46 protein-coding genes and 2 pseudogenes are annotated in these 53,425 nt (G+C 74.3%); 18 read left to right on the top strand and 30 right to left on the bottom strand.

Annotation, left to right across the window (positions count from 1 at the left end):
• Window positions 1–72: 72 nt before the first annotated feature.
• A pseudogene (gene cds1 / locus ACFF45_RS14570) lies at window positions 73–1,198 on the bottom strand (L-cysteine desulfhydrase Cds1).
• Between the two features lie 524 nt (window positions 1,199–1,722).
• Between cds1 and ACFF45_RS14565 the strand changes: the two are divergent.
• From ACFF45_RS14565 to ACFF45_RS14550, 4 genes are all read left to right on the top strand, one after another.
• Complete coding sequence (locus ACFF45_RS14565; protein WP_381346346.1) at window positions 1,723–2,046, top strand: hypothetical protein; 324 nt, start codon at window positions 1,723–1,725, stop codon at window positions 2,044–2,046.
• Between the two features lie 303 nt (window positions 2,047–2,349).
• The gene (locus tag ACFF45_RS14560; RefSeq protein ID WP_381346344.1) at window positions 2,350–2,874 is read left to right on the top strand and encodes an ATP-binding protein; all 525 of its coding nucleotides are present in this window, start codon (window positions 2,350–2,352) and stop codon (window positions 2,872–2,874) included.
• A 296-nt stretch (window positions 2,875–3,170) separates the two neighbouring features.
• Window positions 3,171–3,758 (top strand): TetR/AcrR family transcriptional regulator, encoded by a 588-nt coding sequence (locus ACFF45_RS14555; protein WP_381346342.1) that lies wholly within the window; start codon window positions 3,171–3,173, stop codon window positions 3,756–3,758.
• A 4-nt stretch (window positions 3,759–3,762) separates the two neighbouring features.
• On the top strand, window positions 3,763–4,347 hold the full coding sequence (locus tag ACFF45_RS14550; RefSeq protein WP_381346340.1) for a DUF4865 family protein: 585 nt from the start codon (window positions 3,763–3,765) through the stop codon (window positions 4,345–4,347).
• A 199-nt stretch (window positions 4,348–4,546) separates the two neighbouring features.
• Here the strand turns inward: ACFF45_RS14550 and ACFF45_RS14545 are convergent, their stop codons facing one another.
• Window positions 4,547–5,788 carry an ROK family protein gene (locus ACFF45_RS14545; RefSeq protein WP_381346338.1) on the bottom strand — a complete coding sequence of 414 codons (1,242 nt, stop codon included), beginning with the start codon at window positions 5,786–5,788 and terminating at the stop codon, window positions 4,547–4,549.
• The gene (locus tag ACFF45_RS14540) at window positions 5,785–6,483 is read right to left on the bottom strand and encodes an alpha-ketoglutarate-dependent dioxygenase AlkB family protein (RefSeq protein ID WP_381346336.1); all 699 of its coding nucleotides are present in this window, start codon (window positions 6,481–6,483) and stop codon (window positions 5,785–5,787) included. Before ACFF45_RS14540 ends, ACFF45_RS14545 begins: the two co-directional genes overlap by 4 nt.
• A 126-nt stretch (window positions 6,484–6,609) precedes the next feature.
• Between ACFF45_RS14540 and ACFF45_RS14535 the strand changes: the two genes are divergently transcribed.
• Both ACFF45_RS14535 and ACFF45_RS14530 read left to right on the top strand, forming a co-directional pair.
• On the top strand, window positions 6,610–7,743 hold the full coding sequence (locus ACFF45_RS14535) for a methyltransferase (RefSeq protein WP_381346415.1): 1,134 nt from the start codon (window positions 6,610–6,612) through the stop codon (window positions 7,741–7,743).
• A 642-nt stretch (window positions 7,744–8,385) separates the two neighbouring features.
• Window positions 8,386–10,218: a glycoside hydrolase family 15 protein gene (locus ACFF45_RS14530; RefSeq protein ID WP_381346334.1), complete on the top strand. Its 1,833-nt coding sequence runs from the start codon at window positions 8,386–8,388 to the stop codon at window positions 10,216–10,218.
• A 44-nt stretch (window positions 10,219–10,262) separates the two neighbouring features.
• Here ACFF45_RS14530 and ACFF45_RS14525 read toward each other — a convergent pair whose 3' ends face one another.
• From ACFF45_RS14525 to ACFF45_RS14475, 11 genes are all read right to left on the bottom strand, one after another.
• Window positions 10,263–11,522 carry a phosphodiester glycosidase family protein gene (locus tag ACFF45_RS14525; protein ID WP_381346333.1) on the bottom strand — a complete coding sequence of 420 codons (1,260 nt, stop codon included), beginning with the start codon at window positions 11,520–11,522 and terminating at the stop codon, window positions 10,263–10,265.
• Window positions 11,523–11,704: 182 nt separating this feature from the next.
• Window positions 11,705–13,258, bottom strand: coding sequence for an ABC transporter ATP-binding protein (locus ACFF45_RS14520; protein WP_381346331.1), 1,554 nt, complete (start codon window positions 13,256–13,258; stop codon window positions 11,705–11,707).
• A complete protein-coding gene (locus tag ACFF45_RS14515; RefSeq protein WP_381346329.1) occupies window positions 13,255–14,055 on the bottom strand; it encodes an ABC transporter permease in 801 nt (266 codons plus the stop codon). The genes ACFF45_RS14520 and ACFF45_RS14515 overlap by 4 nt, the downstream gene beginning before the upstream one ends.
• Window positions 14,052–15,005 carry an ABC transporter permease gene (locus tag ACFF45_RS14510; protein ID WP_381346327.1) on the bottom strand — a complete coding sequence of 318 codons (954 nt, stop codon included), beginning with the start codon at window positions 15,003–15,005 and terminating at the stop codon, window positions 14,052–14,054. Before ACFF45_RS14510 ends, ACFF45_RS14515 begins: the two co-directional genes overlap by 4 nt.
• Window positions 15,002–16,582, bottom strand: coding sequence for an ABC transporter substrate-binding protein (locus ACFF45_RS14505; protein WP_381346325.1), 1,581 nt, complete (start codon window positions 16,580–16,582; stop codon window positions 15,002–15,004). The genes ACFF45_RS14510 and ACFF45_RS14505 overlap by 4 nt, the downstream gene beginning before the upstream one ends.
• 27 nt (window positions 16,583–16,609) lie before the next feature.
• Window positions 16,610–17,407 carry a class I SAM-dependent DNA methyltransferase gene (locus tag ACFF45_RS14500; RefSeq protein ID WP_381346324.1) on the bottom strand — a complete coding sequence of 266 codons (798 nt, stop codon included), beginning with the start codon at window positions 17,405–17,407 and terminating at the stop codon, window positions 16,610–16,612.
• Window positions 17,408–17,416: 9 nt separating this feature from the next.
• Window positions 17,417–18,658 (bottom strand): MFS transporter, encoded by a 1,242-nt coding sequence (locus ACFF45_RS14495; protein ID WP_381346322.1) that lies wholly within the window; start codon window positions 18,656–18,658, stop codon window positions 17,417–17,419.
• A complete protein-coding gene (locus tag ACFF45_RS14490) occupies window positions 18,655–19,689 on the bottom strand; it encodes a dipeptide epimerase (RefSeq protein ID WP_381346321.1) in 1,035 nt (344 codons plus the stop codon). The genes ACFF45_RS14495 and ACFF45_RS14490 overlap by 4 nt, the downstream gene beginning before the upstream one ends.
• The gene (locus tag ACFF45_RS14485; protein WP_381346319.1) at window positions 19,686–20,765 is read right to left on the bottom strand and encodes a PLP-dependent cysteine synthase family protein; all 1,080 of its coding nucleotides are present in this window, start codon (window positions 20,763–20,765) and stop codon (window positions 19,686–19,688) included. Before ACFF45_RS14485 ends, ACFF45_RS14490 begins: the two co-directional genes overlap by 4 nt.
• Complete coding sequence (locus ACFF45_RS14480) at window positions 20,762–21,589, bottom strand: Rossmann-like domain-containing protein (protein WP_381346318.1); 828 nt, start codon at window positions 21,587–21,589, stop codon at window positions 20,762–20,764. Before ACFF45_RS14480 ends, ACFF45_RS14485 begins: the two co-directional genes overlap by 4 nt.
• On the bottom strand, window positions 21,586–22,842 hold the full coding sequence (locus tag ACFF45_RS14475; protein ID WP_381346316.1) for an ATP-grasp domain-containing protein: 1,257 nt from the start codon (window positions 22,840–22,842) through the stop codon (window positions 21,586–21,588). The genes ACFF45_RS14480 and ACFF45_RS14475 overlap by 4 nt, the downstream gene beginning before the upstream one ends.
• A 737-nt stretch (window positions 22,843–23,579) precedes the next feature.
• Between ACFF45_RS14475 and ACFF45_RS14470 the strand changes: the two genes are divergently transcribed.
• A complete protein-coding gene (locus ACFF45_RS14470) occupies window positions 23,580–24,485 on the top strand; it encodes an alpha/beta hydrolase (RefSeq protein WP_381346315.1) in 906 nt (301 codons plus the stop codon).
• 77 nt (window positions 24,486–24,562) lie between these two features.
• Here the strand turns inward: ACFF45_RS14470 and ACFF45_RS14465 are convergent, their stop codons facing one another.
• The gene (locus tag ACFF45_RS14465) at window positions 24,563–26,017 is read right to left on the bottom strand and encodes a glyceraldehyde-3-phosphate dehydrogenase (RefSeq protein ID WP_381346314.1); all 1,455 of its coding nucleotides are present in this window, start codon (window positions 26,015–26,017) and stop codon (window positions 24,563–24,565) included.
• A gap of 285 nt (window positions 26,018–26,302) precedes the next feature.
• Between ACFF45_RS14465 and ACFF45_RS14460 the strand changes: the two genes are divergently transcribed.
• Both ACFF45_RS14460 and ACFF45_RS14455 read left to right on the top strand, forming a co-directional pair.
• Entirely contained in the window at window positions 26,303–27,469 is a 1,167-nt protein-coding gene (locus ACFF45_RS14460; protein WP_381346413.1) for an MFS transporter, read from the top strand.
• A gap of 66 nt (window positions 27,470–27,535) precedes the next feature.
• The gene (locus tag ACFF45_RS14455; RefSeq protein ID WP_381346313.1) at window positions 27,536–28,276 is read left to right on the top strand and encodes a maleylpyruvate isomerase family mycothiol-dependent enzyme; all 741 of its coding nucleotides are present in this window, start codon (window positions 27,536–27,538) and stop codon (window positions 28,274–28,276) included.
• A gap of 41 nt (window positions 28,277–28,317) precedes the next feature.
• On the opposite strand, the gene ACFF45_RS14450 is transcribed toward ACFF45_RS14455, so the two are convergent.
• Window positions 28,318–28,701: a MarR family winged helix-turn-helix transcriptional regulator gene (locus tag ACFF45_RS14450; protein WP_381346311.1), complete on the bottom strand. Its 384-nt coding sequence runs from the start codon at window positions 28,699–28,701 to the stop codon at window positions 28,318–28,320.
• 85 nt (window positions 28,702–28,786) lie between these two features.
• Here ACFF45_RS14450 and ACFF45_RS14445 point away from each other — a divergent pair, with 85 nt between their 5' ends.
• A complete protein-coding gene (locus ACFF45_RS14445; protein ID WP_381346310.1) occupies window positions 28,787–30,286 on the top strand; it encodes an MFS transporter in 1,500 nt (499 codons plus the stop codon).
• A gap of 389 nt (window positions 30,287–30,675) precedes the next feature.
• Complete coding sequence (locus tag ACFF45_RS14440) at window positions 30,676–30,960, top strand: DUF6332 family protein (protein ID WP_381346308.1); 285 nt, start codon at window positions 30,676–30,678, stop codon at window positions 30,958–30,960.
• Between the two features lie 239 nt (window positions 30,961–31,199).
• Here ACFF45_RS14440 and ACFF45_RS14435 read toward each other — a convergent pair whose 3' ends face one another.
• Complete coding sequence (locus ACFF45_RS14435) at window positions 31,200–32,474, bottom strand: geranylgeranyl reductase family protein (RefSeq protein WP_381346307.1); 1,275 nt, start codon at window positions 32,472–32,474, stop codon at window positions 31,200–31,202.
• Window positions 32,475–32,756: 282 nt separating this feature from the next.
• Between ACFF45_RS14435 and ACFF45_RS14430 the strand changes: the two genes are divergently transcribed.
• A complete protein-coding gene (locus tag ACFF45_RS14430) occupies window positions 32,757–34,112 on the top strand; it encodes a dipeptidase (RefSeq protein ID WP_381346305.1) in 1,356 nt (451 codons plus the stop codon).
• Between the two features lie 140 nt (window positions 34,113–34,252).
• Here ACFF45_RS14430 and ACFF45_RS14425 read toward each other — a convergent pair whose 3' ends face one another.
• The 3 genes from ACFF45_RS14425 to ACFF45_RS14415 form a co-directional block, all read right to left on the bottom strand.
• A complete protein-coding gene (locus ACFF45_RS14425; protein ID WP_381346304.1) occupies window positions 34,253–35,299 on the bottom strand; it encodes an NUDIX hydrolase in 1,047 nt (348 codons plus the stop codon).
• A gap of 141 nt (window positions 35,300–35,440) precedes the next feature.
• On the bottom strand, window positions 35,441–35,671 hold the full coding sequence (locus tag ACFF45_RS14420) for a hypothetical protein (protein WP_381346302.1): 231 nt from the start codon (window positions 35,669–35,671) through the stop codon (window positions 35,441–35,443).
• Between the two features lie 152 nt (window positions 35,672–35,823).
• Window positions 35,824–36,777, bottom strand: coding sequence for an ROK family protein (locus ACFF45_RS14415; protein ID WP_381346299.1), 954 nt, complete (start codon window positions 36,775–36,777; stop codon window positions 35,824–35,826).
• A gap of 166 nt (window positions 36,778–36,943) precedes the next feature.
• Here ACFF45_RS14415 and ACFF45_RS14410 point away from each other — a divergent pair, with 166 nt between their 5' ends.
• A complete protein-coding gene (locus ACFF45_RS14410) occupies window positions 36,944–38,008 on the top strand; it encodes a LacI family DNA-binding transcriptional regulator (protein WP_381346298.1) in 1,065 nt (354 codons plus the stop codon).
• A gap of 991 nt (window positions 38,009–38,999) precedes the next feature.
• Here ACFF45_RS14410 and ACFF45_RS14405 read toward each other — a convergent pair.
• Window positions 39,000–40,295, bottom strand: a complete 1,296-nt coding sequence (locus ACFF45_RS14405) for a DUF6986 family protein (protein WP_381346296.1) — start codon at window positions 40,293–40,295, stop codon at window positions 39,000–39,002.
• A gap of 194 nt (window positions 40,296–40,489) precedes the next feature.
• Here ACFF45_RS14405 and ACFF45_RS14400 point away from each other — a divergent pair, with 194 nt between their 5' ends.
• On the top strand, window positions 40,490–41,416 hold the full coding sequence (locus ACFF45_RS14400) for an endonuclease/exonuclease/phosphatase family protein (protein ID WP_381346295.1): 927 nt from the start codon (window positions 40,490–40,492) through the stop codon (window positions 41,414–41,416).
• 63 nt (window positions 41,417–41,479) lie between these two features.
• On the opposite strand, the gene ACFF45_RS14395 is transcribed toward ACFF45_RS14400, so the two are convergent.
• The 4 genes from ACFF45_RS14395 to ACFF45_RS14380 all read right to left on the bottom strand — a co-directional run bounded on the left by ACFF45_RS14395 (window position 41,480) and on the right by ACFF45_RS14380 (window position 44,588).
• Window positions 41,480–42,442, bottom strand: coding sequence for an electron transfer flavoprotein subunit alpha/FixB family protein (locus ACFF45_RS14395; protein WP_381346294.1), 963 nt, complete (start codon window positions 42,440–42,442; stop codon window positions 41,480–41,482).
• 61 nt (window positions 42,443–42,503) lie between these two features.
• Complete coding sequence (locus tag ACFF45_RS14390; protein WP_381346293.1) at window positions 42,504–43,289, bottom strand: electron transfer flavoprotein subunit beta/FixA family protein; 786 nt, start codon at window positions 43,287–43,289, stop codon at window positions 42,504–42,506.
• A 208-nt stretch (window positions 43,290–43,497) separates the two neighbouring features.
• Window positions 43,498–44,016, bottom strand: coding sequence for a flavin reductase family protein (locus tag ACFF45_RS14385; RefSeq protein WP_381346291.1), 519 nt, complete (start codon window positions 44,014–44,016; stop codon window positions 43,498–43,500).
• A 233-nt stretch (window positions 44,017–44,249) separates the two neighbouring features.
• Complete coding sequence (locus ACFF45_RS14380; protein WP_381346411.1) at window positions 44,250–44,588, bottom strand: TlpA family protein disulfide reductase; 339 nt, start codon at window positions 44,586–44,588, stop codon at window positions 44,250–44,252.
• 798 nt (window positions 44,589–45,386) lie between these two features.
• Between ACFF45_RS14380 and ACFF45_RS14375 the strand changes: the two genes are divergently transcribed.
• Entirely contained in the window at window positions 45,387–46,115 is a 729-nt protein-coding gene (locus ACFF45_RS14375; protein ID WP_381346289.1) for a lysophospholipid acyltransferase family protein, read from the top strand.
• A gap of 227 nt (window positions 46,116–46,342) precedes the next feature.
• Here ACFF45_RS14375 and ACFF45_RS14370 read toward each other — a convergent pair whose 3' ends face one another.
• From ACFF45_RS14370 to ACFF45_RS14350, 5 genes are all read right to left on the bottom strand, one after another.
• Window positions 46,343–46,915, bottom strand: a complete 573-nt coding sequence (locus ACFF45_RS14370) for a transglutaminase domain-containing protein (protein WP_381346287.1) — start codon at window positions 46,913–46,915, stop codon at window positions 46,343–46,345.
• Between the two features lie 91 nt (window positions 46,916–47,006).
• Window positions 47,007–48,077 (bottom strand): threonine aldolase family protein, encoded by a 1,071-nt coding sequence (locus tag ACFF45_RS14365; RefSeq protein WP_381346286.1) that lies wholly within the window; start codon window positions 48,075–48,077, stop codon window positions 47,007–47,009.
• Window positions 48,074–48,823, bottom strand: a complete 750-nt coding sequence (locus tag ACFF45_RS14360; RefSeq protein WP_381346409.1) for an SDR family NAD(P)-dependent oxidoreductase — start codon at window positions 48,821–48,823, stop codon at window positions 48,074–48,076. The genes ACFF45_RS14365 and ACFF45_RS14360 overlap by 4 nt, the downstream gene beginning before the upstream one ends.
• Window positions 48,824–48,861: 38 nt before the next feature.
• Entirely contained in the window at window positions 48,862–50,259 is a 1,398-nt protein-coding gene (locus ACFF45_RS14355; protein ID WP_381346284.1) for a DUF6421 family protein, read from the bottom strand.
• 133 nt (window positions 50,260–50,392) lie between these two features.
• Window positions 50,393–50,935 carry a GNAT family N-acetyltransferase gene (locus tag ACFF45_RS14350; RefSeq protein WP_381346282.1) on the bottom strand — a complete coding sequence of 181 codons (543 nt, stop codon included), beginning with the start codon at window positions 50,933–50,935 and terminating at the stop codon, window positions 50,393–50,395.
• A gap of 74 nt (window positions 50,936–51,009) precedes the next feature.
• Here ACFF45_RS14350 and ACFF45_RS14345 point away from each other — a divergent pair, with 74 nt between their 5' ends.
• The 3 genes and pseudogenes from ACFF45_RS14345 to ACFF45_RS14335 all read left to right on the top strand — a co-directional run bounded on the left by ACFF45_RS14345 (window position 51,010) and on the right by ACFF45_RS14335 (window position 53,390).
• Window positions 51,010–51,402: a VOC family protein gene (locus ACFF45_RS14345; protein ID WP_381346281.1), complete on the top strand. Its 393-nt coding sequence runs from the start codon at window positions 51,010–51,012 to the stop codon at window positions 51,400–51,402.
• A gap of 81 nt (window positions 51,403–51,483) precedes the next feature.
• Window positions 51,484–52,249: pseudogene (locus ACFF45_RS14340) on the top strand (VOC family protein).
• 88 nt (window positions 52,250–52,337) lie between these two features.
• Window positions 52,338–53,390 (top strand): aldo/keto reductase, encoded by a 1,053-nt coding sequence (locus ACFF45_RS14335; protein WP_381346279.1) that lies wholly within the window; start codon window positions 52,338–52,340, stop codon window positions 53,388–53,390.
• Window positions 53,391–53,425: the final 35 nt, after the last annotated feature.

The following is a 53,425-nucleotide window of genomic DNA, read 5'->3' as shown; positions in this document are numbered from 1 at the left end:
CCAGCGGGCCAGCGGGCCAGCGGGCCAGCGGGCCAGCGGGCCAGCGGGCCAGCGGGCCAGCGGGCCGGCGGGTCAGTCCGGCCAGACGCCGGTGGCCAGCAGCGACTCGATCGCCGCGGTGTACGGGGTGATGTCCAGGCCCTGCTCGGCCAGCCAGGCGTCGGAGTAGTACTTGTCGAGGTAGCGGTCGCCCGGGTCGCACAGCAGGGTGACCACGCTGCCGGTGCGCCCCTCGGCGACCATCTCGGCGACGATCTTCAGCGCGCCCCACAGGCCGGTGCCCGTCGAACCGCCCGCCTTGCGGCCGATGACCCGCTCCAGGGCGCGCACCGCGGCGACGCTCGCCGCGTCCGGCACCTTCATCATCCGGTCGATCGCGCCGGGCACGAAGCTCGGTTCCATCCGGGGGCCGGCCGATACCCTCGATCCGGGAGCCGCGGTCGCAGGTGACGTCCGTGTCGCCGGTGGTCCAGCCCGCGAAGAAGCAGGAGTTCTCCGGGTCGGCCACGCACACGCGCGTGTCGTACTGCATGTAGCGGACGTAGCGCGCGATGGTCGCGGAGGTGCCGCCGGTACCGGCCGTGGCGACGATCCAGGCGGGTTCGGGGAACCGCTCCAGCTCCAGCTGGCGGAAGACGGATTCGGCGATGTTGTTGTTGCCGCGCCAGTCCGTGGCCCGTTCCGCGTAGGTGAACTGGTCCATGTAGTGGCCGCCGGTCTCGGCCGCCAGGCGGGCCGACTCCTCGTACATCCCGCGCGAGTCGTCCACGAAGTGGCAGCGGCCGCCGTGGAACTCGATCAGGCGGCACTTCTCGGCGCTGGTCGTGCGCGGCATCACCGCGATGAAGGGAACGCCGATCAGCTTCGCGAAGTACGCCTCGGAGACCGCCGTCGAACCGCTGGACGCCTCGATCACCGGGCGGCCCGGACGGATCCAGCCGTTGCACAGGCCGTAGAGGAAGAGGGAGCGGGCGAGGCGGTGCTTGAGGCTGCCGGTGGGGTGGGTCGACTCGTCCTTGAGGTAGAGGTCGATGCCCCAGTGCTCCGGCAGCGGGAAGCGCAGCAGGTGCGTGTCGGCCGAGCGGTTGGCGTCGGCCTGCACCTTGCGGACTGCGTCCTTGAGCCAGGCGCGGTAGGCGGCGTCGGTGCGGTCGACGTCGAGGGTGGCGCCGGTCCGGGTCTGCTGGGGGGTGGTCACGGCGGGGCTCCTTCAGGGCTGCACGCCGACGGCGTGTCGCGCGGCCGACACACCGATCATAGACAGCGAAGGCACGCTTCTCACCTGCACAAACGCATCTTTGGGCGGCCCAAAGCCGCACCTGGGGCGAGGACCTCCGGGCCGTCGGGCGAGGGTGCCCCGCCTCCCGGGCAGGGGGCGCGTCCGCCGGTGGGAAGTGCCTCACCGTCCGAGCCAGGGGCACGCCGCCGCCGGGCGAGAGGCGCCCCACGATCCGAGCCAGGGGGCGCCCCGCCGTCCGAGCGAGGGGGCGCCATCGCCGGGGCGACGGAGTGCCCACCGTCCGGGCGCGGGCGCCCGGGCCCTTCGCGGTGGACCGCCCGCGCCGCCTCCGAGACGGCCCCCGGGGGCGCATTCGCCTGAGTGCACCGGGTGGCTTATGCCCGGGTGACGTGCGCACTGGTGCGCGACTTCGGGGGCGTGCAGACTGCACCGGGCGGGACGGGCACCCGCACAGGACTCGCGGCGCGGAGGGGCACGAGGGCATGGCGGAGACGGAGTTCACGGCCCTGGGGGTGCGGATCGGGAAGGGCCTGCGCTCCCTCACCCGGGCCGGCCAGGTCCGGATCAGCGACGGCCGGGTGGAGTTGCTCACCAGCTACGGAAGCACGATCGACAGCGCGCCGGTGCAGGCGGTGCGGGCGTCGCAGCCGTGGTTCGCCGCCGGGGACCGGGCCCTGGCCGACCTCGGCGGCACGCGGTACGTGCTGACGCTGGGCGCGCACGACCCGGCGCCGGGCGAGCCGGGGCCGCCCGCGGCGCGCCGGTTCGTCGAGGCCGTGCGGCGGGCGGCGGGCCGCGATGCCTGACGGGCGGCGCAGGCCCGTCCCCGGGGGCCGGGGCGGGTGACGGACGAGTCGGAGCCCGGCGGGGGCCGGGCGGGCGTCGACACGCCGCGGTTGGCGAGAACTTGAGGGCCGCTTCCTGTCCGGAACACCGCGAGTTGCGGCCCCCCACCCCTTGCGTCACTCTGGTTTCACGTCACTCTGGGTTTACCGGCGATAACGCTGCGAACCAGCCCGCCGGCCACGACAGCAGGCGGCCGTTTCACGCAGGCGCTGCTGGATCCGAACTCCGTGTTCTTCCGGACCTCACGTCGGGGAGTCGCAGCCGTGATCAGTCACCCAAGCAGGCACTGCACGGTGGAGCTCCAAGCCCTGCCGTCGCGGATCGGCCAGGTCCGCAGAATCGTATCCGCGCAGTTGCGCTACTGGCACCTCGATCCCTTGATAGACCGAGCGGCGCTCGGTGTGACGGAACTGCTCTCGAACGTCCACCGACACGCCCAACCCGACAAGACGTGCACCGTGGAGATCGAGCTGCTGCTCGACCGGCTCACGGTCTCGGTGCGCGACCACGACCCGCGCCTGCCCGTCGTGGCGGACGCCGACCCGCTGGCCACCTGCGGGCGCGGGCTCGCCATGGTGGCGGCGATGAGCGAGAGCTGGGGCGTACGGCCGGACGGCGACAGCGGCAAGGTCGTGTGGTTCACGCTGCCCACGACGGCTCCCGCCGTGAAGGTGCCGCCGCGCCCGGCCCGCCGCCCGGCCACCGAACCGGTGCGCCGGTTCGCGGCGGTCGAGCCCGTGGGCCGCACGCCCGAACACACTCCCGCCCGGTCGGCCGTCGTCGGCTGACCGGGCGGTGAGCAGCCCGCACGGAACCCGCTGAACGCGCCCGGGGGGTGAGCGGCCGGGGCCGCCGGCCCGCCGAACCCACCCGCGCGGGACCGGCAGGAGCCCACCGGGACTGCCCGGACCGTCCATACCACCGGGACCGCCCGGACCACCCGGACCGCCCGGACCGCCCGGACCACCGGGACCGCCCGGACCACCCGGACCGCCGGGACCGCCCGGACCGCCGGAACCGCCCGGACCGCCGGAACCACCCGGACCGCCGGAACCACCAGGGCTGGCGAATCGTAACTACTAGTATGTACAGTACGTGCATGACCACCTCGGAGCGACTGATCGAGTCCACCCGTGAGCTGCTGTGGGAACGGGGCTACGTGGGCACGAGCCCCAAGGCCATCCTGGAGCGCGCGGGCGCCGGGCAGGGCAGCATGTACCACCACTTCAAGGGCAAGCCCGATCTCGCGCTGGCCGCGATCCGGCGGACCGCCGAGGAGATGCGGGCCACCGTCGAGAAGGTGCTCACCGGGCCGGGAACGCCGTACCAGCGGATCGAGGCCTACCTGCGGCGGGAGCGCGACGTGCTGCGCGGCTGCCCGGTCGGCCGGTTGACCATGGACCCGGACGTGATCGCCAGCGACGAGCTGCGCGCGCCCGTCGACGAGACGCTCGACTGGCTCCGTGAGCGGCTCGCGAGCCTGGTCGAGGAGGGCCGGGAGCAGGGCCGGTTCGCGGCGCACCTGAACGGCGAGGAGATCGCCGCGGCGATCGTCGCGACCGTGCAGGGCGGTTACGTCCTGGCCCGCGCGTCCGGGTCCCCGGCCGCCTTCGACACCGGGGTGCGCGGCCTGCTGGCCCTGCTCGCCCCCGCGGCCGCCCGGGAGGGCTGATCCGGTGCACGCCATGCAGTACGAGCGCACCCTGCCCGCCGACTACGACATGGGCGTCGTCCGCGCGCGGGTGGCGCGCCTGGGGCATCTCCTGGACGACTGGGAGGGCCTGGGCTTCAAGGCGTACCTGATCCGGGAGCGCGGGATGCACGGGTCTCCCGTCAACCAGTACGCGCCCTTCTACCTCTGGCGCACCGTGCGGGGCATGAACTCCTTCCTCTGGGGAGGCGGTTTCCAGGGCTTCAGCGACGACTTCGGGCGGCCCGCGGTGCGGCAGTGGACCGGGCTGGCGTACGAGCCCGGCGCCGCCGCCGGGGAGCACGCGCGCGTGGCCGTGCGCAGGTGCACGCCCCTGCCGGAGGGTGCGGTGCCGGCGGAGGCGGCCGGGGACGCGGCGCGGGAGGCGGGGCGGCTGGCGGCCGAGGACGGCGCGGTGGGCGCGGTGGCGGCCGTGGACACCGCACGCTGGGAGCTGGTCCACTTCTCGCTGTGGACGCACGACGCGCCGGAGGGCGAGGGCGAGGTGTTCCAGGTGCTGCATCTGTCCGCGCCGGAGCGGCGGGCGCTGCCGCGGGGGCGCCAGTGGTGAGCGGCGGCCCCGGGACGCCGGGGCCGCCGCGGCGGGTGCGGCCGCGGCTCGAACCGGCGGTGGGAGCGGACGTCGTGGAGCGCGTGCCCACCCGGAGCGCGGCACAAGCCTTCGCCGCCGAGTGGCGCTGACCGGCACCGGGCCGTGACGGGCCTCGGCCGGCGCCCGGCCCGTCGTCCGGCTCGGCGCGCCGTCCGGCTCAGGCCGCCGCCAGCGCCCCCAGCGGATCGTCCAGCACCGGCTGCCAGGCCAGCTCCGCGGCCCCGACCAGGCTGTTGTGGTCGAGGGAGCAGGCCAGGATGGGCACTCCCCCGCTCTGTCCCCACAGGCTGCGGTCCGCGACCACGGCCCGAAGCCGCGCCGGATCGGCGTCCAGGAGGGTGCGGTGCAGACCGCCCAGGATGATGCGGTCGGGGTTGAGGATGTTCACCAGACCGGCGAGTCCCAGTCCCAGCCGGTCGATGAGCGCCTCGGCGGCCGTGCGCACGGCGAGGTCGGCGTACTCGTGCCGGATCAGGTCGTTGGCCTGCTGGAGCAGGGACACCTCGGGGCCGGGCGCGCGGCCCGCCGTGGTGAGGAAGGCCAGCGGGTCGGCCTCGACGTCGAGGCAGCCGCGGCTGCCGCAGTGGCAGGGCCGGCCCTCGGGGTTGACGGTGAGGTGGCCCACCTCGAGCGCCAGGCCCGAACTGCCGGTGTGCAGCCGCCCGTCGAGCACCAGCGCACCGCCCACGCCCCGGTGCCCGGTGGCCACGCACAGCAGGTCGCGGGCGCCCCGCCCGGCGCCGTGCCGGTGCTCGGCGAGGGCGGCGAGGTTGACGTCGTTGGCCGCGAACGCGGGCCCGGTGATCCCGGCCGCGCGGACGCACTCGGCGAAGATCTCCCGCACCGGCGCCCCCGCCGGCCAGGCCAGGTGCAGCGGGTTCAGCGCCAGCCCCGCCGGCTCGGCGACCGCGGACGGCACGGCGAGCCCGGCGCCCACGCAGCGCCGCCCGGTCTCGCGCAGCAGCTCGCCGCCCGCCTCCACCACCGACCGCAGGACCTTCGCCGGATCGGCGTCGACGGTCTCGCAGCCGGGCGCGGTGGCGACGATCCGCCCGCCGAGGCCGACCAGCGCGGCCCGGAAGCCGTCGGCGTGCACCTGAGCGGCGAGCGCCACGGGGCCGTCGCCGGCGAGTTCCAGCCGGTGCGAGGGGCGCCCCTGGGACCCGGCGGCGGCAGGCCGCGCGTCCACGCGGATCAGGCCGAGCGCCTCCAGTTCCGCGGCGACCGCGCCGGCCGTGGCGCGGGTGACGCCGAGTTCCGCGGTGAGGACGGCGCGGGTCGGGGCGCGTCCGGTGTGCACGAGCTCCAACGCGGGCCCGAGCGCGCCGCGCCCCCGGTCCAGCCGCGTTCTCGAGGTGGTCCCTTCCCCCGCCGTCCGGGGGTCCGCCTTGCCGCTCATGAGGGCGAGTCTCCCATGATCCGTTCGTCCGGCGGTTCGCCCGCCCGGAAGCCGCTCACCCGCAGGGTGACGTTCAGCCGCCCGGTCAGCCCCAGCCGGCGGGGCGCCGTTCCCGGCAGTACGCGCGGCACCCCGTGGTAGGCGAGCCGCGACGGCCCCCCGAACACGAACAGGTCGCCGCTGCGCAGCTCGACGTCCGTGTACGGGCGCGCGCGGGTCCCGGTGTTGCCGAAGCGGAAGACGCAGCTGTCGCCGAGGCTCAGGGACACCACCGGCGCGTGCGACTTCTCGTCGCCGTCGCGGTGCATGCCCATGCGGGCGTCGGCTCCGTAGAAGTTGATCAGTGCGATGTCGAACGGGGCCCCGGACGCGGCCTCGGCGCCGAGCGCGTCGGTGACCGCGCGCCGGCCCAGTTCGGCGAGCCAGGCCGGGAAGGGCTTCACCGGGGCGCCGTCGCCGTCGACGACCGTACGGGCGTAGGCGTACGGGTACCAGTGCCAGCCCAGGCAGACCTGCCGGGCGGTCATGGTGCCGCCGCCCGGAGTGCGGACCGTGCGCAGCCCGGCGGGCGGCCGTGCCCACTCCCGGCAGGCCCGGAGCAGCTCGCGCTGGCCGTCCCCGTCCAGCCAGTCCGGCACGTGCACCGCGCCCGGCGCGATCTCCGTACGGTCCCTGGGGAACAGCTCGGCGTCCATGCCGTCCATCCTCCCGCGCCGGCCGTGAGCTGCGGCCAGCTAGTGCCACGGCAGGCAACGTTCGCCCCGTCGCGGGCAGACATTGCCTGCCGCGGCACTAGCCTGGACGGCACGATGAACGACCGTATGACGACGCCCTGGGGCGAGCTCGCGCTGGCCCGTTTCCCCGAGGACCCGCGGGACCGCCTGCGCGCGTGGGACGCCTCCGACGAGTATCTGCTCAGGCACCTGGCGGACCGGGACGTCCGGTTGTCCGGCACGGTCGTGGTGCTCGGGGACCGCTGGGGCGCGCTGGTCACGGCGCTGGCCAGGCACCGGCCGGTGCAGATCACGGACTCCTTCCTCACCCAGGAGGCGACCCGGGCGAACCTCGCCCGCAACGGCGTCGAGCCGGGCGCGGTGTCCCTGCTGACCACCCGGGACGCGCCGCCGGAGCGGGTCGACGTGCTGCTGGTGCGCGTCCCGAAGAGCCTGGCGCTGCTGGAGGACCAGTTGCTGCGGCTGGCGCCCGCCGTGCACGCCGGCACGGTCGTCGTCGGCACCGGCATGGTGAAGGAGATCCACACCTCGACGCTGGAGCTGTTCGCGCGGATCCTCGGGCCGACCCGGACCTCGCCGGCGGAGCGGAAGGCGCGCCTGATCCTCTGCACGCCGGATCCGTCGCTGGAGCGGCCCGCGAACCCGTGGCCGTACCGCTACGCGCTGCCCGAGGGGGTCGGCCCGGTGTCCGGGCGTGCGGTCGTCAACCACGCGGGCGTCTTCTGCGCCGACCGGCTCGACATCGGCACGCGGTTCTTCCTCGCCCATCTGCCGCCCACGCGCGGCGGCCAGCGGGTGGTGGACCTGGGCTGCGGCAACGGTGTCGTCGGTACGGCGGTGGCGCTGGCCGGCCCGGCCGCCGAGGTGCTGTTCGTGGACGAGTCGTTCCAGGCCGTGGCCTCGGCGGAGGCGACGTACCGGGCGAACGGCGGACCCGGGCACGCCGAGTTCCGGGTCGGGGACGGGCTGGCCGGGGTGGCGTCCGGCAGTGTCGACCTGGTGTTGAACAATCCGCCGTTCCACTCGCACCAGGCGACGACCGACGCGACCGCGTGGCGGATGTTCACCGGGGCGCGGCGGGCGCTGCGGCCGGGCGGCGAGCTGTGGGTGATCGGCAACCGGCACCTGGGGTACCACGTGAAGCTGCGGCGGCTGTTCGGGAACAGCCGGCTGGTGGCGAGCGACCCGAAGTTCGTGGTGCTGAAGGCGGTCAAGCGGTAGCGGGCGCGTCCGGCGTGCGCGGCAGGTCCGCCACCGTGCGCGTCAGCGCCTCCCGGCCCACGCCGAGGCACGTGCGCGAGTCGACGGCCTTTCGGGTGCGCGTCGGGGAAACGCCCTGATCGCGCCGGTCGTCGCGATGCCGAGGCGGTGCCGACGTCGACCTTGGTGATGCCGCCCGCGACCGCCGCCGTCAGTTCGCCGTCCGAGACGCCGGAGAAGCCGCGCCGGACGAGCGGCCACGGCGGCGGGACGCCGGAGAAGCCGCGCCGGACGAGCGGCCACGGCGGCGGGGCGCCGGAGGAGCCGCGCCGGACGAGCGGCCACGGCGGCGGACGAGGAGACGGTGCGGCGGTTCGAGGGGGCGGGGGTGGCGGTGATCGCGGTCTGAGGGCGGCCCGCCGCTTCCCGGCGGCCGTGGTCTGCGGAGCCGCACCGACATTCGGAGCGGCAGCGTCCCAGAAGACCTCATCGCTCCGGCGCGGCAGCGTGCCGGCGCAGCCGCGCTCGGGGCCCCACCGCTCCCGGACGGCCGCCCGCGCACCCCGCACACCCCTGATCCACCGGATCTTCGCGTTCCGCCGTCCGCCTGTTCGATGCCGCCTAAGCTGGAAGCGCGCTGAAGCGGCCATCTGGGAGGCGGCGATGGACGGAACACCGAACGGCGGGGCGTCCGGGCGCCCCCGGTACCTGCCGATCGCCGAACACGGGCTGATCGGCGACCTGCGCAGTGTCGCCCTGGTGGGCACCGACGGCACGATCGACTGGTACTGCTGCCCGGCGTTCGACGCGCCGAGCGTCTTCGCGTCGATCCTGGACGCGGAGCGGGGCGGCAGCTTCGAGCTGGCGGCGGCCGTCCCGGCGAAGACCAAGCAGTTCTACTTCCCCGACACCAACGTCCTGATCACCCGGTTCTTCACCGAGGACGGCGTCGGCGAGGTGCAGGACTTCATGCCGATCAGCGGGGAGCGGGACGAGGTGGCCCGGCACCGGCTGATCCGCCGGGTGCTGTGCGTCCGCGGTTCGATCCCGTTCCGCGCGCGCGTGGCACCCCGCTTCGACTACGGCGCCCGGCCGCACACCGCGCGCATGGCCGGCGACGTGGCGGTGTTCGAGTCCAGCGAGCTGTCGCTGGCGCTGACCGCCACGGTGCCTCTGGAGGCCGACGGGCTCGACGCGCACGCCGACTTCAAGCTCGCCGAGGGCGAGTCGGCGGTGTTCGCGCTGGACCAGGTCGGCGGCGACGTGACACCGCGCTGCTGCCCCGGCCAGGAGGCGGAGGAGCAGTTCGCGGCGACGGTGGCGTACTGGCGGCGCTGGCTGTCCGCCTCCAAGTACCGGGGCCGCTGGCGGGAGATGGTGCACCGCTCCGCGCTCACCCTGAAGCTGCTCACCTACGCGCCCACCGGCGCGATCGTGGCCGCGCCGACCACCAGCCTGCCCGAGCAGCTGGGCGGCGAACGCAACTGGGACTACCGGTACGTCTGGGTGCGCGACGCCGCCTTCTGCGTGTACGCGCTGCTGCGGCTGGGCTTCACCAGCGAGGCGGCCGAGTTCATGCAGTTCGTGACCCGGCACATCAGCCCGGGTGACGGCAAGCCCTCCGGCCCGCTGCAGATCATGTACGGCATCGACGGCCGCACCGACCTGACCGAGCGGGAGCTGGCCCACCTCGAAGGGCACGAGGGGTCGACGCCGGTGCGGATCGGCAACGCCGCCGCCGAGCAGCTCCAGCTCGACATCTACGGCGCGCTCATCGACTCCATCTACCTGTACGACAAGTGGGCGCAGCCGATCTCCAGCGCCCAGTGGGACGACGTGTGCGCGCTGGTCGACTGGGTGTGCGAGCACTGGGACCAGCCGGACGAGGGCATCTGGGAGACCCGCGGCGGCCGCAAGAACTTCCTCTATTCGCGGCTGATGTGCTGGGTGGCGATCGAGCGGGCCATCCGGATGGCCAACCGGCGCGGCCTGCCCGCGGACATCGTCCGGTGGCGGGGCGTCCGCGACACGATCTACCGGCGGATCATGACTCGCGGCTGGTCCGAGCGGCGGCAGGCGTTCGTCCAGCACGAGGACGACGAGGTGCTCGACGCGGCGGTGCTGATGATGCCGCTGACGAAGTTCATCGCGCCCACCGACCCCAAGTGGCTGTCCACGCTGGACGCCCTCACCCACGACCTGGTCTCCGACTCGCTGGTCTACCGCTACGACCCGGTGGCCAGCCCCGACGGGCTGCGTGGTGACGAGGGCACGTTCTCGATCTGCTCGTTCTGGTACGTCGAGGCGATGGTGCACGCCGGGCGGGTGGACGAGGCCCGGCTGGCGTTCGAGAAGATGCTCACCTACGCCAACCATCTCGGCCTGTACGCCGAGGAGATCAGCCACACCGGCGAGCAGCAGGGCAACTTCCCGCAGGCGTTCACCCATCTGGCGCTGATCAGTGCGGCGTTCAACCTGGACAAGGCCCTCGGCTGACCGGCCGGCCCGGGGCCGGCCGGTCGCCGTTGCGGCGCTCCGGGTCAGTCGCGGTAGACCAGCGCGTCGCCCACGAACCGCTCGGTGGTGCCGCTCGGCTTGTTCACCAGCTCGCCCCGGACGGACATGGCCGTGGAGCCGCCACCGTCCAGGTTGACCGCGTCGTGCAGGCCCAGCGCCTGCGCGACGGCGGCGGTCTCGTCCAGGGTGGTGCCGACGCTGCCGGTCATCCGGCCGTCGATGGTCGCGAGGACGATCTCGCCGTCCTCCGTGGTGCCGCCGACGGTGCGCGGGTTGCGGGCGAAGAAGCTGCCCGTGCCGTCCGGTACCACGACCTGGCCGCCGGCCGTCAGCCGGTACCGGCCGTTGACGCCGTGCAGGTGCTGGTGCACCGGGACCCGGTCGCCCTTCTCGTCGACGAGGACGGAGGTGGTGTGCAGGCAGCCGCCGGCCGCCACCCGGACCAGGGCGGCCGCCTCACGCCCGGTCGCCTGGAGGGACGTCTGGCCGGCGGTCAGCGCGGTGCCCCGGGTCGCCGAGGTGCGCACCACGCAGCCCCGCCGGTCCAGGACCACCTCGACACCGGCGCCGGACGGGGTGGACGCGGCGAACTCGGGCGTGAAGCGGACGACGTCACCGGGCCGGGTGCACGCGGTCTGGTCCGGCAGGGTGGCGCAGCCGGCGGGGACGACCGGCGGGTGGTTGAGGAACTCCAGCGGCAGGCTCGCCCCCGTCGCGCGGTTGCGCGCGCTGCCGGACCAGCTCAGCTTGCCCATGACGACGCGGTCGCTGCGGGAGTCCACCACGAAGTTGACCTCGGCGGGGTCGCTGGTCGGCTCGCTGAGCAGCTTGCCACCGTACAGTCCGAGCCCGACCGGGTCACCCGGGTACTGGGTGTTGGCGGTGAAGGTGAAGAAGGAGGCGTTGACGCCCACGAGCGCGCCGGTGGTGCGGACCAGGTCGGTGGTCTTCTCGGTGCGGGCGAGGTCGGGGCCGTAGGTGGTGTCCAGGTGGCCGCGGGCCTTGCGGGGGTCGATGGTCAGCACGTTGACCACCCAGGGGCCGCGGGTGGTGGTGTTGATCTCGTCGGCCGGAGCGGGCTCGGTGCCCCGGACGATACGGGTGAGGGTGACGCCGTCGGCCAGGGACTGGCTGGTGCGGGTCTCCGCCAGGTCGGCGTCGCCCAGGGGCAGGCCCGGCTCGGCGTCGGCGGCCTGGGCCGAAGGGGCGGCCAGCAGGGCCAGGGTGGCGGCGGTGGCCGCGGCGGCTCGTGACAGTCCGGCTCGGTACGAGGTCGTTGTCATGCTCGCGAGGCTCCGAGCCGCAGGCAACGGCCACCGCTGCGCGAGTTGACGCCACACCACCGTCCGGATTAACAACGTGCTGCGCCACTTGACTGGTTGCCCGGGAGGTGACGGCCGTGGGGTACGGCGGGTGGCCCGCCGGTGAAGGGCCCCGGCCCGGGCCGGTCCGCGGCCACGCTCCGTCAAGTCCCGGCCGGCCGCTTGGTGGTCTCCATGAGGGACACGGTAAAGGGGTGCCGGGGCGCGTCGAGTACATGGCCGGCCGATCCCAGCTCGACCAGTTCCCCGGCGTCCAGGACGGCGACGCGGTGGGCCAGGCGGGCGGTGTCCAGGTCGTGGGTGATCAGGACGAGGGACAGGCCGTCGCCGTCGCGGAGCAGTCCGGCGAGAACGTCGAGGATGCCCCGGCGGGTGACCGTGTCCAGGCCCGAGGTGACTTCGTCGCAGATCAGGACGCGGGGGCGGGCGAGCAGGGCGCGGGCGAGGGCGGCGCGCTGGAGTTCGCCGCCGGAGAGCCGGGCGGGGCGGCGGCCGGCCAGGTCCGCGGGGAGACCGAGGCGGGCGAGCGTGTCCAGGGCCCGCGCCCGGGCGGTCCGCTCGTCCGCGCCGCGCAGGCGGACGGCGGTGCGGGCGACCTGGTCCAGGACGGGCCGGTAGGCGTCGAAGGCGGCGTGGGCGTCCTGGAAGACGTACTGCACCGCGGCCAGCTGCGCCCGGTCGCGCTCGCGCAGACTGCGCGGCAGCGCCCGGCCGTCGAGCAGGATCTCGCCGTCGTGGTCGCGGTGCAGGCCGGCCAGGCAGCGGGCCAGGGTGGTCTTGCCGCTGCCGGAACGGCCCACGACGGCCAGGCATTCGCCCGCACCGAGACCGAGTTCGGGCACCCGCACGGCCGCCGTCGTACCGCGCCGGCCGCCGTCGCGGTGAAACGCCGTCAGCTCCCGCACCCGCAGCACGCTCTCCCGCGCTGCCGGAACGCCGCCACCGGCCACCGGCGTCCGCGTGCGCAGCAGCCGGCGCGTCCACGCGTGCCGCGGGGCGTGCCACAGCCGCTCCGGCGGGCCGGACTCCACGACCCGCCCGGCGCGCAGCACCAGCACGTCGTCGGCGAGCGCGCGCACCACGTCGAGGTCGTGACTGAGCAGGACCACCGCGATCCCCCGGGCCGCGACCGCCTTGAGTTCGTCGACGATCCGGCTCTTGGTGAGCGGGTCCTGGCCGGTGGTGGGCTCGTCGGCGACGACGACCCGGGCGCCCAGCAGCAGCGCCTGCGCGAGGACGACGCGCTGCTGCTGGCCGCCGGACAGCTGGTGCGGGAAGCGGCCGAGCAGCGCCGCGCCGTCGGGCAGCTGCGCGTCGGCCAGGGCGCGCAGGACGTGCGCGCGGGCCGCCGCCCTCCGCTCCCGGCGCGGCAGCTCCCGTACCCGCCGGCGGGCGATGTCGTCCAGCAGCGCCGACACCCGGCGGGCCGGGTTGAGCACGGTCGCCGGATGCTGGGGCACATGTCCGACGGCCGCCGGTGCCCGTACCGCACCGGTGACCCGGGCGCCCGGCGGGTACTGCCCCAGCAGCGCGAGCCCGGTCGTGGTCTTCCCGCTGCCCGAGGCGCCGACCAGGGCGGTCACCCGGCCGGGCAGGACCCGCAGGCTGACGCCGTCGACGACGGCCCGGCCGTCGATCTCGACGCGCAGGCCGGTGATCTCCGCGACGGGTTCGGGACGGTTCGGCAGGTCGTTCACGGGCGTCGGTCCTTTGCCGGGCCGCGTCTGTCCAGCGCGGCGTCGAAGAGCAGGTTGGCGCCCGTGGTCAGGGCGACGATCAGCAGGGCGGGCAGCACGACCGCCCAGGGCTGCACGGCGAGGCCGGTGCGGTTGCGGTCCACCATGACCGCCCAGTCGGCGGCGTCCGGTGCGACCCCGACGCCGAGGAAGGCGGCCGTCGCGACCAGGTAGAGCACGCCGGTGAGCCGGACGCCGGCGTCGGCGGCGAGGGTGCGCAGCGCGGACCGGCCGACGTAGCCCACGGCCGTCCGCCACCAGGTCTCGCCCTGCATCCGCAGCGCCTCGACGGCGGGCCGGGCGGCGGCCTCCGCGGCGGCGGCGCGGACGATCCTGGCCGCGTCCGGGACGTTGACCACGGCCACGAGCAGCGCCAGCCCGGCCGTACCGGGCTCGAACACCGAGGCCACCAGCAGGATCAGCAGCAGCGACGGCACGGCGAGCAGCACGTCCAGGGGCCGCATCAGCAGGTCCTCCAGCAGCCGCCGCCGGGTGAGCGCGGCAAGCAGGCCGAGCGGCACGGCGACGGCGTACGCCAGGGCCGTCGCCGCGAGCGCGGTCAGCACCACCGGGCGGCCGCCGTGCAGCACCTGCTGCCAGACGTCCCGCCCGACGAAGTCGGTACCGAGCCAGTGCCCGTCCCCGAGCGTGAAGGAGCGGGCGCGCGGGTCCGGCGCGCCGGCGAACAGCGGCCCCAGCAGGGCGAGGACGAGGGGAACGCCGGCGATGACCCCGCCGAGCAGGAACCTGGATCTCATGCGGCCACCCCCGCGCGCGGTGCGACCCGGTGGGCGATCAGGTCGGCGCCCAGGTTGAGGACGACGGTCAGCACGCCGAACACCACCGCGAGCCCCTGCACGACCGGCACGTCCCGTTCGGCGACGGCGTCGAGCAGGACGGTGCCCAGGCCGGGGATCACGAAGAGGGCCTCCACCACGATGACCCCGCACAGCAGCCAGTCGACGGTGCGGGCGAGTTGCTGCACGGCCGGGGCGAGGGCGTTGGGCAGGGCGTGGGCGTAGCGGACGCGGGCGCCGGAGACGCCGTAGCGGCGGGCGTGCACCGCGTACGGCGCCGCCAGGGCGTCGATCATGCCGGCCCGGACCAGCCGGGTCAGCGAGCACACCGGCCGGGACAGCAGCACCAGCACGGGCAGGACCAGCGCGGCCGGGTGGGCGAGCAGGTCGGTGCCGTAGCCGACGGCGGTCGGCGGCAGCCAGCCCAGCCGCAGCGACACCACGCTGACCAGCAGCACGCCCAGCGCGAACTCGGGGACCGCGTACACCGCGAGCGTCACCGAGCTGACCAGCCGGTCGACCGGCCGTCCCGCGTGCCGTGCCGCCAGCACCCCGAGGCCGAAGCCGAGCGGCACCAGCAGCACGAGGGTGAGCCCGGCCAGCAGCAGGGTGGGGCCGAAGCCGTCCGCGAGGTACCCGCCGACCGGGCGGCCGGAGGTGAGGGAGGTGCCGAAGTCGCCGTGCGCCAGCCCCGCCACCCAGTCGGCCAGCCGTTCGTGGGCCGGCCGGTCCAGGCGCAGGGTCTCGCGGATCACGGCGATCCGCGCCGGGTCGGGCTGGTCACCGGCCAGGGCGACCGCGGCGTCGCCCGGCAGCGCCTCGGTGAGCGCGAAGACCAGCAGCACCACGGCCGCGGTCTGCGCGACGCCGAGGAGCAGCCGCCGGGCGACGAAGGAGCGCAGTCCGCTCACCCGAGCCACACCTTGTCGAAGCGGGCCCAGTCCAGGGTGTTGGCGGGCGCGTCCCGCTCGACGCCCCGCACCGTGCGGGCCGTGCCGATGATCCAGTCGGCGAAGCCCCACACCAGGAAGCCGCCCTCGCTGTGCAGGCGGCGCTGCATCCGCTGGTACACCGCCGCCCGTTCCGCCTTGTCGCGGGTGGACTGGGCCTGCCGGTAGAGCGCGTCGAAGTCCCGGTGCCGCCACTGGGTGGCGTTGGTGGTGGAGTCGGTGAGCAGCCGCTGGGAGAGGTGGGCCTCGATGGGCATGGCTCCGGAGCGGTAGCAGGCGAGGGTGCCGGAGTCGAGGATGTCGCTCCAGTAGGAGTCCTTGCTGCCGGTCCGCACCTGCACGGTGACGCCCGCCTTCCGCGCCTGGTCGCGGAAGATGCTCGCGGCCTCGGTGAACCCGGCGGCCACGGCCGAGGTGTCGAGGGTCACCCTCAGGTCGTCGGCGCCGGCCTGCCTGAGCAGGGCGCGGGCCCTGCCGAGGTCCTGTTCCCGCTGCGGGAGCCCGTCGGCGTAGTACTCGTAGCCCTTGCCGAACAGGTCGTTGCCGATCTCGCCGGCGCCGGACAGCGCGCCCTCGACGAGTTCGCCCCGGTCGGCGATGAGGAAGAACGCCTGCCGGACCCGCCGGTCGTCGAAGGGCGGCCGGTCGGTCTTCATGGCGAAGGCCTGCATGGCGCTGTTGCGCAGCCGGACGATGTCGATCTGACCCTGGTTCTCGTGCGCGCGGGCGGTGGTCGGGTTCAGTTCGTGGGCGTACTCGACCTGGCCGGCGAGCAGGGCGTTGACGCGGGCGGACTCCTCGTTGGCGACGACGAACTCCAGTTCGTCGAGGTAGGGGGCGCCGTCCCAGTAGTCGTCGTGGCGGCGGACGACGGCGGAGCGGCCGGGGGCGAAGGAGACGAACCGGAACGGGCCGGAGCCGACCGGGTCGCGGTCGGGGCGGGTGGCGTGCTCGGGCACGACGTACGCGCCGAACGCGGCGAGCACGTTGGGGAATTCGGCGGTGGGCCGTTTGAGCACGAACTCGATGCTGCGCGGGCCGGTGGCGCGGCTGGCGTCGAGGTCGATGGGCTCCAGCGACGCCTTGGCGCGGAACGCCTGCCGGGGGTCGGCGATCCGGCGGTAGCTGTGCAGCACGTCGGCGGCGGTGACCGGCTTGCCGTCGTGGAAGGCGGCCTCGCGCAGGGTGACCCGCCAGCGGTCCATGGCCGTGTTCGCCTCCCATCCGGCGGCGAGCCGCGGCTCGGCGGCCAGGCCGGGCCCGTAGTCGGCGAGTTTGTCGAACAGCGCCTTGGCGCGGGCGACGTCGACGAAGAGGTTGGCCAGGTGCGGGTCGAGGGTCTCGCCGGCACCGCCGCCGGCGAAGGCGGCCCGCAGCCGCCCGCCGCGCCGGGGGGTGCCGTCGCCCTCGCCCGGGCCGGGGGCGTCGGGGGAGCCGCAGCCGGTGAGGGCGAGCGTGCCGAGGGAGGCGGCGCCGGTGGCGGCGAGGAAGCCGCGCCGGCGCAGGCCGGGGAGGCGGTCGTCGTGCAGGGTGCGCATGAGGGTTCCTTGGGGCGGAGGGACGGGTCAGTGGGTGGCGGTGGTGCGGCGTGCGACCAGGTGCAACCGGTCGGCGTCGGTGGCCGTGCCGGGCGGCCGGCCCTCCCGCCACGGGGGTTCGGTGCGCGGCCCGGGTCCGTCGTGCAGTTCCAGTACCTCGAAGCCGTGCGCGGCCAGCAGGTGCCGCAGCTCCTGCGGGAACAGCAGCCGCCAGGCCGACCGCTGCGCCACGGGCGCCGATCCGTCGTCCGCGGTCCAGGTCCGGACCCGGCGCAGGAGCTGGGCCGTGCGGTCCACGGTGAGGGTGGTGGTGGCGCGGTACTCCGTGCCCCGCAGGCGGAAGGTGTCGGTCTTCGGCGTGTCGAGCAGGTCCGTCCGGCCCAGGAAGTAGGCGCCGTTGCGCATCTCGGCGACCAGCAGGCCGCCCGGGGCGAGGGCCCGGCGGCAGGAGGTCAGGCAGCCGTCGAGCTGGTCGTTGGTGTGGCAGTACAGCAGCGCGCTGTCCAAGCACACCACCGCGTCGAAGGCGCCCCGGCCCAGGTCGAACCCGTGCAGGTCGGCACGGACGTACGCGGGTCCGGGGTGGTGCGCGCGGGCGTGCGCGAGCATCGCCGCGGAGAGGTCCGCGCCGGTCACCCGGCGCCCGGCGCTGTGCAGATGGGCGGCGTCGCGCCCGGTGCCGCAGCCCAGGTCCAGCACGCGGGGTCCGGCGCCGTACCGCCGCAGGCAGTCCTCGGTCCAGCGGCCGGCCAGCCGTTCCGGGTCGGGGAAGCGGGCCTCGTACAGCTCGGGGTGGTCGGTGAGGAGGTTGGCGGGGGTGGTCATGCGGCTCCTTCAGGCCCGGGCCGGTACGGCGGCCCGCGGCGGGGTGGGCAGCGCGTCGCGGCGGTGCAGCAGGGCAACGCCGAGCGCGGAGGCCAGTCCGAACAGGACGCAGCACGCCCAGGGCAGCCAGCGCGCGCCGCCCTGCCCGGTGTCCATGGCCCAGCCCACGACGGTGTTGCCGAGGGCGGCGGCGACGCCGGAGACGACGTAGAAGATCCCGTAGTAGGTGCCGGTCAGCTCGGGGCGGCCGAAGGCGGGGACCAGTTCCATGACGAACGGCGAGGCGATCATGAGACCGGTGTAGAGCAGCAGGGCGCCGAGCAGCACGGGGACGGCGTCCAGGAGCCCGCTGGAGGTGCTGCCCGCCACGGTGGCCGGCGGCAGGAACGCCAGGCCCGTCAGCAGCAGGCCGGCGCAGATCCAGCGGGCCCGGCTGCCGCGCCGCTTGAGGGCGCGGGTGAGGCGCAGTTGCAGGGTGAGGTTGACCAGGGTGCCGGCGAGGAAGACCAGTCCGGCCGCGCCGTCCCAGCCGGTGGCCTGGCGGGCGCCGGCCGGCAGCAGCAGGTAGAGCTGGTTCTCCAGGGTGAACAGGCCGACCATGGCCAGGGAGAACGCCAGGAACGCCCGGTTGCCGAGGGTCTCCCGCCAGTCGGCGAGGAACCCGCCCTCGCCCGGCTCGACCGGGCGCGCGGGCAGGACCAGGGCCTGCGCGACCGTGAGCACCGCGAAGATCGCGGCGGCGGTCAGCGCCGACGTGCGGAAGTCGACGAGCAGGAGCAGGCTGCCGAGCAGGGGGCCGAGCAGCGCGCCGGTCGTGGCGAACACGTTGAACAGCGCGAACGCCTCCGCCTTGCGCTCCCCCGACTCCTGCGCCAGGTAGGCTCGGACGGCCGGGTTGAACAGAGCCCCGGCCAGTCCGCTCAGCACGGACGCGGCGAGCAGCACCGGCAGTGCGTCGCCGAGCGCGAACAGCCCGAACCCGACGGTCCGCAGCGCGCACCCGGCGATGATCACGCCCCGGGCGCCCAGCCGGTCGGAGGCGGAGCCGCCGATCACGAACAGGCCCTGCTGGCTGAGGTTGCGCACGCCGAGGACGATGCCGACGACGGCCGCCGACATGCCGAGGTTCTCGGTGAGGTGGGTGGCGAGGTAGGGGATGAGCAGGTAGAAGCCGGTGTTGACGCCGAGCTGGTTGACCAGCAGCAGGCGCACGGCGAGCGGGAACGTGCGTATCTCGTGCCAGGTCCTCACGGCGCCACCTCCGTCACGCCCAGTCCGGGACGGTCGCCCGCGCGGACGTGGCCGTCGGTGCCGCCGATCCCGGTCCACGGGTCGTGCGCGAGCAGCAGATGGCCGTCGAGGTCGGCCCAGCGGGCACGGTCGGCCAGGTGCACGGCGGGGGCGAGGCCGAGGGTGCTGGCGGTGAGGCAGCCGAGCATCAGCGCGGTGCCGCTGCCCTGGAGGGCGTCGGCGATGCGCAGGGCCGCGTGGACGCCGCCGCACTTGGCGAGTTTGACGTTGACCCCGTGCACCCGTCCGGCGAGGCGGCGGGCGTCGTCGAGGCCGACGGCGTCCTCGTCGGCGATCACCGGCAGCGGAGAGCGCGTGGCGAGCGCGCCGAGCGCCTCGGGGTCGCCGGGGGCGAGGGGCTGTTCGACGGCTTCGACGCCGAGGCCGGCGAACGCGGCGAGCAGCGCGGGGGCCTGCCCGGGCGTCCAGGCCCCGTTGGGGTCCAGGAGCAGCCGGGCGCCGGGCGCGGCGGCGCGGACGGCGCGGACCCGCTCGACGTCGTCCGCGGGGTCGGGTGTGCCGGCCTTGACCTTCAGGAGGGTGAAACCGGCGGCGGTCAGGCGCCGGGCCTGGGCGGCGGCGTGCCCGGGTGCGCAGATGCCGATGGTGCGGGCGGTGGCGGCCACGGGCGCGCGGGGCGCGCCGAGGAGGCGGTGCACGGGGGTGCCCGCCCGCTTGCCGACCAGGTCCAGGAGGGCCGACTCGACGGCGGCGGTGACGGCGGCCGCCGTGTCACCGGCCAGCTGCCCGGCCCGCAGTGCCTCCAGGGCGGTCTCGGGGTCGGCGAAGCGGTGCAGGCCGACGGCGTCGAGGAGGCGGGCGAGGGTGTCGGCGTCGAGACCGTGGTACACGCTGCTGACGGCCTCTCCGTGGCCGGACAGCCCGTCGTGTTCGACGGTCAGCCACACGGCGTCGCGTGCGGACATGGTGGAGCGGGAGATGCGCAGCGGCTCGGCGAGGTCGAGCCGCACGGTGCGTCGAGTGGCCTTCACCGGTGGACTTCCGGGAGGTCGAGCGGGTCGGTGACACGGGTGCAGCGCACCCATCCGGTGGCCTCGGCGGCGCGCGGGTGCGGGATCTCGACGGGGCGGCGGGCCGCGGTGGCGGGGTCGATGCCGTGCGCGGTGGTGAAGTCGTCGTCGTAGACGGTGCCGAGGTAGCGGTGCGGGCCGTCGGGGAAGACGGTGGCGACCACCGCGCCGGGGTGCACGCGGGCCGCCCAGGCGGAGACGCGCGCGACCGCGCCGGTGCTCCAGCCGCCGGTGACGAAGGCGCTGCGGGCGAGCCGGCGGCAGCTGTCCACGGCCTCGGCGGGCCCGACCCAGTGCACCTCGTCGAAGGCGTCGTAGGCGACGTTGCGGGGGTGGATGCTGCTGCCGAGGCCGCGCATCAGCCGGGGTCTGGCGGGCTGGCCGAAGATGGTGGAGCCGGTCGCGTCGACGCCGATCAGCCGCAGGCCGGGCCAGTGCCGGCGCAGCGGGCCGACGAGTCCGGCGCTGTGCCCGCCGGTGCCGACGCTGCACACCAGGATGTCCAGATGGTCGAGCTGGGCGGCGAGTTCGGCGGCGAGGGAGGCGTAGCCGGCGGTGTTGTCGGGGTTGTTGTACTGGTCCGGCCAGTAGGCTCCGGGCAGGTCGGCGAGCAGTTCGCGCAGCCGGGTGAGGCGGGCCGCCTGCCAGCCGCCGCGCGGGGCGGGCCGGTCGACGATGTCCAGCCGCACGCCGTGGGCGCACAGCAACTGCCGCATGGACGGCTCCAGTTCCCGGTCGCCGACCAGCACCACGGGGTGGCCGAGGGTTTGTCCGGCGAAGGCGAGGCCGAGGCCGAGCGTGCCGGACGTCGACTCCACGACCGGCGCGCCGGGCCGCAGCTCGCCGCGCTCGCGGGCGCCGAGCAGCATGGACAGCGCGGCCCGCGCCTTCATCCCGCCCGCCGCGAGCCCTTCGAGCTTGGCCCAGAAGCCGGGGTGCGGTCCGGGCAGTTCGGCGCCGATCCGGACGACGGGGGTACGGCCGAGGAGGTCGAGCAGTTCGGGGCGCGCCGGGGCGCGTACGGCGGTGGTGGTCATCGCACGTCCTCGCGGTAGCGGTGGATGACGCCGGGCCCGCCGTCCAGCCAGAAGAAGGGGTACGGCTCCGCGCACACGGCGCTCACGCCCTGCCCGAGGAAGCGGGGCAGCACGGCGCTGCCGGTCTGGGCGAACATCACCAGCTGCTTGCCGTGCCGCAGCGCGTGCCGGCGCAACGGGTCGAAGGTGCCGTTGCCCAGTGTCATACCGGAGACGAGCAGCGCGTCGCAGCGCTCGGCGGCGGCGAGGGCGTCGGTGGCGACGGGCTCGTCCCACTCGGTGACCCCGCCCTTGAGGTCGCAGGGCAGGTAGCCCAGACCGCGCGCACGCAGCGCCTCCAGCAGCGAGTTGACGACGCCGACGACCAGGACGGTGGCCCCGGCCGGCAGGTCGAGCAGTTCGGTCACGGCACGCGCGCGGGCCCGCGACTTCGCCAGCGAGGACCCGGCGGGCAGCCGCACCGGCTCCGCCCCGTGTTGCGGAGCGTGCGGGGCGACGTGCGCCAGGTAGGCGTCGAGGGCCGCCACCCGCACCGGGAGCAGCGGGTGGCCGAGCAGCCGGGCGACGTCCGCGCCGACGCAGTCGTCGAGCGCGGTCTCGGGCAGCGTTCCGGGTTCGACGGCGCAGGAGCCGACGGCCTCGGCCAGGCGCAGGCTGAGCACCTCGTTGCGGTAGCCGGTGCCGCGCCCGGTGTGCCGTACGGCCTGCCGGGTGGTGAAGGCGACCGCGATCCGCCGGGTGGCGGGGTCCGGGCCGAGCGCCCCGGCCCGGACGCGGGCGACGAGGTCGGCGAGGGTGCGGTATGCCGCCGTGTCGAGGGTCATCGGATCACCAGCCCGGTGCGCACCCCGGCGAGCAGGGCCTCGACACGGTCGCGGGCGCCGGGGCCACCGGGGTCGCCGGCCATGACGTGTCCGAGGTACTCGTTGTTGCTGCCGGCCGCCTTCACCTGCGTACCGGGTGCGGTGAGCTGTACCTCCAGCACGTCGGGGGCGTCCTCGAGGGCGGTGCCGTCGAGGGCTTCGAGGGTGCCCGCGGTGTGCGGCAGGAGGAAGCCGATGGCGGCGCTGCGCAGGCCGGTGTCGGTGCGGCGCAGGTCGGGGGCGCGGCCGAGGGCGACGTCGACGAAGGCGGCGGCGAGGTCGATGCCGGTGACGTGGCGGACCAGTTCGGTGATGCGGTTGCCCGCGGGGCGCGGGTTGACCTCGACGACCCGCGGCCCGGCGGAGGTCAGCCTGATCTCGGTGTGCGCGACCACGCCCTCGGTCAGCCCGAGCGCCTTCAGGGCGCGCAGCGCGGTCTGTTCGGCGGCCTCGGCGTCGGCGGGGGTGAGCGCGGCCGGGAACATGTGGCCGGTCTCGATGAAGGCGGGCGCCCCGCCGAGGCTCTTGTCGGTGACGCCGACGACGTGCACGGCGCCCGCGTGCGAAACGGTTTCGACGCTCACCTCGGGGCCGTCCAGCAGTTCCTCCAGGAGCACGACCGGCGCCCGGCGCTGTCCGCGGGCGTTGACCGGGAAGCCGGCCAGGGCCCGGCAGGCGGTCGCCAGCTCGGCCTCGTCGTCCACCCGCCGGACGTACATGCCGGCGCACAGGTCGACGGGCTTGACGACCAGCGGGTAGCCGATCTCCTTCGCGGCGCGGGCGATGTCCGCCCACTCCCCGTGGACGGCGAAGCGCGGCTGGGGCACCCCGGCACCGGCGAGGACGCGGCGGGTGGCGTCCTTGCGGCAGGCGTTCCCCACCGCCTCCGGGCCCGGCCCGGGCAGCCCGAGGCGGCCGGCGATCCGGGCCGCCACCGGCAGGTAGTAGTCGCAGGACGTGAGCACGCCGTCGAAGCCCAGCACCGCGTGCAGCCGTTCGACCTCGGGCAGCAGGGCCTCGGGGTCGTTGGTGTCGGCGGTGACGACGTTGCGGGCGCCCAGCAGCGGGTGGGCCGTGCCCTCCGGCGCGGAGCGCAGATAGTGGTGCAGGTCACGGGTGAGGAAGGTGAACTCGTGACCGCCTTCCCGGATCGCACGCGGCAGCAGCCTGCTCATCGAGCCGACCCAGCTCTCGACCACCAGCAGATGACCCACAACTCCCCTTTTCGGACGGGTTCTTCAGACGTCGGGGCAGCCCGGCGGGCCCGCTCGGGGCGGGCGCCGGGTTGTGCGCAGGCCACAGTAGCGACAATGAATCCCATTGTCATCTGATCATTTGACAGTCGTTCGGAGCGCCTGGTGCTTCATCCCTCCCGCCGCACCGCCCTGTTGTGCGCCCTCGCGGCCGGCGCCGCGCCCTCTCCCCCGCCGCCCCGGCGGGGTCCGCGCACGCCGTGGCCGCCTCCGCCCTCCGCTTCGGCCGCCGCCCCGCCTCGGTACCGGCCCCGCCGCCCCGGACCGCGTCGAGTGCGGTCGCGCGACCGCGCCCCTGGACCGGGACCGCCCGCGCGGGCGGCGCGTCGGGACAGCCGTCTCCCGCGTCCCCGCCTCGGGCACACCCGCCGAACGGCGCGGCGCCCTGCTGGCCGACCCGGGCGGACCGGGCGGCTCCGGGCTGCCGTGCGCGGTGACGAAACGGGCGAAACCGCCGGAGCGCGTGCGGCGTTCGTACGACGTGGCCGGCTTCGACCCGCGCGGTGTCGGCCTCGGCGCGCCCGTCGCGTGCGGCCCGATGGGCGGCCTCTTCGACAGCCCGGCCGCGGATCCGGTGCCGGTGGGCCCGGCGGCGGAACGGGCCTACCTCGACTCACTGCGGGACCTGGCGGACGACTGCGCGGCGGGCGCGGGCGGCGCGCTGCCGTACCTGAACCACCGAACGGACCGCGCACGACATGGACGCGATCCGGACCCCGCTCGGCGAGCCGGTGACGAACTCCCCGGGGGTCTCGTACGGCAGTCGGCTGGGCGCGGCGTACGCGGCCCTGCATCCGCACCGGGTGGGCCGGATGGTCCTGGACAGTGTGGTGGGCCCGTGGAGTCGGTACGCCTTCGACGCCGTCCAGAGCCGTGCGCTGCTGCGGCAGCGGGACCTCTGCTTCGCGTGGACGGCCGCGCACGCGGACCGTTTCGGACCGGGCGGTGGTCCGGCCGGCGTCCGCGCGGCCGGTCTGCGGGTGCGGCGCGGGGTGGCGGCGCGTCCGGTGGAGGGCTTCGGTGCGGCGGAGTTCGACCGGGCGGTGTACCGCGCCCTGGGCCGCACCGAGCGGTGGGCGGGGCTCGCCGACGGTCTGCGCGCCTGCCCGCGGGAGGGCACGGTGGCGGGGCTGCGTCCCGCATCCCCCTTCGGCAGCGCGTCCTCGCGCAACTGCGAGGCGGCGAACCGGGTCGTCACGTGCGCCGACGGGCCCGGGCCCACACCGGGCCGCGTCCTCGCGGACCTCCGCCGCACCCGCCGCATCGATCCCCGGCCGGTCCTCACCGGCCTGGAGGCATCGGCCCGCGCCTACTGGCGGTACCGCCCCGCCCGCCGCACCCCGCTGGGCGGCCCCGGCGCGCCGCCGCTGCTCCTGGTGGCCTCGGCGCACGGTCCGCTCACGCCGGCCGCGGGGGCGCGTGAGCTGCGCCGGGTCCTGCCCGGCTCACGGCTGGTGACGCTGGAGAACGACTACGCGCACGGCGTGTTCGCGAGCCGGGGGAACGCGTGCGTGGACGGTACGGTGGCCGCGTACCTGGTCGGCGGCGCGGTCCCGGCGGCGGACGTGCGGTGTGCCGGACCGGGACTGCCGCGGGTGTCCTGAGCGACCGGCGACGCCCGGACCGCGGGTGAACGCGGTCCGGGCGTCGCGGCGGCCGCCGGAGGACACCGGTCGCCGGGTCAGGCCACCGGCGCCGGATACGTCGGGTACTCCACGCCGGAGACGTACTGGACGACCCGGACGACCTGGCAGGAGTAGCCGAACTCGTTGTCGTACCAGAGGTAGAGGATGGCGTTGTCGCCCTCGACCTTGGTGGCGCCGGCGTCGACGATCGAGGCGTGGCGCGAGCCGATGAAGTCGCTGGAGACCGCGTCGGGGGCGGTGATGAAGTCGATCTGGCGCTTCAGCGGCGAGGTCAGCGACACCTCGCGGAGGTGGTCGAGGACTTCCTCGCGGGTGGTCTCGCGGGCGAGCTGGAGGTTGAGGATGGCGATCGAGACATCCGGCACGGGCACGCGGATCGAGCTGCCGGTGATCTTCGCCTGGAGGCCGGGCAGCGCCTTGGCGACGGCGGAGGCGGCGCCGGTCTCGGTGATGACCATGTTCAGCGGCGCGGAGCGGCCCCGGCGGTCGGCCTTGTGGTAGTTGTCCAGCAGGTTCTGGTCGTTGGTGAACGAGTGGACGGTCTCCACGTGCCCGCGCACCACGCCGAACTCGTCGTCCATCGCCTTCAGCGGCGGGACGATCGCGTTGGTGGTGCAGGACGCGCAGGACAGGACGGTCTCGTCCGGTTTGAGCGTCTCGTGGTTGACGCCGTGCACGATGTTCGGCACGTCACCCTTGCCGGGCGCGGTGAGCACGACCTTGGCGATGCCCGGCCGCAGGTGCCTGGACAGGCCCTCGCGGTCGCGCCACTTGCCGGTGTTGTCGATGAGGATGGCGTCGCTGATGCCGTACGCCGTGTAGTCCACCGACATCGGGTCGTCGGAGTAGATCACCTTGATCTCGTTGCCGTTGGCGACGATCGTGCTGGTCGCCTCGTCCACGGTGATCGTGCCCTGGAACTGGCCGTGGATGGAGTCGCGGCGCAGCAGCGAGGCGCGCTTGACGAGGTCCTCGTCGGCCCGTCCGCCGCCGCCCCGGACGACGATGGCGCGCAGCCGCAGGCCGTTGCCGGAGCCGGCCTTCTCGATCAGCAGCCGGGCGACCAGGCGGCCGATGCGGCCGAAGCCGTAGAGGACGACGTCGCGCGGTGCGCGACGCTCGGTCCGGTCCGCGCCGGTGGCCCCGGCGACCGCCTCGGCGGTGAACTCCTCGACGCTCAGGCCCCGGTCGTCGGCCGGGTACGTGGCGGCGAGCATGCCGATGTCGATCTGGGAGGGACCGAGGTCGAGGGTGGTGAGCGCCTGGAGGAAGGGCATCGTCTCGGTGACCGAGAGCTCGGCGCCGGCGATCTGGCGGGCGAACCGGTGGGCTTTGAGGATGCTGATGACCGACGTGTTCACCAAGGAGCGGCTGTGCAGCAGGACGGTGACGTCCCGTTCGCGGTGCAGCTTCCCGATGATCGGAATCATCGACTCCGCGATCTCTTCGCGGTTCTTCCAGTTGGTGAACGAGTCGTCGTTGAGAGTCACGGGGCCTATCTTTCGAGCTAGGTGGCGCTCATATGCTTACCACACCGCAGATCCGGCCATTCACCCGGTGGCCACGGACCGTTCCCCTACCCCCCGGCGGGGCGGCGGCCGTCGCGGCCGGCATCCTCAATTCCGTTGCCAGTCAACGGGATTGACGGGGGCGGCAGCCCATCCGGCCGTCCACGACCCGGGCCGGCCCCCGGAGCGACCCCTTGCCCCGTCCCACGGCATCGACCTAACCTCCCTTTTGTGCCGCAGATAAACAAAGCCCGTTCGCACAACGCCGTGCCGGGCAACGACAACCTCACCCGTCTCCGGGCCGTCCTGACCACTTTCTTCGCCCTCGACGGCTTCATCTTCGCGGGCTGGGTCGTCCGCATCCCCGCGATCAAGGAACAGACCGGCGCCTCCGCCGGCACCCTCGGGCTCGCGCTGCTCTGCGTCTCCGCCGGCGCGGTCGTCACGATGACCGTCACCGGTCGCCTGTGCCGCCGCTTCGGCAGCCACCCGGTGACCGTGGTCTGCGCGGTCCTGCTCTCCCTCAGCGTCGCGCTGCCGCCCCTCACCCACTCCGCACCGGCCCTCGGCGCCGTCCTGCTGTTCTTCGGCGCGGCCTACGGCGGCATCAACGTCGCCTTCAACAGCGCCGCCGTCGACCTCGTCACCGCCCTGCGGCGCCCGGTGATGCCCAGCTTCCACGCCGCCTTCAGCCTCGGCGGGATGGCCGGAGCGGGGCTCGGCGCGCTGGTCGCGGGATCCCTCTCGCCCACCTGGCACCTGCTCGGGCTGACCGTCGTCGGCCTGCTGGTCACCGCCGCGGCCGGGCCGACGCTGCTGCGCCACGAGCCGCCGGTCCCGCCGGAGCGGATCCCGCAGGCCGCCGGGGCGCAGCGCGGCACCGGTCCCCGGACCCGGGGCCTGGTGGCCGTCTTCGGCCTGATCGCCCTGTGCACGGCCTACGGCGAAGGCGCCCTGGCCGACTGGGGCGCCCTGCACCTGGAGCAGGACCTGCACGCCTCGCCGGGCGTGGCGGCCGTGGGCTACACCTGCTTCGCCCTCGCCATGACCGTCGGCCGGCTGACCGGGACCGCGCTGCTCGAACGCCTCGGCCGCACCCGTACCGTGGTCGCCGGCGGCGCGACCGCGGCGGCCGGCATGCTGGTCGGCTCACTGGCGGACGCCGTGTGGGCCGTGCTCGTCGGGTTCGCGGTCGCCGGCCTCGGTCTCGCCAACCTCTTCCCGGTGGCCGTCGAACGCGCGGGCGCGCTCGCCGGTCCCGGCGGCGTCGCCACCGCCTCGACGCTCGGGTACGGCGGGATGCTGCTCGGGCCGCCCGCCATCGGGTTCATGGCCGAGTGGTTCTCGCTGCCGGCCGCGCTGACGAGCGTGGCGGCGCTGGCGGGCCTCGCGGCGGTGATCGGGTTCGCCACCCGCAAGGCGGCCGGGGACTGACCAGCGGCGTCCGAGGGCCGGAATCCCCTTTCCTTCGACCGCCCCGCATGCGGCAGACTCTGCCGCATGCAGACCGCCGACTTCCTCGACACCCTCGACCGCGAGGGCCGGTTGCTCGCCGCGGCCGCCGCCGAGGCCGGGACCGGCGCCGAGGTGCCGACCTGCCCGGACTGGCAGGTCGGGGACCTGCTGCGGCACACCGGCATGGTGCACCGCTGGGCGGCCGCCTTCGTCGCCCAGGCGCTGACCTCGTTCCGGCCCGGCGAGGAACTGCCCGGCCTGGACGGCGACGACCTGCTGGCCTGGTACCGGGAGAGCCACCGCGGGCTGGTCGACACCCTCGCCGCCGCCCCGCCCGACGTGCGGTGCTGGCAGGTGCTGCCCGCCCCGTCCCCGCTCGCCGGCTGGGCGCGGCGCCAGGCGCACGAGACGACCGTGCACCGCGTCGACGCGGAGTCCGCGCGCGGCGGCGCGCACGCGGAGATCGCCCGCGATTTCGCGGTGGACGGCATCGACGAGCTGCTGCGCGGTTTCCACGCCCGCCGCAAGAGCGCCGTGCGCACCGAGGAGCCCCGGGTGCTGCGGGTGCGGGCGACCGACACCGGCGACGCGGTGTGGACCGTACGGCTGTCCGCGGAACCGCCGGTGACCGAGCCGGGCGACGCCGGTGCCGCCGACTGCGAACTTGGCGGGCCGGCCGTACCGCTGTACCTCGCGCTGTGGAACCGGGGGCCGTTCCCCGAGGTCCAGGGGGATGCCGCGCTGGCGGAGCTGTGGCGGGAGAGGTCCGGGATCGTCTGGGGCTGACGCCCGCCCCCGCGGCGCGGGTCAGTCCGCCAGCGTCCGGGTCAGTCCGTCAGCATCCGGGACAGCACCGCCCGCTGCACGGGCAGTGCCTCGCCGTGCAGGGCGCGGCCCTTCGCGGTGAGCGCCACGCGGACGCCGCGCCGGTCCTCGGGGCACATGGCGCGCTCCACCAGACCGTCCTTCTCCAGCCGGGCGACCAGCCGGGACAGCGCGCTCTGGCTGAGGTGGACCCGCTCGGAGATCTCCTGCACGCGCAGGGCACAGTCCCCGGTGCCGACGGCGAGCACGTCGAGCACCTCGAAGTCGCTGGCGCACAGGTGGTGTTGGTGCAGTGCGCGGTCTATCTCGCACTGCGTGCGCGCGTGCAGGGCCAGGATGTCGCGCCATTGCTCGACCAGTGCCTGCTCGGCCTTCTTCGCCGCCATGACCGCACCGTAGCAGAGAAGGGAATTTATTGCAGCGTCATCAAATGCACTTGCAATCAATGCATACGCATGTACTGTCGGCGGCATGACCTCTCCGCTCACCACCCCGGCGTCCGAGGGACGCTGGACCCCACGCCTCTGGGGCACCCTGCTGGTGCTGTGCGCAGCGATGTTCCTCGACGCGCTGGACGTGTCGATGGTCGGCGTCGCTCTGCCGTCCATCGGTGCCGACCTCGGCCTGTCCACCTCGGCCCTGCAGTGGGTCGTCAGCGGCTACATCCTCGGCTACGGCGGCCTGCTGCTGCTCGGCGGACGGACCGCCGACCTGCTCGGCCGGCGCCAGGTGTTCCTGGTGGCCCTGGGGGTGTTCGCCCTCGCCTCGCTGCTCGGCGGCCTCGTCGACTCCGGCCCGCTGCTGATCGCCAGCCGGTTCGTCAAGGGCCTGAGCGCGGCCTTCACCGCCCCCGCCGGCCTGTCGATCATCACGACGACGTTCCCCGAGGGCCCGCTGCGCAACCGCGCCCTGTCCCTCTACACCACCTGCGCCGCGACCGGCTTCTCGATGGGCCTGGTCCTCTCCGGCCTGCTCACCGCGGCCAGTTGGCGTCTGACCATGCTGCTGCCCGCGCCGATCGCCCTCATGGCCCTGGTCGCGGGCCTGAGGCTGCTGCCGCGCGGCACCCGCGAACGCGACCACGACGGCTACGACGTCCCCGGCGCCGTCGTCGGCACCGCCTCGATGCTGCTGCTGGTCCTCACCGTCGTGCAGGCCCCGGAGGCCGGCTGGACCTCCGCCCGCACCCTGCTGTCGTTCCTCGCGGTCGCCGTCCTGCTGACGGTGTTCGTCGCGATCGAGCGGCGCTCGCCCGGACCGCTGGTCCGGCTCGGCGTGCTGCGCTCCGGCACCCAGGTCCGGGCCCAGCTCGGCGCCATGACCTTCTTCGGCTCCTACGTCGGTTTCCAGTTCCTGGTCACCCTGTACATGCAGTCCCTGCTCGGCTGGTCCGCGCTGCACACGGCGCTCGCCTTCCTGCCGGCGGGCGCGCTGGTGGCGCTGTCCTCCACGAGCGTGGGCTCGTTCGTGGACCGGTTCGGCACCCAGCGCCTCCTCGCGGTCGGCTTCGCGCTCATGGTCGTCGGCTACGCGCTCTTCCTCGGCGTCGACCTCGACCCGGTCTACGCGGTCGCCGTGCTGCCCAGCATGCTGCTGATCGGCGCGGCCTGCGCGCTGGTCTTCCCCTCGCTCAACATCCAGGCCACCAACGGCGTCGAGGACCACGAGCAGGGCATGGTCTCCGGTCTGCTCAACACGTCCGTGCAGGTCGGCGGCGCGATATTCCTCGCCGTGGTGACGGCGGTGGTGACGGCGGGCGCCCCGGCGGACCCCACCCCGCAGGCCGTCCTGGACAGCTACCGGCCGGGTCTGATCGTGGTCACGGGCATCGCCGTCGCCGGTCTGCTGATCGCCCTGTCGGGGCTGCGGACGCAGCGTGCGGGGCGGACGGTCGTGGTCGCCCGGTCCGCGGTGCGGGAGACGGCGGCGGGGACGGAGGCGGCAGCGGAACAGGTGCCGGTCCGCGACTAGCGGGCGAGGCCGGTCCGCGGCCGGTGAGCGGGTGCCGCTCCGCGACCAGCCGACGGGTAGCGGTTCCCCGACCGCAGGGGTACCGCTCCGCGACCAGCGGACGGGTGCCGGCCCGCGACCAGCCGCCCGCTACCGGCCCACGGCCGGTGGGCGGGTGCCGGCCCGCGACCAGCAGACGGGTAGCGGTTCCCCGACCGCAGGGGTACCGCTCCGCGACCAGCGGACGGGTGCCGGCCCGCGACCAGCCGGCCGCTACCGGCCCACGGCCGGTGGGCGGGTGCCGGCCCGCGACCAGCAGACGGGTGCCGGCCCGCGACCGGAGGACGTCTCCGAGATGCGCCCGGCGGGGCCTGCTTGCTCCGCCGGGCGCACGCCTGTCTGATGCGGCCATGGAGACTCACGGGGGACGGCGTACACAGGCCGAACGGGACGCGATCACCGTCGAGATCGGGTACGCGCTGTGCAGCGCCGCGTTCGCCGCGGCGGTGGTGCTCGGGGCGGTCGCCGGTCCGGCGTGGCTCTTCGACCTGCCGCGTGTGGTGGAGAGGTCGCTGATGCACGCGGGGCTGGTCCTCGGGCCGGTGCTGTTCGTCGTCCGGGCGGTCGCCGTGCTGGTCCGGTTCCGGCACGCGACTCGGCCGAGCCGAGCCGGCCGTACCGGCCCCGACGCGTAGCCGGCCGGCACCTCCGGCTGCGGCTCGGTGAGTACGGCGAGCGCCCCGGCGGCCGTCGGCCCCCGGAACGGGCCGCCGCGGAACTCCGCGGTCCACCGCCGTGTCCGGCGGGGCGGGACCGGCGCGCCGCCCGGGACGCCGGAGAGCCGCGGCGCGCGGTCGACCGGCGCACGGCCCGCACCGCGCTCGCACCGCACCGCACCGCACCGCACCGCACCGCACCGCACCGAGGGAGCGGCTCAGGAGCCGCCCTCCCCGCCCTCCTCGGTCGCCGCCGTCGCCGTCGCCGTCGCCGTCCCGCCCGTCGTCCGGCGATCCAGCGCGGTCAGCGCACGCTGGGCCATCGGATGCGTGCGGACGATCTCGCCCAGCGAGGTGGCGCCCCGGGTGATGTCCACGAACGCCCTCCATGCCGGCCGGAACCCGGTCAGCGCCGCGTGGAAGAGCCCGGGCCGCCGCTGGAACACCGTCAGCAGCCGCCGGCCCACCGCCATCTCCACACCCAGCCCGGCCTTGATCGCGAAGGCGTAGTTCAGGGCCTGCCGGCGGGCGTCCACCGCGTCGTGCGCCTCCGCGATCCGTACCGCCCACTCCCCCGCGAGCCGCCCCGACCGCAGGGCGAACGAGATGCCCTCGCGGGTCCACGGCTCCAGCAGCCCCGCCGCGTCCCCGCACACCAGCACCCGCCCGCGCGACAGCGGCGAGTCGTCGGCGCGGCAGCGGGTCAGGTGCCCGGAGGAGACGCTCGGCTCGAAGCCGGCGAGCCCCAGCCGCCCGACGAAGTCCTCCAGGTACCGCTTGGTCGCGGCCCCCTCCCCGCGCGCGGAGATCACACCGACCGTCAGGGTGTCGCCCTTGGGGAAGACCCATCCGTAGCTGCCGGGGAGCGGCCCCCAGTCGATGAGGACCCGCCCCTTCCAGTCCTCGGCGACCGTGTCCGGCACCGGGACTTCCAGCTCCAGGCCCAGATCGACCTGGTCGAGCTTGACGCCGACGTGGGCGCCTATCCGGCTGGCGCTGCCGTCCGCGCCGACCACGGCCCGCGCCAGCACCGTCTCCCCGCCCTGCAGCACGACGGCGACCGTACGCCGGTCCGGAACCGCCGAGCCGTGCTGCTCGACCCGCGACACCGTGACGCCGGTGCGCAGCTCGGCGCCCGCCTTCTGGGCGTGCTCGACGAGCTGCTGGTCGAACTCGGGCCGGTTGATCAGCCCGAAGAGCATCTGCCGGGAGCGCCGGGTGCGGCTGAAGCGGCCGTTGTGGGAGAAGGTGACCGCGTGCACCCGGTCCCGCAGCGGCAGTTCGAAGCCGGGCGGCAGGGCGTCACGCGAGGGGCCGATGACACCGCCGCCGCACGTCTTGTAACGGGGCAGTCCGGCCTTCTCCAGCAGCAGCACGCGCCGCCCCGCGACCGCCGCCGCGTAGGCCGCCGAGGCCCCCGCGGGTCCCGCGCCCACCACGACGACGTCCCACACCCGCTGCCCGTCGTCCGCCGAAGAGTTCTCGCTGCTCACGATGGTCTACTGCTCCCGATCCGCCGCCTGCCGATCTGTCCCCCCGCATCCTACGGCGGTGATCGCCGCGTGCCGCTGTGGGAGGATCGGCACCATAGGCGCCCCGCGTTCCGGGGCGCGCCTTTCCGTGCGCGGTCACAGGCGCCCACGAGCAGCACCCGTCCGTGCACGAAGATGCACAGAAACAACGGACGCAGCAGAGAAGCAGCACCTACCTGCCACAACTGCCGACCGCGTGACCCGTACGAGAGAGACAACGTCGCGCACACGAGGAGCGTGCCCATGTCGTCGAATCCGGTCGCCGAGACCGTCGCTTCGCTGATGCCCCGGGCGAAGGCGGAACTCAGCGAACTGGTGGCCTTCCGGTCGGTGGCGGACTTCGACCAGTTCCCGCGCAGCGAGAGCGAGGGCGCCGCGCGCTGGGTCGCGGACGCCCTGCGCGCCGAGGGCTGCCAGGACGTGGCCGTGCTCGACACCCCGGACGGCACGCAGTCGGTGTACGGCTGCCTGCCCGGACCGGCGGGCGCGAAGACCGTCCTGCTGTACGCCCACTACGACGTGCAGCCGCCGCTGGACGAGGCCCGCTGGATCTCCCCGCCCTTCGAGCTGACCGAGCGCGACGGCCGCTGGTACGGCCGCGGTGCCGCCGACTGCAAGGGCGGCCTGATCATGCACCTGCTGGCGTTGCGCGCGCTCAGGGCCGACGGCGGCGTGCCCGTGCGCGTCAAGGTGATCGTCGAGGGCTCGGAGGAGATGGGCACGGGCGGCCTGGAGCGGTACGCCGAGCAGCACCCGGGGCTGCTGGAGGCCGACGCGATCGTGATCGGCGACTCGGGCAACTTCCGCGTCGGGCTGCCGACGGTGACCTCCAGCCTGCGGGGCATGACGCTGGTCCGCGTCCAGGTCGACACCCTGGAGGGCAATGTGCACTCCGGCCAGTTCGGCGGCGCCGCGCCGGACGCGCTGGGCGCGTTGATCCGCGTACTGGACTCGCTGCGCGCGGAGGACGGCTCGACGGCGGTCGACGGGCTGATCGCCGATGCCCGCTGGGAGGGACTCCCGTACGACGAGGAGCACTTCCGCGAGGACACCAAGGTACTGGACGGGGTCGGGCTGATCGGCTCCGGCACGGTCGCCGACCGGATCTGGGCGCGTCCGGCCGTGACGGTCCTCGGCATCGACTGCCCGCCGGTCGTCGGTGCCACCCCGTCGGTGCAGGCGAGCGCCCGCGCGCTGATCAGCCTGCGGGTGCCGCCGGGCATGGACGCGACCGAGGCGGACAAGCTGCTCCAGGCGCACATCGAGGCGCACACGCCGTGGGGTGCGCGGGTGAGCGTCGAGCAGATCGGGCAGGGCCAGCCGTTCCGCGCGGACACGTCGAGCCCGGCGTACCAGGCGATGGCCGACGCGATGGCGGTGGCGTACCCGGGTCAGCGCATGCAGTACGCCGGCCAGGGCGGCTCGATCCCGCTGTGCAACACCCTCGCCGCCCTCTACCCGCGCGCGGAGATCCTGCTGATCGGCCTGAGCGAGCCGGAGGCGCAGATCCACGCCGTGAACGAGAGCGTCTCCCCGGAGGACCTGGAGCGCCTCTCGGTGACCGAGGCCCTCTTCCTGCGCAACTACGCCACGAACTGACCGCCCAGCGCCAGCCGCCCGGCGAACCACCTGCCCCGCCGGGCGGGACGAGAGAACGCCCACCTCCCCCCGACGGGGACCGGCCGGGACCGACCGAGGGACGCCCCTCAGCAGACCGGAACCGGTCGATGAGCCTCCCCTCAGCCCACCGGGATCCCCGCCTCCAGATACAGCGCCGCCCCCCGTTCCCGCGCCCGCAGGGCCCAGCGCAGTCGCTCGTAGCGGACCGGTGGCAGCAGGGCGGACGCCTCCTGTTCGGTGACGAAGCGCCAGCCGCGCAGTTCGGGGCCGGGCAGCAGCAGGTCCCGGGCCTGCGCGCTGTCGAGGCTGCCGCCGTCGAAGAGGAGGCGCAGTCCGCCGTACCCGGGAGGCGCGGGCGGCTCCCAGTCGACGACGAGCAGGCTCGGTACGTCGTCCAGGTGGATGCCGGTCTCCTCGGCGACCTCGCGGATGCCGGCGCGGGCGGGCGCCTCGCCGGGTTCGACGACGCCGCCGGGGAACTCCCAGCCGGCCTTGTAGGTCGGGTCGACCAGCAGCACACGGTCCTGCTCGTCGAAGAGGAGGACACCGGCGGCGAGCGTCTCGGCGGTGGGCTCGGGCGTCTGCACGATGTCGCAGACCGGCACCGCACCGGAACCCACGGCCTCGGCGATCCGGGCGGCGGTCTGGTACGGGGTGAGGGAGCCGTTGTCGACGAGGTGGGCGTCGGCGGCCAGCCAGGAGGCGAGGGCGGCCTTGTACGGCTCGATGTGATCGTAGGACCACTGCCGTACCTGTGCGGCGCCGTCCGGTGCGTCCTCGTCCGGTACCGTCCCGCGGTCGGCTATCCGCTTGCGCAAAATCGTTTCGGCCGGGGCGAGCAGGACATGCCGGACACTGATCCGGCGGGCGGCGAGGCCGCCGAAGATCTCGTCGCGGTACTCCTGGCGCAGCAGGGTCATGGGCACGACCAGCGTGCCGCCGAGTTCGGCGAGCAGGGCGGCGGCCGTGTCGATGACGAGGCGTCGCCAGGCCGGCAGATCCTGGAAGTCGCCGACCTCGGCGAGGCGCTTGGCCGGCAGCAGGTGCGTGAGCGTGCCACCGATGACCTCGGGGTCGAAAAGCGTGCTGTTCGGGATCAGATCGATCAGTTCCCGTGCGGTGGTGGTCTTCCCCGCACCGAACGCGCCGTTGACCCAGACGATCACGTTTCCCCCTCTTCTGTTGGCCCCCTGTGCCTTGCCCGCTCCACCCTGCCACGGAAACCAGCCCCCGTTGAGGGTGCACAAGCGGAAGCGCCGGCCCCCCTTGCCCGGGTCCGGCGCTTCGCGGTGTCGCGGTCCGCCGCCTCAGCGGTCCCGGTGGCCGTGCCCGGCGCCGCCCCGGCCGCTCCGGTCGCCGCCCGGGGCGTCGTCGTCCAGTCGGAGGCTCTCGTCGGCGATGGTCTTGTCGAGCTTCTTGAGGGCGTCACCGGCGTTGAGGCCGCTCAGCCCCTCGCCCAGGGCGTGGGAGGGGGTGACCGCCGCGACGACGAAACCGGTGGCGAGGGAGGCGATGGCGAGCATGCTGCGCTTCTTCATGCCCCGATCAACTGACGGACCCGGCCCGGGGTCACGCGGCGATCCCGGTCCCCGGGTCCCGGCCACCGCTCCCGGCCCCCGGCCCCCGGCCCCCGGCCCCCGGCATGGACGTTCCCGCCGTCCCGCGCCCCACGTCCGCCGCGGCCCGCGGCTCACACACCCGCCGCGGCGGCGTCGGCTCTCCTGCCCAGGACCGCCGCGGCGGCCCCGACCAGTCCGGCGTCGGTGCCCATCCGGGCGGGCACCACGGTCAGGCGCTGGACGAACGACAGGGTGGCGTAGTCGGCGAGGGACTTGCGCAACGGCGTGAAGAGCACGTCGCCCGCCTTGCCCACGCCCCCGCCGATCACCGCGATGTCGATCTCGACCAGCGTCGCGGTGGCCGCGATGCCCGCGGCCAGGGCCTGTGCGGCGCGTTCGAAGGAGGCCACGGCGACCGGGTCGCCCGCCCGCGCGGCGGCGGCCACGGCGGCGGCGGAGGTGTCGCCGTCGGGGCCCGGGCGCCAGCCGGCCTCCAGGGCGCGGCGGGCGATGTGGGGACCGCTGGCGATGCGTTCCACGCAGCCGCGCGCGCCGCACGGGCAGGGGTCGCCGTCGAGGTCCACGCTGATGTGCCCGATGTGTCCGGCGTTGCCGGTGGGGCCGGCGTGGAGGCGGCCGTCGAGGACCAGGCCGCCGCCGACGCCGGTGGAGACGACCATGCACAGCGCGTTGTCGTGGCCGCGCGCCGCGCCCTGCCAGTGCTCGGCGGCGGTGATGGCGACGCCGTCGCCGATCAGCTCGACCGGCAGTCCACCGGTCACCGCCCGGACCCGGGCCACCAGCGGGTAGTCGCGCCAGCCGGGCACGTTCACCGGGCTGACCGTGCCCGTGGAGGCGTCCACCGGGCCCGCGCTGCCGATGCCCACCGCGTCGGCGCGGCTCCACAGCGGGGAGGCGATGAGCTCGCCGATCACCTCCTCGACGGCCCGCATCACGGTGTCGCCGTCCTGCCGGGCGGGCGTGGGGCGCTGTGCGCGCACCAGGATCCGGCCGCCGCGGTCCACCAGCGCCCCTGCGATCTTGGTGCCGCCGATGTCGAGCGCGGCCACGAGGTCGGTGTGCATCAGTGTGGGATCCCCCGTCACCTTGGAGAACGGACTGGCCGACCGAGCGGTGGGGCACGGGCCGGGAAGTGCGCTGGACAGTCTCTCCCGTCTCTGACAACGTTGTCCAGGCTCTATGCTCGACGCCACATCCTCATACAAACCACGGACCTGCGCATCCCCTCCCGTGGACCACAGGACAGGACCCCTCATCGTGCTCGAGCCCTCCCGCCTCGCCGGAACCCGCTACGGAAACCGGCCCACCATGAAGGATGTCGCGGCCCGCGCCGGAGTCGGACTGAAGACGGTCTCCCGGGTGGTGAACGGGGAGCCGGGGGTGACCCCGGAGACCGAGCGCCGCGTCCAGGACGCCATCGAGGCGCTGGGCTTCCGCCGCAACGACAGCGCGCGGGTGCTGCGCAAGGGCCGGACGGCGAGCATCGGGCTGGTCCTGGAGGATCTCGCCGACCCCTTCTACGGCCCGCTGAGCCGCGCCGTGGAGGAGGTGGCCCGCGCGCACGGCGCCCTGCTCATCAATGGCTCCAGCGCAGAGGACCCGGAGCGCGAGCAGGAGCTGGTGCTGGCGTTGTGCGCGCGGCGGGTGGACGGGCTGGTCATCATCCCGGCGGGTGACGACCACCGCTATCTGGAGCCCGAGCTGAGGGCGGGCGTCGCCACGGTGTTCGTGGACCGTCCGGCCGGGAGGATCGACGCCGACGTCGTCCTGTCGGACAACCACGGCGGCGCCCGGGACGGCGTCGCCCACCTGATCGCCCACGGGCACCGGCGGATCGGCTTCATCGGCGACATGCCGCGCATCCACACCGCCGCCGAGCGGCTGCGCGGCTACCGGGCGGCCATGGAGGACGCCGGCATACCGGTGGCGGAGGCCTGGATGTCGCTGGGGGCCACCGATCCGCTGCGGGTGCGGCGGGCGGCCGAGGAGATGCTGTCCGGCCCGTCGCCCGTCACGGCGATCTTCGCGGGCAACAACCGGGTGACGGTCACCGTGATCCGGGTCCTGGCCGAGCAGCGGCGTCAGGTCGCGTTCGTCGGGTTCGACGACATCGAGCTGGCCGACCTGCTCCAGCCGGGGGTCACGGTCGTCGCGCAGGACGCGGCGGCGCTGGGCCGCACCGCCGTCGAGCGGCTGTTCCGCCAGCTGGACGGCTCGCTGATCGCCCCGGAGAAGATCGAACTGCCGACCCGCCTGATCACCCGCGGCTCCGGCGAACTGCCACCGGCGGACTGAACGGCCCGCCCGCCCGCGCACGGCGCTGGACCCGCCGCCCGCCCGGGACCCGGGCCCGCGCGCGCCCGCGCACGGCACCCCGGGACCGCCACCCCGTCGGGACTCCCCGCGCACGCCCGCTCACGGCCATCAGTGCCGCCGCCCGCCGAGGACACAGGCGCGCACGCCTGCGGACGGCTACGGCTGGGAGGCCGCAGCCCGCCACGGCCCCATGCAGGCCCGCCCGACGCGCCCCGGGCTTCGCCGCCGGCCGAGGACACGGGCGCCCCTGCGGACGGGATCCGAGACCACCACCGCGACGGCCCGCACCCGCCCGCCCGCGGCGCTCTCGGCCCGCCACCCGGCTGAACCCCTGCACGGCCACGCACGACGCTCCGGCCCAGCCACCCACCACAGGCACACGCCCGCCCAAGACGCCCCCGAAGCCCCCACCCACCGAGCCGACCGCGCACGCCCGCCCACGACGCTCCCGGCCACCCGGCCGGACCCCGCGCACAGCCGCGACCCCGCCACCCACCACAGGCACACGCCCGCCCAAGACGCTTCCCCCGGGGCGCCCTGCACGCCCGCCCAGGGCGCCCCGGGCTGCGCCGCCCGCCAAGAAGCGCGAGCACACGCCCGCCCAAGGCGCCCCCGCACAGGCCCGCCTACGGCACTTCCCGGCCCCCGGGGCCCCCGGCTTCGCCGCCCGTCAAAGGCATGAGGGCACGCGCCCCGACAGCGCTCACGCCCCGCCCCCGGCCGGCTCCCGCACAGGCCCGCCTACGGCACTCCCGGCCCCCGGGGGCCCGGCCCCGCGTCCCCCGCGGACGCCCCTTCCTGTCCGCCGCCCGCCGGTGGCAGAGACTCCCCGGTGCCGTGCGCCTCGCGCCGCCGTGGCGCCCCGCGAGCGGTCGCCGGACCCGAGGTGCCGGGGTGTTCGGATCCGGCAGTCGCTCACCGCGGGCTCCAGTTGCCGCCCGCGCCGAGGCGGGCCCGGAGAGCCCGGGGCCTACTTCGCGGACGCCGTCAGGTCACCGCGTCGCGGGACGGCGAAGCCTTCCAGGTCGGTTCGGGTCAGGCCGGTCAGCCGCGCGACCTCGGCGATGTCGAGGGCGCCGCAGTCCAGGCCGCGCAGCAGGTATCCGCTGAGCGCCTTGGCGGTGGCGGGCTCGTCCATGACGTCGCCGCCGGCCCGGGCGGCGTAGCGGGCGAGGCGGTCGGCGGCCTGTTCGAAGCCCTCGCGGTAGAAGGCGAAGACGGCCGCGTACCGGGTGGGGATGTGGCCGGGGTGCATGTCCCAGCCCTGGTAGTAGGCGCGGGCCAGGGCGCGGCGGGTGAGGCCGTAGTGCAGGCGCCAGGCGTCGTGGACCTTGGCGGTGGGGCCGACGGGCAGCACGTTGGTGGAGCCGTCGGAGACGCGGACACCGGTGCCCGCGGCGGCGACCTGCATGATCGCCTTGGCGTGGTCGGCGGCGGGGTGGTCGCCGGCCTGGTGGGCGGCGGAGACGCCGAGGCAGGCGCTGTAGTCGAAGGTGCCGTAGTGCAGGCCGGTGGCGCGGCCCTCGGCGGCCTGGATCATCCGGGCGACGGTGGCGGTGCCGTCCGCGGCGAGGATGGACTGGCTGGTCTCGATCTGGATCTCGAAGCCGAGCCGGCCGGGCTCCAGCGCGTGCGCCCTCTCGAACGCCTCCAGCAGCCGGACCATCGCGGTGACCTGCTCCGGGTAGGTCACCTTGGGCAGGGTGAGGACCAGCCCGTCGGGCAGTCCGCCGGCCCGCGTCAGGCCGGTGAGGAAGATGTCGAGGGTGCGGATGCCGCGGTCGCGGACGGCCGCCTCCAGGCACTTCATGCGGATGCCCGTGTACGGCGCCGCGGTGCCCTGCGCGTACGCCTCGGCGATGAGCCGCGCGGCGCGGGCCGCGTCGCGGTCCTCGTCCCGGCCGGCGTAGCCGTCCTCGAAGTCGACACGCAGGTCCTCGACGGGCTCGCGCTCCAGCTTGGCCCGTACACGCGCGTACACGGGCTCGGCGAGGTCGTCGGCGAGGCCGAGCACGGCGGCGAAGGAGGCGGCGTCCGGCGCGTGCTCGTCCAGGGCGGCGAGCGCCTGGTCGCCCCAGGAGCGGACGGTGTCGGCGGCGAAGGCGTCACCGGGTACGTAGACGGTGTGGACGGGCTGACGGGTGCCGGGGTCCCCGGGGTAGCGGCGCTCCAGTTCGGCGTCGACCGGGGCGAGGGAGGCGCTGATCTCCTCGCTGACCGTGCCCGCGAGGCTCGTCGCGACCTGGTCCTGCTGGGCCTGACTCATCCCACACCCTCCTATTTTCCGAATTGCGGAATTGTTAGTCCGTATCACGAAGTTGTTCGGCGGCCCTCCGCCCGGTCAACGCCCCTTCCCCATCGGGCCACCGTCCCCTGTCGGCATGTTCACGCCCGCCCATGCGGTGGTACGACATTGCGGTACGCACGACTCCACCGGCCGCCCCCATCGAAGGAGCCCCCGTGCCGAACCGGAGCCGAGTCACGCGCCGCCTGGGCCTGAAGACCGCGCTGGCCACGGCAGCCCTGCCCCTCACCAGTACAGCACTGTCGTCCTCAGGCGCCTCGGCACAGGAGCGCGAGGCCGGCCCCGCGGCGGGGCGCGCCGGCCGACGGCTGGAGGCGATGTCGTTCAACCTGCGCTTCGCGAGCACCGGGGAACCCCACAGCTGGGCCGCGCGCAGACCCGTGCTGCGCGAGCTGCTGCGCCGCGAGCGCCCGCACCTCGTCGGTACCCAGGAGGGCCTCTACCAGCAGCTGCTGGACATCGAGTCCGATCTCGGCCCGCACCACGACTGGATCGGCACCGGCCGCGCGGGCGGCAGCCGCGACGAGTTCATGGCGGTCTTCTACGACACCCGCCGGGTCGCCCCGCTGGAGTACGACCACTTCTGGCTCTCCGACACGCCGGACGTGATCGGGTCCAACAGCTGGGGCGGCGGCTCCGTCCGCATGGTCACCTGGGTCCGCTTCCGCGACCTGCTGGACGGCGGGCGGGAGTTCTACCTCCTGAACACCCACCTCGACAACCGCAGCCAGGACGCACGCACGCGTGCCGCCGCGCTGATCGTGGCGCGGATCGCCGGACTGGACCCCGCGCTGCCGCTGCTGGTGACCGGTGACTTCAACGTCGCCGCGCACCGCGACCCGGTCTACGGCACACTGCTGGGCGCCGGGCTCGTCGACACCTGGGAGACGGCCGCCGAGCGCGGCCCCCGGTACGCCACCTTCCACGGCTACCGGCCGCTGACCCCGGACGGCGACCGGATCGACTGGATCCTGGCCACCCCGGGCGTCACCGTGCACCGGGCCAAGATCAACACCTTTTCCGTGGACGGGCAGTTCCCCAGCGACCACCTGCCCGTGCAGGCCTCGCTGACCCTGGGATGAGCCGAGGCCCCCGTGACCGGGGACGGGGGACGGTCACGGGGGCCTCGTACGGCCGGTGGACGATCAGCCCTTGCGGGTCTTGATCTCCTCGGTCAGCTGCGGGACGACGTCGAACAGGTCGCCGACGACGCCGTAGTCGACCAGCTCGAAGATCGGGGCCTCGGCGTCCTTGTTGACGGCGACGATGGTCTTCGAGGTCTGCATACCGGCGCGGTGCTGGATCGCACCGGAGATGCCGGACGCGACGTACAGCTGCGGCGAGACCGACTTGCCGGTCTGGCCGACCTGGTTGGTGTGCGGGTACCAGCCGGCGTCCACCGCGGCTCGCGAGGCGCCGACGGCCGCGCCGAGGGAGTCGGCGAGCGCCTCGATGAGCGCGAAGTTCTCCTCACCGCCCACACCGCGGCCGCCGGAGACCACGATCGCGGCCTCGGTCAGCTCCGGGCGGCCGGTCGACTCACGCGGCGTGCGCGAGGTGACCTTGGTGCCGGTGGCCTGCTCGGAGAAGGACACGCTCAGCGCCTCCACGGCGCCGGCGGCCGGGGCGGCCTCCACGGCGGCCGAGTTCGGCTTGACGGTGATGACCGGGGTGCCCTTGCCGACCCGGGACTTGGTGCTGTACGAGGCGGCGAACACCGACTGCGTGGCCACCGGACCCTCGTCGCCGGCCTCCAGGTCGACGGCGTCGGTGATGATCCCGGAGCCGATGCGCAGCGCCAGGCGGGCGGCGATCTCCTTGCCCTCCGCGGAGGACGGCACGAGCACGGCGGCCGGGGAGACGGCCTCGTGGGCGGCCTGGAGGGCGTCCACCTTGGGCACGACCAGGTAGTCGGCGTACTCGGCGGCGTCGTGGGTGAGGACCTTCACCGCGCCGTGCTCGGCGAGCGTGGCGGCGGTGTCGGCGGCGCCGTTGCCGAGGGCGACGGCGACGGGCTCGCCGATGCGGCGGGCCAGGGTCAGCAGTTCCAGGGTGGGCTTGCGGACGGCGCCGTCCACGTGGTCGACATAGACGAGGACTTCAGCCATGGGACTTCTTCTCTCCTGCTTGCGAAGGGTGCGGGGCGGTCAGCGAAGTCGAGCGCGGGGCTCAGATGAACTTCTGGCTCGCGAGGAACTCAGCGAGCTGCTTGCCGCCCTCGCCCTCGTCCTTGACGATCGTGCCGGCCGTGCGGGCCGGGCGCTCGGTCGCGGCCTCGACCGTGGTGTAGGCACCGTCCAGGCCGACCTCCTCGGCCTCGATGTCCAGGTCGGACAGGTCCCAGGAGGCCACCGGCTTCTTCTTGGCGGCCATGATGCCCTTGAACGACGGGTACCGCGCCTCACCCGACTGGTCGGTGACCGAGACCACGGCCGGGAGCTGCGCCTCCAGCTGCTCGGAGGCGGCGTCGCCGTCGCGGCGGCCCTTGACCGTGCCGTCCGCGACGGAGACCTCGGAGAGCAGGGTCACCTGCGGGACGCCCAGCCGCTCGGCGAGCAGCGCCGGCACGACGCCCATGGCGCCGTCGGTGGAGGCCATGCCGGAGATGACGAGGTCGTAGCCGGCCTTCTCGATCGCCTTGGCCAGCACCAGGGAGGTGCCGATGGCGTCGGTGCCGTGCAGGTCGTCGTCCTCGACGTGGATCGCCTTGTCGGCACCCATCGACAGGGCCTTGCGCAGCGCGTCCTTGGCGTCCTCCGGGCCGACCGTCAGGACGGTGACCTCGGCGTCGTCGGCGTTCTCGGCGATCTGCAGCGCCTGCTCGACGGCGTACTCGTCGAGCTCGGAGAGCAGACCGTCCACGTCGTCCCGGTCGACGGTCAGGTCATCGGCGAAGTGCCGGTCGCCAGTGGCGTCGGGCACGTACTTCACAGTGACAACGATCCTCAAGCTCACGCCGGCTCTCCTACTGCATCGTCAATTTCAGGCTGCCTTCTTCCAGGCAGCATAGGCGCCCCTGGCGGCGGGTCACGGCTGGGGCGACCTGCGCTCCGACCAAGACATTACTCCGCAGTACACCCAGTCACGGCTCGCTAAGCAAGCGCTTTGAACTGTGACCTGTGCAACGCAGCGTAACCGGAATCGGACGGTTCCGAGCACACGCTCAGTCGCGCAACGCGGTGAAGCGTCCCTGGTGGTACAGCAGCGGCCGGCCGGTGCCGGCCGGGTCTCCGCCGACGACCTCCGCGACCACGAGACGGTGGTCACCCGCCGGCACTCGCGCGTGCACCCGGCACACCAGCCAGGCCAGTACGCCGTCCAGGACGGGCACGCCCTCGGGCCCCTCCCGCCAGGCCGTGGGGGCGCCGAAACGGTCGGCGCCGCTGCGCGCGAAGGTGGCCGCCAGATCCTGCTGGTGCTCCCCGAGTATGTGGACGCCGACATGACCCGCCCCGGAGACCACCGCCCAGCTCGACGACCCGGTGCGGATCCCGAAGGAGAGCAGTGGGGGCTCGGCGGAGACCGAGGTGAGGGAGGTGGCGGTGAAGCCGACCGGGCCGGTGTCGCCCCGCGCCGTGACCACCGCCACACCGGCCGCGTGACGCCGGAAGACGGCACGGAACAGGTCGGGGGCGGCGGCGGGCGCGGCGGCGGCCGGGGGGAGGCCGGGGGTGGCTGTCATGGAGTCGTCCTTCTGCGGGGGACGGCGAGCGGATCCGGGGCTGTTCACCGGCCCGGACAGCGCGCGCTCGCGGTGCGGACGAGATCGACGTGGACCCGGCCGAAGAGAAGGACTTCCGAAGACATACGGTCAAGCTGACGATAGATGCCGCGCGCAGTCAAGTTCGTCCCGGGATCCGGGACCTGGGCCCCGCCGGCCCGGAACCCCGCGTCCCGCGCCCGGCGGACACGGCTTCAGAGCGCCTGCCCCAGCGCGGCGATGACGTCGGCCTTGCGCGGCAGGCCCGTGGCCCTCCGCACGATCCGGCCTCCGGCGTCCAGCACCAGCACGGTCGGGGTCCTGACGACTCCGAGCGCGCGGACGAGGTGCAGGCGGGCCTCGGCGTCGATCTCGACGTGCGCGACGCCGGGGACCAGGCCGGCCACCTCGCCGAGGATGCGCCGGGTCGCCCGGCAGGGCGCGCAGAAGGCGCTGGAGAACTGCACGAGGGTGGCCCGCTCGCCGAGTTCGGCACCCAGCTCGGCGGCCCCGAGCCGCTCGTCCTCGTCACGCACGCCCACGCACCATCCGATCCGTCACCTCTGCCGCCCGCCGCCGTTCACCGCGGTCCGCCGCCGTCCCGGCATCCTCTGCCGTGCACCGCGGCCCACCGCCGTCCTCTGCCATCCTCTGCCGTGCACCGCGGCCCACCGCCGCCGACTGCCGACGTTCGCCACACATCGCGGCCCCCGCCGACTGCCCTCCTTCGCCGTCCACCACGGCGCCTCGCCGTCCCCTGCCGCCCGCCGCGTCCCTCCGCCGCCCTCTCCGGCACAAGCGTGCACGAGGCCGCGGAGATTCCCGCCGCCGGGCGCCCCGCCACCGCGGAAGCCCGGGGCACGGCGGCCGACGCGCCGGGCGGTGTGGGCCGTTCGCCGTACGACGGGGTGCTCCAAAGGTGCGTATCGCTCCTCGTCGGGCCGGCGGCCGGGCTCTCGGCGCCCGAACCGTCGCGGTGCGCACAGGCGGTGGGCGCGGCCGGCCGGCGTCGGCCCGGTCGGCCACGCACAGGGGCCCGTTCCGCAGGGCCAGTTGACGACGGCCGCCGTCGTCGCCGCTCCGTCCGGCATCGCCGCGCCGGGCCGGGGCACGGCGCGCGAGATGTACTCGCTCACCCAACGGGTCACCGTACGCGTAAAGTAAAGCAGCCTTAAAAGCACGAGGTGGAAAGATACGCCGACGTGACGAGGATCTCGCCCCGGTCGGGCACCAGGACTGGCTACCCGCCCGTTCTTGGGGCACGATCTGCGAGATGCCGTAAACCTACGGCTGCGTAACTTTTCCGGCCGGGAGTCCCTCCCCAGGCAGAGCAGGAAGGGCCCACCCCGCCCATGGCAGAAGTCGTCTACCGCCCCGTCATCGGTCTCGCGTTGACCTTGTTCAAGGTCTGGGACCTGAAGATCGACTGCAAGGGGTCGGAGAACATCCCGCGCTCGGGCGGCGCTGTGCTGGTGAGCAATCACATCAGCTATCTGGACTTCGTCTTCAACGGCATGGCCGCGCTCCCCCAGAAGCGCCTGGTGCGCTTCATGGCGAAGGAGTCGGTCTTCCGCCACCGCGTCTCGGGTCCGCTGATGCGCGGCATGCGGCACATCCCGGTGGACCGCACTCAGGGCGAGGCGGCCTACCAGCACGCCCTGGACTCGCTGCGCTCCGGCGAGATCGTCGGCGTGTTCCCGGAGGCCACCATCTCGCAGTCGTTCACCCTGAAGAGCTTCAAGTCGGGTGCGGCGCGGATGGCCCAGGAGGCGGGCGTCCCGCTGATCCCGATGGCCGTGTGGGGTACGCAGCGGCTGTGGACGAAGGGCCACCCGCGCAACTTCAAGCGCAGCCACATCCCGGTCACGATCCGGGTCGGCGAGGCCGTCGACGCCCCGCGCGACCAGTACGCGGGCGCGATCACCCGCCGTCTGCGCGAGCGCGTCCAGGACCTGCTCGACGCCGCCCAGCGCGCCTACCCCGGACGCCCTCGCGGCGCGGAGGACACCTGGTGGCTCCCCGCCCACCTCGGCGGCACGGCCCCCACGCCGGAGCAGGTCCGCGAGGCCGAGACCCGCTGACGCCCGGCCGCCGGCACCCCGGCGCTCCGTGGTCCGGCCGCCGACGCTCCGTGATCCGGGCCGCCGGGACTCGGCCTCTGCGACGACGCGGCGGGTTCGGCGGCCGCCCGCTCGGCCTCAGCGGCGGTCAGGGCACCGCGGGCCGGTGCCCGCGCGGGGTCTCCGGTGCGCCACGCCTTGGAGCGGGACGCCGTGCTCTGAGGCAGGGCCGACCCGCCCGCCCTGCCTCAGAGCTCGGTGGGAAGGTGCCGCCAGAGGTGCTGCCGGTCGGGGGCGGCCTTGAGGGCCTTGAGCACCACGGGATGCGGTGCGGCGTACAGGACCGGGCAGTCCAGCTCGCCGGAGTCCGGGTCGGGCGTGAAGGCCAGACGCTCGCCGTCCAGGGAGAACTGCGCGTCCACCCCCGGCTTGTTGCCGCGCGGGTCCTGCCGGTGCCAGGCGCCGCGGAAGCGCACGGCGACCAGCCCGTGCAGCACGTCGAACCGCTGGTAGCACAGGGCGGTCGGAATGTCCTCGGCGCGCAGCAGCGCGGCCAGGGCGTGCGCCTTGGCGTAGCAGATGCCCGTGCGCTCCTCCAGGACGTCGGACGCGCGCCAGGTGACGCGGTCGTCACCGGCGTCCTGGGAGTGCGTGATGGTGTCACGCACGAACTCGAACGCCCTTCGCGCATAGTCATACGAGTCCGCGGCGGACCCCGCGAGGCGGGCGGCGGTCTTCCGTACCCGTGGGTGATCGTGGTCGATGACCTCGTCGGCGGCCAAGTAGGCGGACAGGTCAGTGGTTTCCGGGGTCAGTTCCATGCCCGTAGAGCATAGAAACGCGATCACCTGAGCGTCAATAATTTTTCAGACAGCCGCATAATCATTCATAGGGAGGGAGGACGGCCGAGGACTACCGCGCCATCTCCTCCTTGAGCGCCGCGACGAAGGCGTCCACGTCCTCCTCCGTCGTGTCGAAGGAGCACATCCAGCGCACGTCGCCGGCGGCCTCGTCCCAGAAGTAGAAGCGGAACCGCTTCCGCAGGCGTTCGCCCGCGTCGTGCGGCAGCCGCGCGAAGACCGCGTTGGCCTGCACCGGGTAGAGCACTTCCACGCCGTGCACCGCCCGCACGCCCTCGGCCAGGCGCTGGGCCATCTCGTTGGAGTGGCGGGCGTTGCGCAGCCACAGGTCCCGCGCGAGCAGCGCCTCCAGCTGCACCGACACGAAACGCATCTTGGAGGCGAGCTGCATGGACAGCTTGCGCAGGTGCCTCATCCGGCTGACGGCGTCCTGGTTGATGACCACGACGGCCTCACCGAGCAGGGCGCCGTTCTTGGTGCCGCCCAAGGAGAGGATGTCGACGCCGGCCGCGTCGGTGAAGGTCCGCATCGGGACGTCCAGGGAGGCGGCGGCGTTGGCGATCCGGGACCCGTCCAGGTGGACCCGCATCCCGTGCGCGTGGGCGTGGGCGCAGATCGCCCGGATCTCGTCCGGCGTGTAGACGGTGCCCAGCTCGGTGGCCTGGGTGAGGGAGACGACCTGCGGCATCGCGCGGTGCTCGTCCTCCCAGCCCCAGGCCTGCCGGTCGATCAGCTCGGGGGTGAGCTTGCCGTCCGATGTGGGCACGGTGAGCAGCTTGAGGCCGCCCATCCGCTCGGGGGCGCCGCCCTCGTCGACGTTGATGTGCGCGCTCTCGGCGCAGATCACCGCGCCCCAGCGGTCGGTGACCGCCTGTAGGGCGACGACGTTGGCGCCGGTGCCGTTGAAGACCGGGAAGGCCTCGGCGGTGGCCCCGAAGTGGCTGCGGACGATCCGCTGGAGGTTCTCGGTGTAGTCGTCCTCGCCGTACGCGCCCTGGTGTCCGCCGTTGGCCAGCGCCAGGGCGGCGAGCACCTCCGGATGGACGCCGGCGTAGTTGTCACTGGCGAAACCGCGGACCGCGGGGTCGTGATGGCGACGCGCGTCGGTCTTGGGAGGATTCACGGCTTCTCGGTCAGCCACAGACGTTGTCCGTTCACTTCGGCGGCGGGCTTGTCCCAGACGCCGGCGATGGCCTCCGCCAGGTCGTGCACGTCGGTGAAGCCCACGAACTTCGCGTTGGGTCGCTCGGCGCGCAGGGCGTCGTGCACCAGCGCCTTCACCACCAGGATCGCAGCCGCCGCGTGCGGCCCCCGCTCGCCCCCGGCCTTGGCGAAGTAGTCGGCCAGGGCCAGGGTCCACGCCTCGGCGGCCGCCTTGGCCGCGGCGTACGCGGCGTTGCCCGCCGTGGGCCTGCTCGCGCCGGCGGCGCTGATCAGGACGTACCGGCCGCGGTCACTGCGCTGCAGCGCCTCGTGGAACGCGAGTGAGGTGTGCTGGACGGTGCGGATGAGCAGCAGCTCCAGCAGGTCCCAGTCGTCGAGCCGGGTCTTGGTGAAGGTCTCGCTGCCCCGCCAGCCGCCGACCAGGTGGACCAGGCCGTCGACGCGCCCGAAGTCCTTCTCGATGCGGTTCGCCCAGTCCTGGGCGGCCTGCCGGTCGAGCAGGTCGACCGTGTCACCGACGACGGTCGCGCCGCCGTGGGCGTAGCTGGCCGCGTCGACGGCCTCCGCGAGCCGCTCCGGGTCGTTGTCGGAGCCGACCACGATCGCGCCCGCCTCGGCCAGCCGGTGCAGTGCCGCCCGGCCGGCGGGTCCGCCCGCGCCGGCCACCGCGATCACCGCACCACTGAGAGCGCCGTTCCCCGCCATGTTCCTCGCCTCCTGAGCAGTGTTCTCGGTGCGGTCGCTCACGCGGCGACCCGCTCGGCGGTGTCCGCCGTGATCCCCTTGGTCGAGGCAATCACGCTCTTGAGCTTCTTGGACAGCGCTTCATAGAACATGCTCAGCGGAAACTCGTCCGGAAGCACGTCGTCGACGAGCCTGCGCGGCGGCTGGGTCAGGTCCAGGGCGTCCGGGCCCTTGGCCCACCTGGAGCCGGGGTGCGGCGGGAGGTAGGCGGAGACCAACTCGTACCCGGCGAACCAGTGCACGAGCTTGGGGCGGTCGATGCCGTCGCGGTAGAGGGTCTCGATCTCGGCGCACAGCTGGTTGGTGACCTGCGGCGCGCGCTCCCAGTCGATGGACAGCGTGTTGTCGGTCCACCGGACGACGTCGTGCTGGTGCAGGTGGGCGAAGAGCAGCTGACCGCCGAGGCCGTCGTAGTTGCGGACCCGCTCGCCGGTGACCGGGAAGCGGAACATGCGGTCGAGAAGCACCGCGTACTGCACGTCACGGGCCTGTGGGACGCCCTCGCCGGCCAGCTTCACGGCCTCCTTGAAGGCGGTGAGGTCGCAGCGCAGCTCCTCCAGGCCGTACATCCAGAACGGCTGGCGCTGCTTGATCATGAACGGGTCGAACGGCAGGTCGCCGTGGCTGTGGGTGCGGTCGTGGACCATGTCCCACAGCACGAACGCCTCTTCGCAGCGCTTCTGGTCGTGGACCATGGCGGCGATGTCCTCGGGCAGGTCGAGGCCCAGCAGGCCGACGGCGGCGCCGGTGACCCGGCGGAAGCGGGCGGCCTCGCGGTCGCAGAAGATGCCGCCCCAGGAGAAGCGATCGGGGGCCTGGCGCACGGCGATGGTCTCGGGGAAGAGGACGGCGGAATGGGTGTCGTAGCCGGCCGTGAAGTCCTCGAAGCCGATGCCGCAGAACAGCGGGTTGTCGTAGCGGGTGCGCTCCAGCTCGGCCAGCCAGTCGGGCCAGACCATGCGCAGCACGACCGCTTCGAGGTTGCGGTCGGGGTTGCCGTTCTGCGTGTACATGGGGAAGACGATCAGGTGCTGCCGGCCGTCGCGCCGGTCGGCGGCGGGCTGGAAGGCGAGCAGCGAGTCCAGGAAGTCCGGCACCGTGAAGCCGCCGTCGGCCCAGCGGCGCAGGTCCCGCACGAGCGCGGCGTGGTAGGCGGCGTCGTGGGGCAGCAGCGGGGAGAGCTCCTCGACGGCGCCGATCACCCGCCGTACGGCCTGCTCGGCCTCCGCGGGAGCGGGGGCGCCCTCGGCGGCGCAGTCGATCGATCCGTCCGCGGACTGCCATGGCCGGATCTGCTCCACGGCATTCTTGAGGACGGGCCACGCCGGGTGCTCCACCACCCTGCTCACGGGAAAAATCTTTCCCTCCGCACCCATCTGCACAAGAATTTCCGTCATGTCCCATCCTCCACCGGAGAACCTCGCGTAAGCAGACCGTATACACAGCAGCTTTCACTCAGCAAGGGGACCCTCGGGAAAATATTCTGCGACACCCCTACTCTCGCCGCATTTTTTCCTGTGGGGGTGGCGGCTACGCGAGCTCCTTCACCAGAAGTTCGAACTGGAGGTCGTCGCGCTGCGGGATGCCGAACCGCTCGTCGCCGTACGGGAACGGGCTCAGACGCCCCGTGCGGCGGTAGCCGCGCCGCTCGTACCAGGCGATGAGGTCCTCGCGCACGGAGATGACGGTCATGTGCATCCGCCGGGCGCCCCAGGTCTCGCGGACCTGCCGCTCCGCCTCGGCGATGATCACCTTGCCCAGGCCGGCCCCCTGGAGCCGGGGACTGACCGCGAACATGCCGAAGTACGCGTGGTCGTCGCGGTGTTCGAGCTGGCAGCAGGCGACGACGCTGCCGTCCCGCTCCACGGTCAGCAGCCTGCTGTCCGGCGACTTGATCACGGCCAGCACGCCCTCCGGGTCGGTCCGCTGCCCCCGCAGGATGTCCGCCTCGGTGGTCCAGCCGGCCCGGCTGGAGTCGCCCCGGTAGGCCGACTCGATCAGGGCGACCAGCGTGTCGGCGTCGGCGTCGGTGGCGTCGCGGAAGGTCAGTCCGTGGGCGGTGGCGCTGTCCATCAGGATGTCTCTCTCGATTCTCCGGCGCGGCTCGGGCACCGACGAGCGTAACCCTGCGACTAGTCTGCGGATGCATGGTGCACGTACTGAGCGGGCGCATCCTGCTGCGCCCCACCGATCCCGAGCGGTCCCGTGTCTTCTACGGCGAGCGACTGGGCCTCTCCGTCTACCGCGAGTTCGGCACGGGGCCGGACCGCGGCACCGTCTACTTCCTCGGCGGCGGCCACCTGGAGCTCTCCGGCCGCTCCGAGACCCCGCCGTCACCGGCCGTACGGCTGTGGCTCCAGGTCGCGGACGTGGCCGCGGCCCACGACGAACTGCGGGACAAGGGGGTGGAGATCGTCCGGCCGCTGGTCCGCGAGCCCTGGGGGCTGGTCGAGATGTGGATCGCGGACCCCGACGGTGTGCCGATCGTGCTGGTGGAGATCCCGGCCGACCACCCGATCCGCTACCGGCCGGGCATCTGACGCCCTGCGGCGCCGGATGGCCGCGGTCAGTGGCCGGGGCTGGCGTGCCGGGGGAGGTCCTCGCTGCGGAAGGGGCGTCGGATGAAGCTCGGCCAGCCGGTGGTGGGCGGCGGCCCCTGCTGGGCCGAACCGGGCACGAGCGGCCTGGCCGCGGCCGAGCGGTTCTACGCGGAGCTGTTCGGCCGGCGGTCCGGGACGGACCCGCGGCCGGAGGCGGGCGGGTACACGGTCGCGCACCCGGGGGACGCGGCGGTGGCCGCGCCGATCCCGCTGTGCCAGGAGGGGCAGCCGGTCGCGTGGACGGTGTCGTTCGCCGTCCGGGACGCCGGCCAGACCGCGCGGCGGTGACGGCGGCCGGCGGGACGGTCCTGAGGGACCCGGTGGACGTGTTCGACATGGGCCGCTTCGCGGTGGCCGCCGACCCGTCCGGCGCCGCCTTCTCACTGCGGCAGCCCCAGGCCTTCGAGGGCGCCGGACTGTTCAGCGCGCCGGGCGCCCTGGGCTGGACGGAGCTGCTCACCCGGGAGCCGCGCGAGCGCGCGACTTCTGCACGGCCGCCTTCGGCCGGACCGTCACCGCGGCCGAGCGCCACACCCGGTGGGGCCTGGCCTGCCAGGACTTCGGCGGCATGATGGCGATGGACGACACGTTCCCGCCCGAGGTGCCACCGCACTGGCTGGCGTACGTCGCGGTCGGCGACGTGGACGCCGCCACCGCGACGGCGACCGGGGCCGGCGGCACGGATCTGAGGGAGCCCGCCTCCGTGCCGGACGGTCCGCGGATCGCGGTGCTGCGCGATCCCCGGGGCGCGATGTTCGGCGTCTGCCTCTCGGGGGACCGGGGCTGAGCCGGCGGCCCGGGGTTTGCCCTGGAGTGCGCTCCAGCTCCTAGCGTCATGGGCACGACCTGCCCGACGTCCCGAAGGGGAGCGCACCGTGCGTTACACACTGTTCGGCAAGACCGGTCTGCGCGTGAGCGAGCTGAGCCTCGGCGCGATGACCATCGGCGACGACTGGGGATGGGGCGCCGACCAGGAGACCAGCGCGCGGATCGTGCGCGCCTACGCGGAGGCGGGCGGCAATTTCATCGACACCGCCAACAACTACACCGGGGGCAGCTCGGAGCGGATCCTCGGCGGTCTGCTGGCGGGCCGGCGCGACGAGTTCGTCCTGGCCAGCAAGTACACGTGCGGCATCCGCGACGGTGACGTCAACGCCGCGGGCAACCACCGCAAGAACCTGGTGCAGTCCGTGGACGCCAGCCTGCAACGGCTGCGCACCGACCGGCTCGACGTGCTGTGGGTGCACGCGCGGGACAACTTCACCCCGGTCGCCGAGGTGATGCGGGCGCTGGACGACCTGGTACGGACCGGGAAGGTGCTGTACGTCGGCGTGTCGGACTGGCCGGCCTGGGAGATCGCGCAGGCGAACACGCTGGCCGAGCTGCGGGGCTGGACGGCGTTCGCGGGGTCGCAACTGCGCTACAGCCTGCTGGAGCGGACGCCCGAGCGGGAACTGCTGCCGCAGGCGCGGGCGTTCGACCTGGCCGTCCTGGCGTGGGCGCCGCTCGCGGCCGGGAAACTCACCGGGAAGTACCGGCGGGGCGAAGCGGGGCGGCTGGACGTCACCGGCGGCACGGTCGACGCGCGCGAGGAGGCCGTCGTGACGGCGGTCCTGGAGATCGCCGAGCAGGGGGGCTGGAGCCCGGCACAGGTGGCGCTGGCCTGGCTGCTGGGGCGGCCCGGCAACGTCGTCCCCATCATCGCCGCCACCAAGGAGAGCCAGCTCGCCGACAACCTCGCGGCGGTCGACGTCCGGCTCGACGCGGACGCCGTCGCCCGCCTCGACGAGGTGAGCGCGCCCGCGCTGGGCTTCCCGCACGACTTCGTCCGGGAGCCGGACATCACCCGGAACATCTACGGCGACCGCTGGGCCGAGATCGACGACCGGCGCTCCACCCACCGGCGGACGGTGCACGACGTGCTGTGACCGCGCGGCGCCCGCCCCGGACCGGGCCGGCGCGG

This window comes from Streptomyces cinereospinus (assembly GCF_042430725.1).
Lineage (GTDB): Bacteria > Actinomycetota > Actinomycetes > Streptomycetales > Streptomycetaceae > Streptomyces > Streptomyces cinereospinus.
This window is presented reverse-complemented; position numbering and strand designations above follow the sequence as displayed.

Excerpts from the sequence above, each read along its gene's own strand:
- ACFF45_RS14565 (WP_381346346.1), top strand. The coding sequence starts at position 1,723 with ATGGCGGAGACGGAGTTCACGGCCCTGGGGGTGCGGATCGGGAAGGGC.
- ACFF45_RS14555 (WP_381346342.1), top strand. The coding sequence starts at position 3,171 with ATGTACAGTACGTGCATGACCACCTCGGAGCGACTGATCGAGTCCACC.
- ACFF45_RS14545 (WP_381346338.1), bottom strand. The coding sequence starts at position 5,788 with ATGAGCGGCAAGGCGGACCCCCGGACGGCGGGGGAAGGGACCACCTCG.
- ACFF45_RS14540 (WP_381346336.1), bottom strand. The coding sequence starts at position 6,483 with ATGGACGCCGAGCTGTTCCCCAGGGACCGTACGGAGATCGCGCCGGGC.
- ACFF45_RS14535 (WP_381346415.1), top strand. The coding sequence starts at position 6,610 with ATGACGACGCCCTGGGGCGAGCTCGCGCTGGCCCGTTTCCCCGAGGAC.
- ACFF45_RS14530 (WP_381346334.1), top strand. The coding sequence starts at position 8,386 with ATGGACGGAACACCGAACGGCGGGGCGTCCGGGCGCCCCCGGTACCTG.
- ACFF45_RS14525 (WP_381346333.1), bottom strand. The coding sequence starts at position 11,522 with ATGACAACGACCTCGTACCGAGCCGGACTGTCACGAGCCGCCGCGGCC.
- ACFF45_RS14515 (WP_381346329.1), bottom strand. The coding sequence starts at position 14,055 with ATGAGATCCAGGTTCCTGCTCGGCGGGGTCATCGCCGGCGTTCCCCTC.
- ACFF45_RS14505 (WP_381346325.1), bottom strand. The coding sequence starts at position 16,582 with ATGCGCACCCTGCACGACGACCGCCTCCCCGGCCTGCGCCGGCGCGGC.
- ACFF45_RS14500 (WP_381346324.1), bottom strand. The coding sequence starts at position 17,407 with ATGACCACCCCCGCCAACCTCCTCACCGACCACCCCGAGCTGTACGAG.
- ACFF45_RS14485 (WP_381346319.1), bottom strand. The coding sequence starts at position 20,765 with ATGACCACCACCGCCGTACGCGCCCCGGCGCGCCCCGAACTGCTCGAC.
- ACFF45_RS14480 (WP_381346318.1), bottom strand. The coding sequence starts at position 21,589 with ATGACCCTCGACACGGCGGCATACCGCACCCTCGCCGACCTCGTCGCC.
- ACFF45_RS14470 (WP_381346315.1), top strand. The coding sequence starts at position 23,580 with ATGGACGCGATCCGGACCCCGCTCGGCGAGCCGGTGACGAACTCCCCG.
- ACFF45_RS14455 (WP_381346313.1), top strand. The coding sequence starts at position 27,536 with ATGCAGACCGCCGACTTCCTCGACACCCTCGACCGCGAGGGCCGGTTG.
- ACFF45_RS14450 (WP_381346311.1), bottom strand. The coding sequence starts at position 28,701 with ATGGCGGCGAAGAAGGCCGAGCAGGCACTGGTCGAGCAATGGCGCGAC.
- ACFF45_RS14445 (WP_381346310.1), top strand. The coding sequence starts at position 28,787 with ATGACCTCTCCGCTCACCACCCCGGCGTCCGAGGGACGCTGGACCCCA.
- ACFF45_RS14440 (WP_381346308.1), top strand. The coding sequence starts at position 30,676 with ATGGAGACTCACGGGGGACGGCGTACACAGGCCGAACGGGACGCGATC.
- ACFF45_RS14430 (WP_381346305.1), top strand. The coding sequence starts at position 32,757 with ATGTCGTCGAATCCGGTCGCCGAGACCGTCGCTTCGCTGATGCCCCGG.
- ACFF45_RS14420 (WP_381346302.1), bottom strand. The coding sequence starts at position 35,671 with ATGAAGAAGCGCAGCATGCTCGCCATCGCCTCCCTCGCCACCGGTTTC.
- ACFF45_RS14415 (WP_381346299.1), bottom strand. The coding sequence starts at position 36,777 with ATGCACACCGACCTCGTGGCCGCGCTCGACATCGGCGGCACCAAGATC.
- ACFF45_RS14405 (WP_381346296.1), bottom strand. The coding sequence starts at position 40,295 with ATGAGTCAGGCCCAGCAGGACCAGGTCGCGACGAGCCTCGCGGGCACG.
- ACFF45_RS14395 (WP_381346294.1), bottom strand. The coding sequence starts at position 42,442 with ATGGCTGAAGTCCTCGTCTATGTCGACCACGTGGACGGCGCCGTCCGC.
- ACFF45_RS14385 (WP_381346291.1), bottom strand. The coding sequence starts at position 44,016 with ATGACAGCCACCCCCGGCCTCCCCCCGGCCGCCGCCGCGCCCGCCGCC.
- ACFF45_RS14375 (WP_381346289.1), top strand. The coding sequence starts at position 45,387 with ATGGCAGAAGTCGTCTACCGCCCCGTCATCGGTCTCGCGTTGACCTTG.
- ACFF45_RS14370 (WP_381346287.1), bottom strand. The coding sequence starts at position 46,915 with ATGGAACTGACCCCGGAAACCACTGACCTGTCCGCCTACTTGGCCGCC.
- ACFF45_RS14360 (WP_381346409.1), bottom strand. The coding sequence starts at position 48,823 with ATGGCGGGGAACGGCGCTCTCAGTGGTGCGGTGATCGCGGTGGCCGGC.
- ACFF45_RS14355 (WP_381346284.1), bottom strand. The coding sequence starts at position 50,259 with ATGACGGAAATTCTTGTGCAGATGGGTGCGGAGGGAAAGATTTTTCCC.
- ACFF45_RS14350 (WP_381346282.1), bottom strand. The coding sequence starts at position 50,935 with ATGGACAGCGCCACCGCCCACGGACTGACCTTCCGCGACGCCACCGAC.
- ACFF45_RS14345 (WP_381346281.1), top strand. The coding sequence starts at position 51,010 with ATGGTGCACGTACTGAGCGGGCGCATCCTGCTGCGCCCCACCGATCCC.